This window comes from Pseudorhodoplanes sinuspersici (assembly GCF_002119765.1).
Lineage (GTDB): Bacteria > Pseudomonadota > Alphaproteobacteria > Rhizobiales > Xanthobacteraceae > Pseudorhodoplanes > Pseudorhodoplanes sinuspersici.
Map to the genome: position 1 here is coordinate 3,572,802 of NZ_CP021112.1, position 54,658 is coordinate 3,627,459.

The window sequence follows — 54,658 nt, forward strand, 5'->3', positions numbered from 1 at the left end:
TCGCATCCGCTTTCCCAACACGGACGGCATCGAAAGCGAGGCAGTCATCGTCAACACCGCCGGCGGCGTCGCCGGGGGGGATGACTTCAGTGTGTCGATTGCAGCGTCCGACAACGCACGGCTGGCGGTCACGACGGCCGCCGCGGAAAAGATCTATCGCGCCATTGACACGCCGGCGCGGATGAATGTTTCGCTGTCGGTCGCATCGGGCGCGGCTTTGCGCTGGCTGCCGCAGGAAACGATCCTGTTCGACGAGACCCGGCTGCACCGCGACATCAGCGTCGATCTCGACGATACCGCATCGCTGCTGATGGTCGAGGCTGTGATCTTCGGCCGCGCGGCGATGAACGAGACGGTTCGGAGCGGCGAATTGGTCGACCGCTGGCGCATTCGCCGCAATGGCCGGCTGGTTTTTGCCGAAACGCTGAAGCTCGATGGGGACGTCAGCGCCTTGCTGGCACGGCCGGCGACCGGAAAGGGCGCCGTGGCGCTCGCGACCATCATCATGGCGCCGGGCCATGACAGCATCGTCGAATCGCTGCGCGCTCTGATCGAGGATTTATCGTCGGAGGCTGGCGTGTCGGCCTGGAATGACATCGCCGTCATCCGTTTGTGTTCAGTTGATGCTGCGGCCTTGCGGCGCGATCTGGTTTCGGTGCTCAATGTGGTTGGCGGTGCGCTGCCGCGGCTCTGGACGAATTGAGGGAAGGCGATGTTGCTCACACCACGCGAAAAGGACAAATTGCTGATCGCGATGGCAGCTCAGGTGGCGCGGCGGCGGCTGGAGCGTGGCGTGAAGCTCAACCACCCGGAGGCGGTCGCCCTGATCACCGATTTCATTGTCGAAGGCGCGCGAGATGGCCGCAGCGTCTCGGAATTGATGCGCGATGGCGCGCAGGTTCTGACACGCGCACAGGTGATGGACGGCATCCCGGAGATGATCCACGACATTCAGGTTGAGGCGACATTTCCCGACGGCACCAAGCTCGTCACCGTACATGAACCGATCCGCTGAAGGATTTATGCAATGAAAACGCTGGTTTCTGCTGTGGCGATGATTCTGACGACGGCCCCGGCTTTTGCGCATATCTCTGTGTTGGAACACGAGCATCCGCACGGCATCAGCTGGCTACCGGATACCGCCGCCTTGCTCATGGCTGCCGTCATGGTCGGAGCGGGCGCTGTTTTGTTCGCCCTTTCGAGAAGGGCCCGCAAATGATCCCCGGAGAAATGTTTATCGCCGATGGCGAAATCGAGCTGAATGCCGGCCGGAAGACCATCACGCTCAGCGTGTCGAATACCGGCGACCGACCAATCCAGGTCGGCTCGCATTATCATTTCTTCGAAACCAACCCGGCGCTGACATTCGATCGCAAGAAGGCGCGCGGCATGCGGCTTGATATCGCCGCCGGCACCGCGGTTCGCTTCGAACCTGGGCAAACGCGCGAGGTCCAGCTCGTCGCGCTCGCCGGCAAGCGCATGATCTACGGCTTCCGCGGCGATGTGATGGGGAAGCTGTGACATGCCCGTGAAGATCAAACGGTCCGTCTATGCCGACATGTTCGGCCCCACCAAGGACGATCGCGTTCGGCTGGCCGATACCGACATCATCATCGAGGTGGAGAAGGACTTCACCGTCTATGGCGAGGAGGTGAAGTTCGGCGGCGGCAAGGTGATCCGTGACGGGATGGGGCAGTCGCAAATCACCAACAAGCAGGGCGCGGTCGACACCGTCATCACCAATGCGCTGATCCTCGATCACTGGGGCATCGTGAAGGCCGATGTCGGGTTGAAGGACGGCAAGATCCACTCCATCGGCAAGGCCGGCAATCCGGATATCCAGCCGGGCGTGACCATCATCGTCGGACCGGGCACCGAAGTGATCGCGGGCGAGGGCAAGATCCTCACCGCCGGGGGCTTCGATACGCATATCCATTTCATCTGCCCGCAGCAGATCGATGATGCGCTGATGTCCGGCGTGACGTCACTCCTTGGCGGCGGCACGGGACCGGCGCATGGCACCTTCGCCACCACCTGTACGCCAGGCCCGTGGCACATCGCCCGCATGATCCAAGCAGCGGATGCATTCCCGGTCAATCTCGGTTTTGCCGGCAAGGGCAACGCCTCGCGGCCGGCCGCGCTCGAAGAAATGGTGAAGGGCGGCGCCTGTGCGCTCAAGCTGCACGAAGACTGGGGCACGACACCGGCGGCGATCGACAATTGTCTCAGCGTCGCCGACGATCACGACATCCAGGTGATGATCCACACCGACACGCTGAATGAATCCGGCTTCGTCGAGGACACGATCAAGGCCTTCAAGGGCCGCACCATCCACGCCTTTCACACCGAAGGCGCGGGCGGCGGCCATGCGCCCGACATCATGAAGGTGGCCGGCCTGAAGAACGTGCTGCCGTCCTCCACAAATCCGACACGGCCGTTCACGAAGAACACCATCGACGAACATCTCGACATGCTGATGGTGTGCCACCATCTCGACCCGTCGATTGCCGAAGACCTCGCCTTTGCCGAAAGCCGTATCCGCAAGGAGACCATCGCGGCCGAAGACATTCTTCACGATCTCGGCGCGCTGTCGATGATGTCTTCGGACAGCCAGGCGATGGGCCGGATCGGCGAAGTCATCATCCGCACCTGGCAGACCGCCGACAAGATGAAGCGCCAGCGCGGGCGTCTGAAGGACGAAAAAGGTGACAACGACAACGTCCGCGCCAAACGCTACATCGCCAAATATACGATCAACCCGGCAATCGCGCATGGCGTCTCGCATGTCATCGGTTCGATTGAAAAGGGCAAGATGGCCGATCTCGTTCTCTGGTCGCCGGCCTTTTTCGGGGTGAAGCCCGATTGCATCATCAAGGGCGGCTCGATTGTCGCCGCGCAGATGGGCGATCCCAATGCCTCGATCCCGACGCCGCAGCCAGTGCATTACCGGCCGATGTTCGGCGCCTTCGGCCGCGCGCTGACCGCGTCGTCGGTGGTGTTCACGTCAAACGCCGCCGTGCGCGCCGGGCTCGGCAAGAAACTCGGCATCCAGAAGCAGATGGTGGCGGTGAAAAACACCCGCGGCGGCATCTCCAAAAAGAGCATGATCCACAACGGTGCGACGCCAAAGCTCGACATTGACCCGGAAACCTATGAAGTGAGGGCTGATGGCGAATTGCTGACCTGCGAGCCCGCCGACGTGCTGCCGATGGCGCAACGGTATTTCCTGTTCTAATAGAATCACGGAACGCTTTTAAGCATTGCTTTTTGGAGCAGCCTAAGGTCATGCGCGCTTTCAGTTTTGTGGGTTTTTCTTTTCTTGTTTTAACAGCCATGATTGGAGCGTCCCTTCAGGCCAACGCGCAAGCTCAGACTTCGCCAGCCATGGCAGGGTGGAAGAGAGGGGCAACGCATCGCATTGCACAGCACCTGAATCAGTCCAAGCCGCAGCTTGCTCAAGCGATTAACAGTCTCGGTGCCAAGGCCACTTCAGCCAGAACAGTTATTGGCTTGCAAATCAATCGCGATGGCAGCGTGCGTTCGCGGCATGTGCAGAAGTCCTCCGGCCGCGCGGCGCTGGACAAGATTGCTCTCCAGGTCGTGTCGGGTGTGGGGGCATTCCCGCCACTTCCGATGGGCTCAGGCGCGGACACGATGACGTTGTCCGTTCCGATCCATTTCGAAAATCGGGTGGGCCCTGGACAATGGCGACGGGCAATCGTGCTGCATCTTTATCGCCATGCCGCGCCCTTGCTGCGGAATAATATCAGTGGCACTGTTGTTGTAGGATTTTCGCTGAGCCGGTCTGGCCAGGTTCTCTCGCGCGGCATCCGGAAAAGTTCCGGCAATAAATCGTTGGATGATTCAGTTTTGCGAATGGTGGCCGATGCAGGCCCCTTCCCGACGGCTCCTTCTGATATCCCGGGAAATAACTTTAGTTTTTCGGCGCCGATCAATGTGAATGCGTTGCGCCCGTTTTTTTAGATGGGAGTTGAGACAAGGCCAGCTCGTTGACGAAGAGTGAGATGTATCGGGTCACGAACATTAAGCCCGCCGGTTCCTGGGTGATGGCCGAGGCTGTCGACCGTGTCACCCTCGATGCGGATGATCGTACGCGCCGCCGTATCGTGCTGACTGGCGAAAACGGCACACAGTTTCTGCTCGATTTTGTAAGCCCGGTGACTTTGCATCACGGCGACGGGCTGGTGCTGGATGACGGCTCCATCGTTCTGGTGGCCGGCATGCCGGAGCCGCTGGCGGAAATCGCTGCCTCGTCGCCGCGCGAATTCGTGCGTCTCGCCTGGCATCTCGGCAACCGGCACACCGACGTGCAGATCACAGGTTCACGCATTCGCATCCGACGAGATCATGTGCTGGAGGATATGATGCGCGGGCTCGGCGCGACGGTGACTTTGATCGATGCGCCGTTCGAGCCGCATGCGACGGTGCCGCACAGCCATGATCATGAGCACGCGCATCACCATCATCACGGTGATCATCACGGCCACGACCATGAGCGGTAGGAAGAGAAATTTGCCGCTGCGGAAAAAGGGAGAGCGGCAGGAGCGCAAGCAGTCGCGGCATGTTTACCTCACCCCTTGTGGGGGAGGTCGACCGCCGGAGCCAAGCGACGGCGGGCGGGAGGGGAATATCCGTGATCAGGCGCAGCCTCTAGCCACCCCCCTCCCTAACTCACCCCCACAAGGGGGGAGTGAACTGTCCGGTGATCGTGGAGGGAGTGCATTCCTCTATCGCCTGATGGCGTGGCTGTCGCCGTCCTATCCCGTCGGCGCATTCTCCTATTCCAGCGGCATCGAATGGGTGGTGGAAGCCGGGGATATCAAAGATGCAGCGACGCTGATCGACTGGCTTTCGCTGATGATGAGCAACGGCGCAGGATTTTGCGACGCCGTGCTGTTCGTGCATGCGCATCGCGCGACATCGGATGATAATGAAGCCGCGTTGCGCGACGTGGCCGAACTGGCCGCGGCTTTCTCGCCGACCAAGGAGCGTCATCTCGAAACCACGGCGCAGGGGCGGGCCTTCATCGATGCCACCCGCGCGGCCTGGGCGTGCGAGAGCCTGTCGCTGCTGGCAAAGGCGTGGGATGGCCCGGTCGCTTATCCCGTCGCGGTCGGCGTCACTTGCGCGGGCCACGGCATGACGGTGGACGTCGCGTTACCGGCTCTCCTTCACGCGGTCGCGGCCAACTGGATTTCCGCCGGCGTGCGGCTGATCCCGCTCGGGCAGACCGACGGCCAGCGCGTGCTGGCAGCGCTGGAGCCGGTAATCGTTGTCACAGCGGCGAGGGCGCTCACGTCATCGCTGGACGATATCGGCAGCGCCACGTTCCGCGCCGATCTCGCTTCGATGCGACATGAGACACAATATACGAGGTTGTTTAGATCATGACTCTCCACTCGTCGTCGCCGGGCTTGACCCGGCGATCCCGATCAGGGACGCACAACCTTGCCCTCCTAAGCGGGGTGGCAGGGTCAAGCCCGGCCATGACAAACAACAGAGTAGTCGCATGAGCAAGAACCCAAACGGTCCGTTGCGTGTTGGTGTCGGCGGTCCGGTCGGCTCCGGCAAGACTGCGCTGATGGACGCGCTGTGTAAAAAGCTGCGCGATAAATACGAGATCGCTGCGATTACCAACGACATCTACACGAAATGGGACGCCGAATATCTCGTTCGTTCCGGTGCACTGGCGCCCGAACGCATCGCCGGCGTCGAGACGGGCGGTTGTCCGCACACGGCCATTCGCGAAGATGCCTCGATCAATCTGGCTGCGGTCGCCGACATGCGCGTAAAGTTTCCGGAGCTTGATCTCGTGCTGATCGAATCCGGCGGCGATAATCTCGCGGCGACGTTCTCCCCAGAACTCGCCGATCTCACCATTTACGTGATCGACGTCGCCGCCGGCGACAAGATCCCGTCAAAGGGCGGTCCCGGCATCACCCGTTCTGATCTTCTGGTCATCAATAAGATTGATCTCGCGCCTTATGTCGGGGCATCGCTCGAGGTGATGGACCGCGACGCCAAGAAGATGCGCAACACCCGGCCGTTCGTGTTTGCCAATATGCACGAGGGCAAGGGGGTGGACGAAATCGCCAAGTTCATCGAGGAGAAGGGTGGGCTGGGGCACTAACGGTTTCATCCAAGACTTTCGTCATCGCCGGGCTTGACACCGCAAGTCAGGTTTACCTGACTTGCGGCTTCTTATGTGGGCGCAACTCGCGTATACGCGAGTTGCATTGCGATCCCGATAAGGGACGCAAGTGCTCTCCTAAGCGGGATGGCCGGGACAAGCCCGGCCATGACATGATGCATTTTATCCCCCCATCACCTCGCTCCTCAACCAATTCCACGCCCGCAAGCCGGCGCGGATCTGGTCGCTGATCGTCACCCTCTACGGCGACGCCATCGTACCGCGCGGTGGATCGCTATGGATCGGTTCGCTGATAGAGATCATGGCGCTGTTCGGGATCGACGCCGGACATGTGCGCACGGCGGTATCGCGATTGTCGTCGGATGGCTGGCTGTCAAGCACCAAGCGTGGCCGCGCCAGCTATTACCGCCTGTCGCATGTTGGCGAGGACGAATTCCTGCAAGCCACGCAGCGCATCTATTCGTCCATTCCTGTCAGGCACGGCGCATTGCGCGTGGCCTTGATCGGTCCGGCCGTGACCGATGCCGCAGCCTTGCGAACCAGATTGAAAGCAGCCGGTTTTGCGCCGGTGTCGCCGGCCATCCATGTCGGTCTTGGAAGTCCGCCATCGGAATTGCGGGCGGCAGGTCTGTTCGTCCTGACGCCGGAGGAGAAGGACCAGCGCGATCTTGCCGGAGCGGCATGGCGGCTGGACGAGATAGCGCAGGGCTATCGCGACTTCATCGCGCAGTTCTCACCTTTGGCGGTCCTGCTCGACAGGCAGGCGCTGAAGGACGACGAAGCATTGGTTGCGCGCACGCTGCTGATCCACGCCTTCCGTCGTGTCGTGTTGCGCGATCCCGCCTTGCCGGCCGATCTGTTGCCGCAGGACTGGAGCGGCGAGGCCGCGCGGGCGCTTGCCGGTCGCATCTATGCGGCCGTCGTCGCCCCGTCGGAGCGCTTTCTCGACGCGCATGGGCAGAACGAAGAAGGGCCTTTGCCGCCGCCAGACGCCCGTTTTCACAAGAGATTTTCAAGCTGAATCAGTCAGTTAGGATCTTCCCTTAGAAACATTACGGAAAATATTGACGTCAGATAATTTTGTAATATTATAAGTGTTCTCAAATCCGAAGATCGGGCGTTAACCCGGCGGAAGGCGAAGTAAAACAGCGCCAGAGGAACGCTATGTACACGCAATCGCTGAACACGCGCGAAGCGCATGCTGCCGAAGATCCTGTCCGCGAAGCACGCTTTCAGGCCCGTGTCGACGCCGAAGAAAAAATCGAGCCGAACGACTGGATGCCCGAAGGCTATCGCAAGACACTCGTGCGGCAGATTGCGCAACACGCGCATTCCGAAATCGTCGGCATGCATCCGGAAGGAAACTGGATCACCCGTGCGCCGTCATTGAAGCGTAAGGCCGCTCTGCTGGCCAAGGTGCAGGACGAGGGCGGTCATGGCGCGTATCTTTATGCGGCCGCCGAAACGCTTGGCGTTTCGCGCGAAGAACTTGTCGAACAACTCCTCAACGGCAAGCAGAAATATTCCTCGATCTTCAATTATCCGACGCTGAGCTGGGCGGACATGGGCATCATCGGCTGGCTGGTCGATGGCGCGGCGATCATGAACCAGATTCCGTTGTGCCGTTGCTCCTATGGTCCTTATGCGCGGGCGATGATCCGCATCTGCAAGGAAGAGAGTTTCCATCAGCGTCAGGGCTACGAGATCATGGTGACGCTGTGCCGTGACGGCACGCCCGAGCAGAAGGCGATGGCGCAGGAAGCGCTGAACCGCTGGTGGTGGCCGGTGCTGATGATGTTCGGGCCGTCGGACAAGGATTCGCAGCACACCGACAAATCGATGCGTTGGAAGATCAAACGCTTCACTAATGACGAGCTGCGGCAGAAATTCGTCGATGCCACGGTGCCGCAGGGGCACTATCTCGGGTTGACCTTCCCGGACGCCGATTTGAAGCTCAACGAGGAGACCGGGCACTGGGAGTTCGGCGAGATCGACTGGGCCGAATTCAAGCGCGTCATTGCCGGGGATGGCCCCTGCAATCGACAGCGCATGAAACAGCGCAAGGATGCCACCGAAAATGGCGTCTGGGTGCGCGAAGCGGCGCTGGCCTATGCGGAAAAGCGCAAGGCGCGGCGTGATGCAGCGATGCGCATTGCAGCGGAGTGATTCGAATGACCGAAAAGAATATCCCGCTCTGGGAAGTGTTCATCCGCAGCCGTACCGGGCTCGCGCATCGTCATGTCGGCTCCGTGCATGCCGCCGATGCCGAAATGGCCTTGCAGAATGCGCGCGATGTCTACACGCGGCGCGGCGAGGGGCTGTCGATCTGGGTAGTGCCGTCGTCTGCGATCACGGCGTCTGATCCCGTCGACAAGGATACGCTGTTCGAGCCGACCGCGTCGAAAATCTACCGACATCCGACCTTCTACGAAGTGCCGGATGAGGTTGGCCATATGTGATGCGGGCCTTCATGGTTTGAGACGCGATGCTGCGCATCGCTTCTCACCATGAGGGTGAAGAACTCAAATCCTCATCCCGAGAAGCATTGCGAAGCAATGCGTCTCGAAGGATGAGAGCCGAGGTGCAAATGACCGAAACCCCGCTTTTCGCCTACACGCTGCGGCTTGCCGATAATGCGTTGATCCTCGGTCATCGCGTGTCGGAATGGGTGGGTCATGCGCCGGTGCTGGAAGAAGACCTTGCGCTGGGCAATCTGGCGCTCGATCTGATCGGCCAGGCGCGGTCGTTCTACACTTATGCCGGCGAGATCGAGGGGAAAGGTCGCGACGAGGACGCGCTCGCTTATCTCCGCGACGCCGGTGGCTATCGCAACATTCTGCTGGTCGAGCAGCCGAACGGCGACTTCGCGCAGACCATCGTTCGGCATTTGCTCTATTCCGCTTTCGCCCATCCCTATTTCGAGGCGCTTGCGCGCTCGAAGGATGAAACGCTCGCGGCCATTGCCGCCAAGGCGGTCAAGGAAATGGCCTATCATGTCCGCCACACCGCCGAATGGACCATCCGTCTCGGCGATGGCACCGACGAAAGCCACCGGCGCGCGCAATCTGCGCTTGATGAATTGTGGCCCTTCACCGGCGAATTGTTCGAAACTGATCAGGTCGAACGCGCGCTGATCGATGCCGGTATCGCCGTCGATCCTTTGAACATCCGCGCGCGCTGGTCGAAGATGCTGGATGAAGTGTTTGACGAGGCGACGCTGGTGCGTCCAAGCGACGGTTATATGCAGAGTGGCGGCCGCAGCGGCCGGCATAGCGAGCATCTCGGCTATGTCCTGACCGAGCTGCAATTCCTCCAGCGCACCTATCCGGGAGCGAAGTGGTGATTGCGATGGTAAAGGGCACGCCCATAGCCAAGACTCTACCTCCCCCTGAAAAGGGGAGGTCGGATCGCGCAGCGATCCGGGCGGGGGTCATGCCGGCTTCTGAAATGGACCCCCACCCCAACCCTCCCCCTTCCAGGGGGAGGGAGAAGAGAGAGCGTGACGACGCTGACGCGGATGACCTTCGCGCGCTCGCCTGGAAAGCCGCTGCCTCTGTCGTCGATCCGGAAATACCGGTGCTCTCGATCGCCGATCTTGGCGTGTTGCGCGATGTGCAGATCGTTGATGGCACGGCCGAGGTAACGATCACGCCGACCTATTCCGGCTGCCCCGCGATGAATCTGATCGCACTGAATGTCGAGCTGGCTTTGGAAGAAGTTGGCTTCGTCACGCCGCGCATCAAGACGGTGCTATCGCCGGCCTGGACCACGGATTGGATGACCGAGAAGGGTAAAGAGACGCTCCGCAAATACGGCATCGCGCCGCCGGCCGGCAAGGCCTCGCGCCGCGCTCTATTCGGCGAGGATCAAGTTGCTTGCCCGCACTGCGCGTCAACGGACACAGAACGCATTTCTGAATTCGGTTCGACTGCCTGCAAGGCGCTCTGGCGTTGCCGCGCCTGCGCCGAACCGTTCGATTATTTCAAATGCATATGAGACAGCCATGGCCGTCGAATTCCATAAGCTGACCATTGCCGATGTCCGCCGCGAGACGCCGGAGGCCGTGTCGATCGCCTTTGCGGTGCCGCCGGAGCTCATGAACGATTATCGTTTCAGCCCGGGGCAGCATTTAACGCTCCGTCAGGAATGCGACGGACAGGACATCCGGCGCTCCTATTCCATCTGTGCCGGTCTCGACGATGGCGAGTTGCGTGTCGCCGTCAAGAAGGTTGAAGGCGGTGTCTTCTCCACGCTTTGCAACGACGCGATCAAGCCCGGCGATGTGATCGATGTGATGACACCGCAAGGCCGCTTCGGTGTCATGCCGAACCCCGACGCATCGCGGAATTATCTCGCCATTGCCGCAGGTTCCGGCATCACCCCGATCCTGTCGCTGCTGCGCAGCACATTGACGCGCGAGCCGAACAGCCGTTTCGCGCTGATCTATGGCAACCGGACAACCAAGAACATCATCTTCAAGGAAGCGCTGGAGGACCTGAAGGACCAATTCCTTGACCGTCTCGTCGTCCACCACGTGCTGTCGCGCGAGCAGCAGGATATCGATCTGTTCAACGGCCGTATCGATGCCGACAAGATCGAGACGCTACTGAAATCGTTCGCGCCCGCGGACGAGATTGATCATGCATTCCTGTGCGGTCCCGGCGCGATGATCGAGGAGGCGAAGACGACGCTGCTCAGGCTCGGCACGCCTGATACCAAGATTCACATCGAGTATTTTTCGACGGATGGCTTGCCGATTGCGCCTCGCCGCGCGGTCCATGCCGATGCCACGAGCGAGGATAAACCGGTCGCGCAGGCGCGGATCACGCTGCATGGCTCAGCTTACAATGTCCCGATGTTCGATGGCGAAACGGTGATCGAAGCCGGCGAGCGGGTCGGACTGGAAATGCCCTATTCGTGCCGTGGCGGCATGTGCTGCACCTGTCGCGCCAAGCTCGTCTCAGGCGAGGTCGATATGGAGCTGAATTATTCGCTCGAGCCGTGGGAGATGGAAGCTGGCTATGTGCTGACCTGTCAGGCGCGGCCGCTGACCAAGGAAATCGTCGTCGATTACGACGAGGTTTGATGTATCCCTGTCCGCTCATTCCCGCACCCGGGGGCTGTGCGTCGCGCAGCCCGAGTGTAAAACTCCGGCGGAAATCCAGCGCAAAAGATTCTGGGCCCCCGCTTTCGCGAGGACAAGCGGTGCTGTAGCTACGCCCTCCGCTTGGTCTTCGTTTGCGCCGGCACAGTCAGCGCTTGCGCGCCTTCCAGCAAAACAGTCGTTGCCAAGTCGGCATAGGCTTCGCGGCTCATCACGCCCTGTTCGCGAAACCACATGTAATGCCAGTTGAGCATGCCGAACAGCGACATGGTCACGGGCTTCAGCAGCTCCTTGCTGCGCGCAATGGCCGGCAGCGCGTCGGCAATAGCCTCCGCAAAAACCGCAACCAGCTCACGTTCCATGCCGACCAATGCCTCGTGCCGATCCTCCGGCAGCTTCGACATCTCGTTGATCTGGATTTTGTGCTCGTGATCGGCATCGCGGTAAGCTTCGAGCAGTGCGCCAACGAGGCCGCGCAATCGCACACGCGGCTCGAGTGAACGGTCAACCGCATTCACCGCATCGATCAGAGCCTGCAGATGCTCACGAAGGATGTCGAAGAGCAGTGTCTCCTTGCCGACATAATAGTGGTAGAGCAGGGCCTTCGACACGCCGCAGGCCGCCGCGACTTCCGCCATCGAGGTTCGGTCGAAACCGTTCTTCGCAAACAATCCCGCCGATTGCGCGAGGATCGCACGGCGCTTGATGTCGTGATCGGCGGAGCGGGGACGGGCCATTTACTTGCACCACTCTCTGTTCTCCCTCCCCCCTTGCGGGGGAGGGTTGGGGAGGGGGGCAAGCGGCAAACCTTGTGCTTGCGATTTACCCCCCTCCCGACCGTCTTCGCTTTCAGCTTCGGCGGTCGACCTCCCCCGCAAGGGGGGAGGTAAGAAGGAGTTGGCGGCGCGCATTACTTCGGTCTCTTGTCCACGACACGCCGCGCTTTGCCGGCCGAGCGCTCGATTGTCCCCGGATCGCGGACCATGACGCTGATGCCGATGCCGATCGTGTTGCGGATATGCATGGCGAGCGCCGCGGCTTCGGCATTGCGTGTCGTGGCCTCACCGCAATCGGGCCGCGCCTCAACAAAGATCGTCGCGACGTCCAGCCGCTCTTGGCGCGACAATTCGATCAGGTAGTGCGGTGACAACCCCTGGCAGCGCAAAAGCAATTCCTCGATCTGGGTCGGAAACACGTTGACGCCGCGGATGATCATCATGTCGTCGGAGCGGCCGGTGACCTTCTCCATGCGGCGATGCGTTCGCGCGGTGCCCGGCAGGAGGCGCGTGAGGTCGCGCGTGCGATAGCGGATCACCGGCAAACCTTCCTTGGTCAGCGTGGTGAAGACGAGTTCGCCCTTCTCGCCGTCTGGCAGCGGATTGCCGCTCTCCGGATCGATCACTTCGGGATAGAAATGGTCCTCCCAAATATGCAGGCCGTCTTTCGTTTCGACGCATTCGTTGGCGACGCCAGGTCCCATCACTTCGGACAGGCCGAAGATATCCACCGCGTCCATCGCGAAGGCCTCTTCGATCTCGCCGCGCATCTGGTTGGTCCAGGGCTCGGCGCCGAAAATGCCGATCGACAAAGACGACTCGCGCGGATCAAGGCCCTTGGCGCGGAATTCATCGAGGATCGCCAGCATGTAGCTCGGCGTCACCATGATGATGTCGGGCTTGAAATCGCAGATGAGCTGGACCTGCCGCTCGGTCATGCCGCCGGACACCGGAATCACTGCGCAGCCGAGTCTTTCCGCACCGTAGTGCGCGCCAAGCCCGCCGGTGAACAGACCATAGCCATAGGCGATATGCACCTTCATGCCCGGCCGTCCGCCCGATGCTCTGATCGAGCGCGCCATCAGGTTCGCCCAATTGTCGATATCGGCCTGTGTATAGCCGACCACGGTCGGTTTTCCGGTCGTGCCGGATGACGCATGAATGCGGACGATCCTGTCCTGCGGTACCGCGAACATGCCAAACGGATAATTTTCGCGCAGGTCCGCCTTGGTCGTGAACGGAAATTTGGCGATGTCTTCGAGCCGCTTGAAATCCTGCGGCTTCACGCCAGCGGCATCGAATTTCTTCCGGTATGCCTCGACGTTGTCGTAAGCGTGCTTCAGCGACCAGGCGAGCCGCTCCGTCTGCAGCGCCGCGATCTCGTCGCGCGAGGCAGTTTCGATCGGTTCAAGTCCGTAAGGCTTGTAGGATGCATCGACCATAGCGTTTCCTCAATCGCGCATTTTTCCTTTGCCTCATCGCGTGTCGAGAGACCGCCTGCGGCGGCTGCTCGGCATGAGGCCGGAGTTTTCTTGTTTTAATCTCTTCGCTAACGCTCACGACCGCTCTCCGGACAACAATGTGCCTTCGATCGTTCGCGAATGGCCGCGAAATTCGGCAATGACGGCGCCGTCGTCGCGCGTGACCGTGATGTCGTAAATGCCGGAGCGGCCGAAGCGCTGCTGTTCCACCGCATGCGCCGTCAGCCGGTCGCCGAGCTTGCCCGGTGCGATGAATGTCACGGCACAATGCTGGGCGACTGCCCGCTGGTTGTAGGTGTTGCAGGCAAAAGCAAAGGCGGAATCGGCCAGCGTGAAGATGAAACCGCCATGACAGATGTTATGGCCGTTGACCATCTTGTCGGTGATGGTCATGGCCAGCACGGCACGGCCCGGCTCGACCGAGATCAACTGCATGCCAAGACCCTTGCTCGCGGAATCGTCCGCCCACATCTGCTCGGCGCAGGCGCGGGCCAGTTCACCGGCATCCATGATCAGGAGCCTTTCTTGCCGGTGAAATTCGGTGCGCGCTTTTCCATGAAGGCCTTCACGCCTTCGGCATAATCGGGGCTCGATCCGGCCGAGCGCTGCAGATCGCGTTCGAGATCGAGTTGCGTTTTGAGATCGTTGGTTTCGGAGGCGTCGAGCGCGCGCTTGATCAGCGACAGGCCGTAGGTCGGCCCGGCGGCAAGGCGCTCGCACAATTCATTGCCCTGACCGATCAATTCGTCATCGGGATAGCATTCCCAGATCAGGCCCCAGTCTTTCGCCTTCTGGGCCGGTAGCGGTTCGGCCAGCAAGGCTAGACCGCGCGCGCGGGCCGGGCCGACCAGCCGCGGCAAGAACCAGGTGCCGCCGGAATCCGGCACAAGCCCGATTTTGGAAAAGGCCTGCAGGAAGGTTGCCGATTGGGCGGCCACCACGATGTCGCAGGCGAGCGCGATATTGGCGCCGGCACCGGCGGCAACGCCGTTCACCGCGGCAACGACGGGAAAGGGCAGGTCGCGCAGTTTGCGGATCAAGGGGTTGTAGAATTCCTCGAGCGTGCCGCCGAGCACGATCGTTTCGCCGGGCTTGGCCAGCCGGTCGTTCAGGTCCTGACCGGCGCAAAATCCACGCCCTGCGCCTGTGATCATCAGGGCGCGGCAGGTGGAATCGGCCTGCGCATCGTCAAGCGCGGCTTTCAGCGCGTGATGCATACTCTCGGTAAATGAATTCAGCCGCTGCGGCCGGTTCAGCGTGATGACGCGATAACCCTGCCGCTTGTCGACGAGAATGGGACTCTCGTCCATTTGCTGGTCCTCCCTAACCCCGGCGCTTTTGCGCTCCATTCTTTTAATGTCCCTCAAACTGGAATTTGAAGAGGGATGCGACCGACAGGCACTTGACTGACCGGACGGTCGGATAATTAATATGGGTCTCGAATTCGGGTGTCAACGCAGCCGGGCCGCAAGGCGAACAGGATGCGGCCCCGCCGGGAGGAAACAGTATGAGTTTTTTCGAGGCGCATCGCGCGCTGCTCGACGAGGCCGTTAACGCCTGCCGCACACGTGCCTATTGGAGCGCGTTTCCGGAAATCGCCAGCGGCAGGATCTATGGTGAAACCGCCAAGGCCGACGGCGAAGCCGCGTTCAAGGCGATGCTGGGCAAGCCGTTCGATCTTGGTCAGCCCGGCGGGGCGCAGGTTGGCAAGGAAGTCTCGCCTTACGGCATGCCGCTCGGCACGACTTACGCAGCAGCGGATGTGGACGCGATCGTCAATGCATCGCTGAAAGCGGGCGAGGGCTGGGCGCAGGCGTCGATTGAGGATCGCGTCGGTGTGTGCCTTGAAATCGTCGATCGCATCAACAAGCAAAGCTTCCTGATGGCCAACGCGGTGATGCACACCACGGGACAGGCCTTCATGATGGCGTTTCAGGCCGGTGGCCCGCACGCGCAGGACCGTGCACTCGAGGCCATCGCCTATGCCTATGAGGAGATGAATCGTGTCCCACGTTCGGTGAACTGGACCAAGCCGCAGGGCAAGGGCGATCCGATCGTTCTCGACAAGACCTGGCGCATCGTGCCGCGCGGTATCTCGCTGGTGATCGGTTGCGCGACCTTCCCGACCTGGAACGGTTATCCGGCGATCTTCGCCAGCCTCGCCACGGGCAACAGCGTGATCGTCAAGCCGCATCCCGGCGCGATCCTGCCGCTCGCCATCACCGTGAAGATCGGCCGCGACGTGCTGAAAGAGGCGGGTTTCGATCCGAATGTCTTGATGCTGGCACCGGACAATGCCGATGCGCCGATCACGCAGGATCTTGTGACGCATCCCGGTGTTGCGATCGTCGATTTCACCGGCTCGCCGGCCTTCGGCCAGTGGGTGCGGGAGAATGCCGGCACCGATCTCGTCTTCACCGAGGAGGCGGGGATCAACTCCATCGTCATCGATTCGACACACGATTTCCGCGGTATGTGCTCCAATATCGCGTTCTCGCTGTCGCTCTATTCGGGGCAAATGTGCACCGCGCCGCAGAATATTTTCGTGCCGTCGGGCGGCATCGAGACGAATGACGGGCATAAGAGCTTCGACGATGTCGCGGGCGGCGTCGCGACCGCGATCGACAAACTGCTCGGCGATCCCGACCGCGCAGCAGCGATCCTCGGCGCCGTACAAAACGAAGCGACAGCCAAGCGTGTCGACGAGGCGCGCAAGCTTGGCCGCGTTGTCCGCGATTCAGCACCCGCACCCGTCGCCGGCTTTGATCAGGCGCGCACGGCGTCGCCGCTGTTGCTGGCCGTCGATGCCAAGGATGATCGCGCCTGGGGCGAGGAGCGTTTCGGCCCCATCGCCTTTGTGATCCGCACGGAATCGACTGAAGACTCGATCATCCTCGCAGCGCAATCGGCCAAGCGCAAAGGCGCGATCACAGCCTCGGTTTATTCGACGAATGACCGCGTGATCGACAAGGCGGCGGATGCCTTTGCGCGCGCTGGTGTCGCATTGTCCGTTAACTTGACCGGCGGCATCTATGTCAATCAGTCGGCGGCATTCTCGGATTATCATGTCTCCGGCGCCAATCCGGCCGGCAATGCCTGCCTGACCGACTCGGCCTTTGTCGCCAATCGTTTCCGCGTCGCTCCGTTGCGGCGCCAAAAAGCCGCTTAAAGAAAAACCAACGTCAAAAAATATCCATGGGAGGATATAAGATGAGACTTGTAGTCAGACTGCTGGCAACTGCGGCAGCAATGGTGCTGTCGGTGCCCCTTGCACAGGCGCAGCAGGCGCCGATCAAGATCGGATCGGTGTTGTCGGTGACCGGTGGCGCGTCATTCCTCGGCGATCCCGAGAAGAAGACGTTGGAAATGTATGTCGCCGACATTAACGCCAAGGGCGGCATCAACGGTCGCAAGGTCGAGGCCATCATTTATGACGATGCCAGCGACCCCAATCAGGCGCGCACTTTCGCGACCCGCCTGATCGAGCAGGACAAGGTCGATGCGCTGCTCGCAGGTTCCACCACGGCCAGCACGATGGCGATCATTCCGCTGGCGGAAGACGCAGAGATTCCGCTGATCAATTTTGCCGGCGCGGTGCAGGCGGTGACGCCGGTCAAGAAATGGAATTTCAAGACCCCGCATACCGATCTCATGGCCTGCGAGAAGATTTTCGAGGACATGAAGAAGCGCAATCTCACCAAGATCGCGATGATCTCCGGCGCCGATGCCTTCGGAAAATCGATGCGCGACCAATGCATGACCGTGAACAAGAAATATGGCATCGAGGTCCTTCACGAGGAAACCTATCAGCCGCGCGACAACGACATGACCGCGCAGCTCACCAACATCAAGGGCAAAGCCGGCGTGCAGGCGGTGCTCAATCCGGGCTTCAGCCAGGGGCCGGCGATTGTCACCCGCAACTACAAGCAGCTCGGCATTCCCTATCCGCTCTATCAGAGCCATGGCGTCGGCACGAAGCAGTTCATCGAACTTGCCACACCGGCTGCCGCTGAAGGCGTGCGTCTGCCGGCTGCCGCGCTGCTTGTCGCCGACAAGCTGCCGGACAGCGATCCGCAGAAGAAAGTCGTGACCGAATACAAGAAAACCTACGAGGCCAAGACCGGTCAGCCGGTCTCGACCTTCGGCGGACACATGTATGACGGCCTGATGATCCTGGTCGAGGCGATGAAGCGCGCGGGCGGCCCCGACAAGGCCAAGGTGCGCGACGAGATCGAGAAGACCAAGAACTTCATGGGCACCGGCGGCGTCGTCAACATGTCGCCGTCCGATCACCTCGGTCTCGATCTGTCGGCCTTCCGTATGCTGGAGATCAAGAACGGCGACTGGACGGTTGTGAATTAGGGCACAAGAAGCCTAGAGACGCGTCATGGCCGGGCTTGTCCCGGCCATCCATCTTGCTTGAGACGAAGGGAAGACGTGGATGCCCGCAACAAGTGCGGGCATGACAGAGTCAGCACAGCGGCAAGGCAATGCCCGAATTTCTCCAATTCCTCTTTTCCGGCCTGACCATCGGCGCGATCTATGCCCTGGTCGCGCTGGGATTCACGCTGATCTACAACGCCTCCGACGTGATCAATTTTGCGCAGGGCGAATTCGTCATGATCGGCGGCATGGTGACCTTCTTCGCCGTCGCAGCCGGCATCCCGCTGCCGATCGCGGCATTGATCGCGCTCGTGACGGCCATCGTCATCGGCATGCTGCTGCATCTCCTGGCGATCGAACCGGCCAAGGGCGCGTCGCCGGTGACGCTGATCATCATCACCATCGGCGCTTCGATCCTGCTGCGCGGTGTCGCGGCGGTGGTGTTCGACAAGAATTATCATTCCTATCCGCCATTCGCAGGCAGTGATCCGATCCAGATCGGCGGTGCGACGGTGTTGCCGCAGAGCCTGATCGTGCTGCTCGGCACGTTGCTGATCGTCGTCGCGCTGTGGGTGCTGACGACCAGGACCATGATCGGCAAAGCGATGACCGCAACCGCGACCAATAGGCTCGCAGCGCGGCTCGTCGGCATCAACACGGCGCTGATCGTCGGCCTGTCTTTTGGCGTCTCGGCGGCGATCGGCGCGATCGGCGGCATTCTGGTGACGCCGATCACGCTGACGAATTACGATGTCGGTACGCTGCTGGCATTGAAGGGCTTTGCCGCGGCGATGCTCGGCGGCATGGGCCATCCCGTCGGCGCCGTTGTCGGCGGTCTGATTGTCGGACTGCTGGAGACCTTTGGCGCCGGCTATATTTCTTCCGCCTACAAGGATGCGATCGCCTTCCTTGTCATTCTCGCTGTGCTGTTCGTCATGCCGCAAGGTTTGTTCGGCCGCGCCGGCGTCGAGCGTGTGTGACATGACAAGCCTCTGGCGAACATATGGTGCCGTGCTGATTGTGGCTGTCGTGGTCGCAGCGCTGCCGTACATCGTGCCGTCGACATTTTATCTCCGCATCGCCGCGCTGGTTTTCATTTTCAGCATCGCCGTTCTGGGGCTGAACCTGTTGATGGGATTTGCCGGGCAGGTGAGCCTTGGTCATGCTGGCTTCTTCGGCATCGGTGCTTACGCCGTTGCCGTTGCGCCGACGCATTTCGGTATGCCTGGCTGGCTTGCCTTGATTCTCGGCGTTGCTTTGGCCGGGTTGCTCGCGTTTATCATCGGCCGGCCGATCCTGAAGCTAAAAGGTCATTATCTTGCGGTGGCGACGCTCGGCATGGGCATTCTCATTGCGATGGTGTTCACCAATGAAGCGCGCTTCACGGGGGGCCCGGACGGCATGGCGGTGCCGCGACTGGTGCTGTTCGGTTGGGTCGCGCGCGGTTCCGTCACCTGGTACTGGATTTCCGGTTGCACGCTGGTGCTGGCGGTGCTGCTTGCGGTCAATCTGATCGATAGCCCGACTGGCCGCGCCTTGCGCGCCATCCATGACAGCGAGGTCGCCTCGCGCGTGCTTGGGATCGACGTCGCGCGCTACAAGCTGATCGCGTTTGTGTTGTCAGCGATCTATGCCGCACTCGCCGGCGCCTATCTTGCGCTGTTCGATGGTCTGGTGACCCCGGCGACGGCCGGCTTCCTGCGCTCGATCGAATTCGTCACCATGGCGGTCCTCGGTGGTCTCGGCTCGATCCTCGGCAGTGTGGTCGGCGCGGCTTTGCTGACAATCCTGCCGCAGATGCTGACGGTGTTTCACGATTACGAGCATATCGCGCTCGGTCTGATCATGATCGTGTTCATGATCTTCCTGCGGGCCGGTATTGTGCCGAGCGTCGCGAACCTGTTCCGGCGGAGGACGTCATGAGCGTTCTCGCCGCAGACGATCTCGGAGTCCAGTTCGGCGGCCTGAAAGCAGTCGATGGCGTGACCTTTTCCGTCAATCAGGGCGAGATCTTCGCCATCATCGGCCCAAATGGCGCCGGCAAGACCACCTTGTTCAATCTGATCTCCGGTCTCTACGTGCCGTCGCGTGGCAAGGTGATGCTGAACGGGCAGGATGTCACCAATCTGCCGGCGCATCTTCTGGCGCGGCGCGGCCTGTCGCGCACGTTCCAGAATTTGCAGATTTTCTTTCGCATGACGGCCGCGGAAAATGTGATGGTCGGCTGCCATCTGCATGAGAATCGCAATGTGCTGGCGCATTTGTTGCGGCTGCCCTCGGTCATCTCCCAGAACCGGAAGTCGCGACAGCGGGCGGACGAATTGCTGGCGCTGGTTGGCCTGAGCGGGCTTGCCGACCGTCCCGCCGGCGAATTGCCCTATGGCGCGCTGAAGCGTCTTGAGATCGCGCGCGCCCTCGCGGCCGAGCCGCAAGTGTTGCTGCTCGACGAACCCGCAGCAGGCTGCAATGCGGTCGAGACCGCCGAGGTCGATGCGGTGATCCAGAAGATCGCGGCACAGGGGATCACCGTGGTGCTGGTTGAGCATGACATGAAGCTGGTGATGAAAATCTCCAATCGCATCCATGTGCTCGACCAGGGGCGCACCCTGGCGCAGGGAACGGCACAGGAGATCCGCGCCAATCCGGCCGTGATCGCCGCTTACCTTGGCGCGCAGGCGAGCGAGGAAGTTGGTCAGGAGATTGTGCAGGAGGTCAGCGATGCTGATCGTTGACAATCTGTCGAGCCGCTATGGCCGGATCGAAGTGCTGCATGGCCTCTCGCTCGAGGTGAAGCAGGGCGAGATCGTCACGCTGGTCGGCAGCAACGGCGCCGGCAAGACGACGTTGCTGCGCGCGATTTCAGGCGTGCAGCCGATGTCCGGCGGCTCGGTGAAATTCCTTGGCCAGCCGATCGACCGTCTTGCGCCGCATGTTCGCGTGGCGCAGGGTATCGTACAGGTGCCGGAAGGGCGGCAGGTCTTCTCGCCCTTGTCGGTCGAGGACAATCTCAAGCTCGGTGCTTGGTCGCGCAAGGACGGTGAGGTCGCGACCGATATCGAGGGCGTCTACGCGACGTTCCCAGTGCTGGCTGAGAAGCGGCATTTGCCGGCCGGCGCGCTGTCTGGCGGCCAGCAGCAGATGCTGGCGATGGGGCGTGCCTTGATGGCGCGGCCGAAACTGATGCTGCTCGACGAGCCGTCGATGGGTCTCGCGCCCATTCTGGTCGATCAGATTTTCGCGATCATCGGCGGCCTCAAGCGGCAAGGCATTACGGTGCTGCTGGTCGAGCAGAATGCCTATGCGGCGCTGGCCATTGCCGATCGCGGTTATGTCATCGAAACCGGCCGCATCTCGCATACCGGCACCGGCCGCGAATTGCTGAATGATGCGCGCGTGCGGACGGCGTATCTTGGGCTTTAGCCGTCCCGGAATGACGAACTCACCCGATCGGCAATCGCGGGTCGTGCTTTAAGGTCTCGAGTACGATGCTGGACTTCACGCGCTCGACCGACTCGTGCGGCAGCAGCACGTCATTGACCAAAGCCGACAATGCCGGAAGATCTTTCACGGCAACCTTCAGCAAATAGTCGGAATCTCCCGTCAGCGCGTGTGTTTCCTGGATTGCGGGGAGTCTTGCGACGAGATCTCGGAAACGAGCCGCGTTGTTGCGTGAATGGGTGGCGAGCGCGACGAAGATAAAGACGGTGATGCCGAAGCCAAGCTTTACGGGATCGAGATCGGCACGATAGCGCCGGATCACTCCGGCTTGCTCAAGCCGCTGGCGGCGACGTGAACATTGCGACGGCGACAGATGCACCGCTTCTGCCAACTCCTGATTGGTCATGGCTCCATTGTCCTGAAGAGCCGAAAGGAGTTTGAGATCGGCCGAATCGAGAGTGACTGATTCTTGCATAAAAACCGTCATTTTCGCGGAAATCATGTATACAATAAGCAATATTGGCGAATTTTGCACGGGAATTGTGCGGCCGCTGGCTTACGATTGCGGCAACGATAAAGTGTATTTCAGGTGAGGAGACACCATGGGACCATTCCCCCACGATGCGCCGGCTGCCATCATTTCCGACGAGAATCCGATGGGGACGGACGGGATCGAATTCGTCGAATTTGCCCATCCTGATCCTGAACAGCTCGAAGCCGTCTTCCGAAGCATGGGCTTCCTGCCGGTCGCCCGGCATCGCTCGAAGAATGTCACGCTATGGCGGCAGGGCGATGTGAATTTCGTCGTCAACGCCGAACCGGATTCCTTTGCGCAACGCTTCGCTTCTGAACACGGTCCTTGCGCTTGTGCCATGGCGTTTCGCGTGGTCGACGCGCGGTATGCTTATGAGCGCGCGTTGTCGCTGGGCGCTGAGGCCGGCGAAACGCGCGTGCGCGCCATGGAGCTCAATATTCCCGCCATCAAGGGAATTGGCGGTTCGCTTCTGTATTTCGTCGACCGTTATGGCGACAAAGGCTCGATCTGGGATGTGGATTTTATCTGGACCGGCGAGCGCAATCCAAAGCCGGAACAGGCAGGTCTCTATTATCTCGATCACCTGACCCACAATGTGCGGCGCGGACGCATGGATCACTGGGCCGGCTGGTATCAGAAACTGTTCAATTTCCGCGACATCCGCTTTTTCAATATCGAAGGAAAGCTCACCGGCCTCGTGTCCCGCGCGATGACCTCGCCATGCGGCAAGATCCGTATCCCGATCAACGAGTCGCTGGATGACAAGTCGCAGATCGAGGAATATCTGCGCGAATATCGCGGCGAGGGCATTCAGCACGTGGCGATGGGCTGTCGGGACATTTACGACAGCGTCGCGAAACTGACGGCGAATGGCCTGCCCTTCATGCCGTCACCGCCTGTGACCTATTACGAAAAGATCGATCAACGCGTGCCTGGCCACGGCGAGGCAGTGCAGAAGCTGCGTGACAGCGGCGTTTTGATCGACGGCGAAGGCGTCGTCGACGGCGGTTCGACCAAGGTGCTGCTGCAGATCTTCTCCGGCACCGTGCTGGGGCCGATCTTTTTCGAATTCATCCAGCGCAAGGGCGATGACGGCTTCGGGGAAGGCAATTTCCGCGCCTTATTTGAGTCCATTGAAGAGGATCAGATCCGGCGGGGCGTGCTGAAGCCCGAACAAAGTGCGGTTGAGGGATAGTCACTCCGGGACACTTGCCGAAGGCAAAGACGCTTACGTGTCTTCCCTCATTCCTCTCAGGAGCTGCAACATTTGCTCGCGCGCATCGGGCCCAAGTTTTTCGGCGAGCCGTGCCTCGTGCTTGGCGGCCAGCGCCTTGGCGCGCTTCAGCAGTTATTGCCCCTCGCGCGTCAATTGCAGGGCATGCGTGCGCCGGTCGGTCGGCGAGGGCAGGCGTTCGGTCAGGCCACGTTTTTGTAAATGATCCAGCATATGCACCAACCGCGCACGCTCGATGGCCAGCCGCTCCGCCAGCTCCGCCTGCGACAGGCCCGGATTGGCGCCGATCACCACCATCACCGAATATTGCGCCGGCCGCAGGTCGATCGCCGACAGCGTCTTGATGAAATCCTGGAACACCCACACCTGCGCACGGCGCAGGAAATAGCCAAGATGCTGCGTCAGCACATCGAGATCGATCTCGCGCCGGTTGCGCCGCCCCGATTGCGATGCAGCAACGGACGAGCCCGGTAAGGTACCGCCTTTAATGGCGCCCTCGGTCATGATCTGCTTCCTCCCGCCGGGTCTTAAGTATTAAGGCTGAAAAACCCAGCCCGGCATTATTGTTGTTGACGACATTGATTGTAATAAACAACAATTATAGGAAAGCGGAAAGGGGTTAGCTGGCCGGGCGTCGTCATGACGCCGCAGAGCCGGGTCAGCCCATTGCAAGTTGACTGCAACAATAAGAAAAGGGGACCCAACATGGGTCTCTTGTAGGGACCGGAAAGGGAGGAGTTCGAAATGAGCCGCAAATTCCATCAATCGGGCGTTTCACGCCGCACGTTCGCCGCTGGCCTTGGCGCCGCGGGTCTCGTCGCCGGCACCGCGCCGTTCAACATCGTCCGCGGGCAGGGCGCGGCCCTGAAGGTCGGCGTGCTGCTGCCGCGTTCGGGCGTGCTGGCCGGCATCGGTCAGGACTGCCAGCGCGGCGTCGACGTTACGCCGGGTCTTCTGAAGGACATCGGCATGCCGGCCCTTCAGATCATCAACGGCGATACCGAATCGGACGTGCAGATCGCGCGCGCCCAGGCCGAAAAGATGATCAATGAAGGCGTTCAGCTCCTGGTCGGCGCGTTCGATTCCGGTCAGTCGACTGCGATCGCGCAGGTCGCCGAGCAGCGCGGCATTCCCTACATCATCAACATCGCTGCGGCCCCGCCGATCACCGAACAGGGCTACAAGTTCGTCTTCCGCAATTTCCCGGTCGCCAGCCGCATCCTCATCGATGCGTTCGAGAACCAGAAGGAAATCTTCGAGCAGACGGGCAAGACCCCAAAGACCGTCGCGCTGATGCATGTGAACGACACCTTCGGCGTATCGATGCAGAAGGGCATGGCCGCGGTGCTCGAAAAGATCCCCATGCCGTATAAGATCTTGGATACGATCTCCTATGATCCGAAGGCGCGCGACCTGTCGGTCGAAGTCGCCAAGGCAAAGGGCACCGGTGCCGAAGCGCTTCTCGTCGTCAGCCGTCTCAATGACGCGATCCTGGTGACTCGCGAACTGATCAAACAGCGCTGGGACGGCATGGGTGTGCTCAGCATGGGCCCAGGCTGGTACGAGGACCAATATATCAAGACGCTCGGCAAGATGTCGGATGGTCCGATCAGCTTCGTGCCGTGGTACGACCCGACCAAGAAGCTGACCAAGGCGCTGACGGCTGCGCTCGCCAAGGCACATCCGGATGTGAACCTGAATACCAATCAGGTCTACACCTTCGAGGCTCTGCTGACCGCCGCCGACGCTTACAAGCGCGCCGGTTCGACCGATCCGAAGGCTTTGGCCGATGCGATCCGCACCACCAACATCACGGATAACGTCTCTACCGGCCCCGGCATCATGTTCAACGAGAAGGGCCAGAACGACAAGCTGCGCAATTCGGCCATCCAGAACCGCGGCGGCAAACTGGTCACCGTTGCGCCGAAAGGGGCGACCGACGCCACCGTTGCGTGGCCGGCGCCGTCCTACACGAAGCGCTAATCTCTCTTTGTCGATAGCGCCTCGGCCGCAACGCGGCCGGGGCGCCTTCTTCGCGGGACGCTATCTTGCCAACAGACATTTATTTCAACGTCGCCATCAGCGGTTTGCTGACCGGGCTGATCTATGGCCTCAGCGCGCTCGGGTTATCGGTCATTTTCGGCGTCATCCGCATCGTCAATTTCGCGCATGGCGAGCTAATGGTGCTCGGCATGTTCGTCACGCTGGTGCTGTTCCGGCAGCTCGGCATCGATCCGTTGCTGGCGATACCGGTTGTTGCGGTGGCGCTGTTCGGGTTCGGTTATCTCTTGCAGGACTGGGTGGTGCGTCGCGTCGCCCATCTTCATGACTATTTCCAGTTTCTGTTGATGGCGGCGATTGCGGTTATGCTGATCGCGGTGTGTCTGATGGTGTTCGGTCCCGACGCGCAGGGCGTGAATGTCTCTTACGCCTATGATTCATTCGCAGTCGGGCCGCTGATCATCGACAAAGTGAGGGTCTATGCCGGCATCGCTGCCCTGGTCGCGTCGGCGGCAATGTTCGCCTTCTTCAAATACACCGACACCGGCAAGGCGATCCGCGCCTGCGGCGACAATTACACCGGCGCTCTGGTGGTCGGGCTGAACGTGCGGCATCTGTTCGCGCTGACCTTCGCGATCGGTTGCGCCTGCATCGGTGCGGCGGGCGCAATCATGCTTCTGATCGTCGACGTCCATCCCTATCTCGGGCCGCCCTATACGCTGCTGGCCTTCATTGTCGTCATTCTCGGCGGCATGGGCAGTCTGCCGGGCGCGCTCCTGGGTGGCATCCTGATCGGCATGTCGGAGGCGATGGCCGGCATCCTGCTGCAGCCGTCCCTGAAGACCGCCTTCAGCTTCGGGCTGCTTATTCTCGTCCTGTTGTTCCGTCCGCAGGGTCTGCTCGGGAAAGTGCAGCGATGAACCGTTTGTTCGAGGGCGTGCCCGCGCACGGACTTGTACTGCTTGCGGTGTTCGCGGCAGCGCTCATTGCAGCGCCGTTCCTGGTCAGCAATTACATCCTCAGCGTTCTCATCATCGTTCTCTACTTCGCCTATATCGGCCAGGCCTGGAATCTGATGCTGGGCTTTGCGGGATTGCTGTCGCTCGGCCATGCGCTGTTCGTCGGCATCGGCGCTTATGCCAGCGCGGCGCTGTTCATCCATTTCGGCGTTCCGCCGGTGATCGGCGTATTCGCCGCGATTGCCTTGTCGGTGCTGATGGGGTGCCTGATCGGCTATCTCGGCTTTCGTTTTGCGATCCACGGCGTTTATTTCGCGTTGCTGACCATCGCCTTCGCCGAATTCACCGGCATCATGGTCGATCACACCCGCTGGCTCGGCAGCACCGAAGGATTGTTCCTCCCGGTGTCGAACCGTTCCGGCGTCGATCTGATCAATCTGCGCGGCACGCCGGTGATGTTCTATTACGTCATCCTGACGATGACCGGTGTTGCCCTGGCGCTGTGCCGCTGGTTGCTGAATTCCAAGCTTGGCTATTACTGGCAGGCGATCCGCGAGGATCAGCAGGCCGCAGAAGCGAGCGGCATTCATCTCTTCAAATACAAGATGATCGCAGTGGCGATTTCGTCGGGCCTCACGGGCATCGCCGGCGTCTGGTACGCGTTCTATTATAACAACCTGTTTCCCGAGGCGACGTTCGGCACCAACCGCTCGATCGAGATGATCCTGGCTCCCATCGTCGGCGGGGTCGGGACGTTGTTTGGCCCGATCATCGGCGCTTTCATCCTCACGCCGCTTGGCGAAACGCTGACCGGCCTGACCGAAGGCGTCAAGATCGATGGTATCAAGCAGTTCTTCTGGGGCCTGTGCGTTGCGTTGATCGTGCTCTATCGGCCGTCGGGCGTGTGGCCCTGGATTTCCAGCTTGCTCAAGTTGGATCGCAAGCCGGGAGACAAGTCATGAGTTCCGCGGCATCGCTTTCCGTCCGGGGCATTTCAAAAAGCTTCAGCGGCCTGAAGGCCGTTGAAAATGTCACCTTCGACGTCGTGCCCGGTTCGATCCAGGCGCTGATCGGCCCGAACGGAGCCGGCAAGACCACGATCTTCAACATGATTGCCGGCGTATTCCGGCCGGATACCGGCGATGTGTTTCTCGACGGCCAGTCACTGCTTGGCAAGCGGCCGGATCAGATCTGCCGGGCCGGCGTCGGGCGCACCTTCCAGATCGTGCGTCCCTTCAACGACCTGACGGTCGAGGAAAACGCCGCCATTGGTGCGCTGACCTGGACCGACGACGTCAAGGAAGCGCGCGATTACGCGAACGCGATGCTGGATCTTCTCGGCCTCGGCGACAAGCGCCATGCACGCCCGACCGGGATCACGCTGCCCGATCGCAAATGCCTCGAGGTCGCCCGCGCGCTTGCGACCAAGCCGAAGATCCTGCTGCTCGATGAGGTGATGGCGGGGCTTCGCCCGACCGAAACCGACCGCATGGTCAATGTGTTCCGCAAGCTCAACAGCGACACCGGCCTCACCATTCTCTTGATCGAGCATGTGATGCGCGCGGTGATGGCGTTGTCGGCGCATATCGTGGTGGTGAATTACGGCAAGGTCATCGCGGAAGGTGCGCCGGAAGTCGTGACGCGCAATCCGGACGTTCTGGCGTGCTATCTCGGCGCGGAGGCCGTCCACTGATGCTGAAGGTCGACGAGCTCGATGTATTCTATGGCGACGCGCAGGCGCTCGACGATGTGTCGATCGAGATTCCGAAGGGCGCCATCGTCGCGATTGTCGGCGCCAATGGTGCAGGCAAAACTTCGCTGATCCGCACCATCGGCGGCATGGTTAAGCCGGCACGCGGCCGCATCAGTTTCCACGGCAATGATATTGCCGGCATGCCGAGTTACAAGGTCTGCGATCTCGGCATCGGCCAGGTGGCGGAAGGCCGGCAGATTTTCCCGAATTTGTCGGTGTCGGAAAATCTCGACATGGGCGCGATGCTGCCGCGGGCGCGTGCGACGCGCGCGAAAAACCGCGACCGCGTGCTGGAGATGTTTCCGCGTCTCAATGAGCGCTTGCAACAGGCGGCCGGGACATTGTCCGGCGGCGAGCAGCAGATGCTGGCGATCGGCCGCTGTCTGATGGGCGAGCCTGAACTCGTGATGTTCGATGAGCCCTCGCTCGGCCTGTCGCCGGCCTTGGTACAGGACGTGCTGGCGAGCATTCGCGATCTCAATCGCGATGGGCTGACTTGCGTGCTGGTGGAGCAGAACGTGGCGGTGTCGCTGAAACTGGCGAGCCGGGCTTACGTTCTCGAAAATGGCCGCGTCACCTTGAGCGGCACCGGCGATGAATTGCTGGCTGACGATCGCGTGCGTCAGGCTTATTTGGGGATGTAATAGAGAGCGACCGGCTCGCTAGCGCCGCATCAGCGAATTGAGCGCCGCAACGCGAACCGTCAATGGCGCTTCCGGAAACAGCGAGCGCAGATGGCTCAGCGCCTGCGAGGCCGTGGTCGGCGTCGTATCTCCGAGCGCGCGGGCCATGGCCCGGGCGAGTTGGATCTCTGATTGGCCAGTCATCGCGGCAGGGGCGATGGTCACGTCTCCGAACGGATCGGGCTCGGCAACACGGGCGATCTTGCGGGCGGCGAGGGGCGTCATGGCTTTCCCAAACGAAACGTGAACCGGCACGTTCAACCCGCCATATCTGATTTGGTTCCCCCTTGTGAATCCCCCCAACGCCGGTTTCTCGGCATGGCTGATCACCGGGGACGGAGGCTGCACCGTCAAAATAGTGTCATGCGCTGGCGCCGGCTTGCCAACGCCACAGGCGGGCCGCTAAGCCACTGCCCGGACGTGAAATCCTCATTGCGTTACCGCCAGGAAGGAAAGCCATGAAGCTTTATTATTCGCCGGGTGCCTGTTCGCTGTCTCCCCACATCGTCTTCCGCGAGGCCGGTCTGCCGGTCGAGATCGAACGGGTCGACAACAGGGCCAAGAAGACAGCCAGTGGCGACGACTTCCTGTCGGTCAATCCGCTCGGCATGGTGCCGGTGCTCAAACTCGACAATGGCGAGACGCTGACGGAGGGCCCGGCAATCGTGCAGTATCTTGCCGACATGAAGCCCGAGTCAGGCTTGATGCCGAAGCCAGGTTCGATGGAGCGCTATCGCGTGCTCGAGTGGTTGAATTACATCACGTCCGAACTGCACAAGCAGTTCACGCCGCTGTTCAAGCCGGACACGCCGGACGGATACAAGACGATTGCCAAGGAGAATGTGATCAAGGCGTTCGATCGCATCAATGCGCACCTCGCTGGCAAGCCATATCTGATGGGGGACACTTTTACGGTTGCCGACGCTTATCTGTTCGTCGTCAGCAACTGGGCGCGCTTCCACAATATCGATGTCGCGCAATGGCCAAACCTGAAGGCGTTCCAGGACCGCGTGAAGGCGCGTCCGGCCGTGCATGAGGCAATGAAGGCCGAGGGGTTGATCAAGGCCGCGGCTTGATTGCTCGAGAGGGACAATCTGGCCCCATCCTTCGAGATGGCGGCTTCGCCGCGTCCTCCAGGATGAGGCCGATTGGATTGGCACGTCGCTGGGTCTCGAAGAATTGAGAAGGCACGGAACCGGTCGAGGGGACTATTTTCGCGGAACATGGGTTAACCCCGTACAACATGCGACAATTCCCCTTGAAGGATGCGCAAGATGGTTTCGTTCCGCACAATCCTGGTGGCCTCGACCGTCGTGGTCACCGCAACTCTCCCGCTGACCGCCACTTCGCTGCCGACGTGGAAGCCCAATACCGGAACCGTCCGTTCTGACGAAATTTCAGGCCAGCGCTACAATGAGCGCCGCCCTGTGCGCAGTTACAACGCGCCGGCCTATAGCGATGCGCCGCGCTATTATCGTGGCTCAGCGGACCCATCGATCGGACCGGATGGCAGACCTTATCGCGTCCCGGAATATCTTCGAAACCAGTGCTATGTCGATGACGGCTATGGCCGTTTCTCGGCTTGTTCGAACCGCTGAGCTGGCTCCACGGTGAAATGAACGGCGACGCAGCGGCGGTTATGTCGTGAATTCGCCTGCGTCGAGCATGACAATTTCAGCTTCGCTGACACCCGATGCCCGGCGATGGGCGGCGGCGTTCTTGTAGATCTCGGACTCAAAGCAATGGACCCCGTCCTCGAAGGTCGGGAATTCCAGCACCACAAAGCGCTGCCACTTTTGCGGTCCCTCCATCACCTGAGCGCGGCCGCCACGGCCGAGAACCCTGCCGCCGAACTGACTGATGATGTTCGGCACCTGATCCGTGTAGCGCTTGTAGGCAACTGGATCGTGAATGACGGATCGTGCTAACCAGTAAGCAGGCATGTAACAGTCCCAATCAGTCGTTGATCTTGGCAACGGGGTTGACGATGGCATCCATCATCAGATCGTTCGCTGTCTTGTTGCGGTGAGCCGCATTGCGCGCTTCGATGTCCTTCAGCATCGTGCGCGCCGGCCGTCCGGCGGCTTCTTCGTCGGCGATGAACTGCTCAACGAGCGGCTGAACCGCTTCGGCGATGCGTCCATATTCCGCATCCGGCAGGTAGATGAACTCCATGCCGCGTTCCTGGAAACGGTCACGGGCTTTGGCACCGGCGACGCCGTAGAAGATCTGCGTTTCGGCCTGGGCTTCGGCGCGAAGCCAGTTATGCACAACCCGTTTCAAGTCTTGCGGCAACTGGCTCCAGAAATGATGCGACAGGCCGAATTCAAGGCATTGCCGCACACAGCCAAGAGCCGTCCGGTAGCGTGCAATTTTGCCGATGCCGAACACTTCGGATGACCCATCCGCCAGATGCATCGCATCGATCTTGCCGCCGGCGAGCGCCGGATTCATCTCCAGCGACGATAGCGGGACGGGCTCCGCGCCGAGCGCGTGCATGACAGCGGCCTCGATGCCTTCCGTCGTGCCGATCCGCAGCCCCTTGAGGTCGTCGCGTGAGCGGATCGGATGCATGCTGAACAGATGATAGGGGCCGGACATCTTGAGCCGGCCCATCTTGATGCCCTGCCGTTCGACATCCGTGCGCAGATAGTCGGCGTAAATCTCCTCCGATACGAGCGTTCCGATATCGGAGTTGGAAAACAGTCCCGGCAATTGCAGGCCCTGCGCCAGCGGATAGGATTTTGCATCCCAGCCGGAATAGATCGGCGCCAGATCTGACCGGCCATCATTCAATGCGGCGACGCCATCACGGTCTTTGTGGCGCGAGGCGCCCCAATAATCCTCAACCCGGATCTTGTCCCTGCTCATGCGCTCGAGAACACGAATCGCCGGCTTGATGACATCGACGACAGCGGCCGCTGTCTCGGGCGGGTGGCCCGTCACCGTGAAGGTGATGGTGTCTCCCGTATAACGGACGTCTTCGGCGGCTTGATCGGCGTAACGGCCGGCAAGCCAGTCCTGAGCGACCGAAGTCTGGTGCATCGCCTGGGCGACCGTCATGTCGGCCGCCCGCAAGCTGCTCTCGCTGATGTTCATGGTTTAGTTCTTTTGCAGCCCGACCCGCTCGACCAGAGTCTGGACACGCGCCATTTCAGTCTTGAGCCAGGACTGCAGTTCCTCGGGAGTCGAACTGCGTCCCTCGAGCCCGGCCTTTTGCAGTTTGGCGATGGTGTCGGGATCGTTCACCGCGGCCGTAAATTCGCGGCGAAGCAGATCAAGAACATCTTTCGGCGTACCGGCGGGTGCGAACAAGGCCAGCGAAGCCATGTATTCGTAGCCGGGAATGGCGGCTTCATCGACCGTCGGAACATTCGGCAGAGTCTTCGTTCGGGCCTTGTCGCCTACAGCCAGCACTCGCACCGTTCCGGCTTCGATGAAGGGAAGGGCGACAGATGTTGCGATCCAGAAGGCGTTCACTTCACCGGCCGCGATGGCCTGTGTCGCCTGCGCGCCGCCGCGATAGGGCACATGTGTCATGTCAATGCCCGCATCGGCTTTAAGCTGTTCCATCGCCAGGTGCTGCGGGCTGCCCGGCCCGACGGACGCGTAGTTCAGTTTGCCCGGATCTTTCTTGGCCAGCGCGATGAAGTCCTTCAGCGTCTGGACCGGCAATTCCTTGTTGACGATCAGCACGCTGGGAAATCGCGCAAGCTGCGTGATCGGCTCGAAGTCCTTGAAAGGTTCGAATGGCAGTTTGGCAACGATATGCGGAAGAACGGTATGGACGCCGTTATTCAATGCCCCGATCGTATAGCCATCGGGCGCGGCACGCGCCACGCGCATCGAACCGGTGGCGCCACCTGCACCGGGAGCATTTTCGACAACAATGGATTGACCGAGCTTGGCGCCGACCTTTTCCGACAGAATTCTTGCAACGAGGTCGGAAGCCGTTCCCGCCTGAAGCGGTACGACCAGCGTGATCGGCCGTACCGGGAAATTCGTTTGCGCCGAGGAGGGCGCTATCGTCACAACACTCAACAAGGCAAGCAGAAGCATTCGACCGAAAGGCCGCATGATAGATCCTCCCTTGAACCAAGTTTATGAAAGGCTACTTCTGCGGCAGCCTTTGTTTGTACCAGCTAAAATCCTGTCGTCCGGGCGCGAAGATATCGAGATATTCGGCGTCTTCGAGCACCTCGCCACCATGCGCGACGCCGGCGGGCATGAGCAGCACATCGCCCGGCGTGACAATGCGCGGCTCTTCGCCGTCAATGACCCAGCGCATCTTGCCAGCCAGCATGTGGGTGATCTGATCGAAATCGTGACGATGCATGTTGATCGGGCCTTTGGGCGCCTTGATGCGCGCCAGCATGGCGTTCGGCACCTCGACGACCCGGCCGTGGATCAGTGGATTGAGCTCAACCTCTTCCAGATCGTCCCACCGATACATCGGCATGTTATTCCTCCCAATATTTTTATTTGATATTCTAGATGACTAGAATATCTGTCAACAGCCTTATATTGATTGAGGAAATAGGTATTTTGTGTTTCAGTAGATGAAATCTAGTATCTTAGATGGTCGATGACTGATATCTCCGTCTATGCCCAGCTCCGCCGTGAAATCCTGTCCTGCGCCCTGGCGCCAGGATCGAAGGTCTTTGAGCAGGAATTGGCGGAGCGGTTCGGCGTGTCGAAGTCGCCGGTTCGGGAGGCGCTCCTTCGGCTGCAGGAGCAAAACCTCGTCGATGTGCAGCCGCGCAGCGGATATCGCGTCCGACCCATTTCGCTGACGGAAGCCGGCGAGATGTACGAGATGCGATATCTTTACGAGCGCGCCTGCGTGATGCGCGCGATCACGCATGCGAGCGATGCAGCACTCGCCTCGTTACACGATCATCTGCTGACAAAAGCAAGGGTGCCAATCCCGGAATGGATCGAGGCCAATCGGCAGTTTCATTCTTCTCTTGCGCGCGTCTGCGGCAACCAGCGCCTTGCTGATGCCGCGACCAAGCTCAACGATCAGTTCGACCGCTTTACCTTTGTCAGCGTGACGCGGCTCGATCAGCCTCCGGATTTCACACGCTTCAACAACGATCATCTCGCGCTCGTCCAGGCGATGCAAAGGCGGGACAAGCGCCGTGCCGCCGCAATCGTCAAAAACCATATCGATGCGTCACGCGAGCGGACGTTTCAGGCTCTTGCGAGCCCAGCCATCGTTCCATGATAATAACAACGGGAGAAAAGCATGCCGCTCAATCATATGCAGCATTTCCTGGTTCAGTCGGATGATGTCGAGAAGACCAAGAACTGGTATGTCGACGTGCTGGGCCTCAAGGAAGGTTATACGCCGGATTTCAAGTTTCCCGTCTATTGGCTCTATATCGGCGATCAGGATGTTCTGCATCTGACGCAGGGCGGCAAGGACGTGTCCAAGAATCGCATCGCCTATGTGGGGCAGCAATCACAGGAGACTCAAGGCACCGGCGTGATCGATCATATCGCATTTCATGCGTCGGACCTTCACGGCATGATCCGGCATTTCGAACAGCGCAACATTCAGTTCACGGAACGTCAGGTCGATTCACAAGGGCTTTATCAGTTGTTTCTGTTCGATCCGAACGGGATCAAGATCGAGTTGAACTTTGCTAATGCGGAAGCCAAGGGGCGCAAGCCACAGGTGATGGCCAGTGATCTCAAGGATGAAGGGCAGGGGGCTTCGTCACGAAGTCATTAGATCACGATGATTTGGATCGAATCGATCCAAATCATAAACGTGATCGATGCTAATACGTCAGAGCATGATGTCGTCCGAAAACCGCTTCGCACCTTTCGGCATCATGCTCTAGCGCTCCCGGGTGGGAAACGTTTGCCCGGTCCGCTACCGCAAAAGCGCGGTGATGATCCGAACAATGATGATACCGACTCACAAAAGAAAAGCCCTCGCAGCAACGCTGCGAGGGCTTCTTGTTGCTTGAAAGCGATCAGGCCTTCGGCTTGCCGATGGTGACGCTCAGGCTGCTGAGGCCGTCTACGGCGCATTCGATCTTGTCGCCGATATTGACCTGGCCGACGCCGGCCGGGGTGCCGGTCATGATGATGTCGCCGGCGGCGAGCTCCACCATTTCCGACAACTTCCAGATCGTCTCCGGCACGTTCCAGATCATCTGGTCGAGGTCGCCGTCCTGCTTCACGACGCCGTTGACCTTCAGGCTGATGCGGCCCTTGGCCGGATGGCCGATCTCGGAGGCCGGCGTCAGCGGACCACAGGGGGCCGATGCGTCGAACGCCTTACCGATTTCCCACGGGCGCTTCACGTCGCGCGAGGCGATCTGCAGGTCGCGGCGGGTCAGGTCGATGCCGACGCCGTAGCCCCAGATGCAGTCATTGGCCTTGTCCGGGCTGATGTTGATACCGCCGGATTTCAGCGCGACCACGAGTTCAACCTCGTGATGCATGTCCTTCGTCAGCGGCGGGTAAGGGACCACCGACCCGTCCGGAACGATCGCGTCGGCCGGCTTGGCGAAGAAGAACGGGGGCGCGCGTTCGTCCTGCCCCATTTCGCGGATGTGCTCGATGTAGTTGCGCCCGACACACCAGATCCGGCGGACCGGAAACTTCTTGTCGGAGCCTTTGACCGCAAGGACAGCCTGCGGTGGCTGCGGAATGACGTAGGAATCGCTCATCTGTGTTGATGCTTTTTTGTCACATGGAGCCGGAGAACGGCGGGAGATGCGGCCAAAGGTGTCATTTGCCGTTGGCCGCAGACGCGGCTCGCAATAGCATAGCCCTCATCAGCGTCAAAGCGCGCCGGTGATTTGCGGGGGCAGATTACCATTGTGCCGCGCGGGGCGCGGACGGTTTCGCCTATACGTGTTTGGCGGGGGTTGGGCGGTCGAATGCCGGGATCGGGGGATCCCGGCATTCGTGTTTCTGGGGTCTGGACGCGTCCCAATCCGGCGCGTGTCCTCTGGAATGGCGGCATCACTGATTTTGCAAGGCGCTTAAACGCGCGGTGACGGCAGCCTTGACAGAGGTGTGGATCGCTTCCGGGAAATCGCTTGGCAATTGATCTTCTACTTCAGCCAGCGCCGTGTCCGCGGCCGTAGCCATGCTTTCAATTGCGTTGCTGACGAGAGATTTTGCCAGGCCCGCGGTTTTTCCAGTCTGCACAAAATGCCGCCCTACGATGTCGGCAATCCGGTAATGCTTGTTTGTGCCAACCGACATTGCAAGCTTCATTTGTTTGGGTTGGATCTGGCCGTTGTCGAGGCTTGGCTGTGCTGTCAGCACGTCATACAGTGGCGTTAAATGGAAACGTCCGCCTGGATTGAGGAAGATACTGAAGTTTTTCGCATGCCCGTCAGTTGCACCAACCAACCAGAATAGAATCTGTGCTTTGAAAAGAGTCGTTTGATCGACGGCGGGGTTGTCACTGCCCTTGAGCAGATCAAGAAGCCGGACGAGGCCAGGGCCGCCCTCACTTTGGTATTTGCGGGTTGGCGGCACGGACAGGGCTTGGCAGCAGTCTTCTTGGGGAAGCCGTAAAAGTCGTCTATCTTTGGTCCAAAGGCGATCGAAGCGTTCGATCACAAGGGCGCGCGTTTTGCCGAACGTGATAATTTCCGCCTTGTTAACTGGCAGACCGAAAGCCGCTGCAAGTTTCAGGCAGTAATATTCATTCTCGACGCTGTTTGAAAGATCGACGCCGTTTGGCAGTTCGCCGATCTGCGTTTTGAAAAGATGGGTTGTTGGTGTTGTGCCGTGAGGTTTTATCCATTTTCCATTCAGCCTGAGTAGTGCTGTTTTCTCCTGTGCACCCGCAATAGAGATGCGGAAGTCATCATCGCGCGTGAGGCCCAGCGGCGTCTGGGGCAAGTTTTTGAGCAGTTTTTCAATTTGTTCGTCGTCGACGGCATCGCCGGAAAGACCATGATCGCTGGCCTTATGATTGTCTTTGTCGTCCGCCATGAATTGCATGGCGCCAACGCAGTCGTGACCGATGGCGGCGAGAAGACTGTAGGCGTCGGTGCCAGCCGCGCCGACCTTCTCAGCGATCCGGCGTCGCAGCATGTCGGAGTCGGGAAGCAAGTTGTCGAAGACAGCCGTGACCGGTTCTCCGCGATAAGCATCCTCGCGTAAAGGCAGAGACATCGACACGGGGAGTGCATGCTCCCACTCAAGCCAATCGGGGTCATAGCGGAAGTCGATGGCACCGCTTGCGGCCTTGTGCAGATGGCCGACCAGACGGTTATTTAGAAAGACGCGCAACGGCGGATGGCGGGGACGTCGAGGCATTAGAAGATGTCCTCGATGGAGGTGTTCTCCCTAGATCGAGGTGCGATCTGGAACTCAAGATCAAGGGCGGCTAGGACCGCCAAGATCGTTCCTAGCTTTGTTGCTGGATTGCCGGTCTCGATCAGAGAAATCGTCTCCTGGCGTAAACCGCTCACAGCGGCGAGTTGGGCTTGGTTCAGGCCGCGTTTTTTGCGGGTGCGGCGGATCGAGTTGCCGATTTGTTTGGGAGTGCGGGCGAGTTCGGTCATTGGGGACTCACACTCGTGTTATGCGCTAAAGCCGATAAATTCGATATATCGGATTTAGCGCATAAATGTTTTTTATGCGTTAATCAACATAAAACACACTTATCGGATTTGGCGCATAGGATACGCCTATTTACGGCCCAAGCAGCCTCAGGCCGTCGCGGCCACCAGCTCCGGCTCGTCCTGGTTCTGCAATTGCAGCCGGTAGAAGGACGCATAGCGTCCGCCCTTGCGCAGCAGTTCCTCGTGGCGGCCGTCCTCGGCCACGACGCCTTCCTCGATCACAAAGATCCGGTCGGCATGCGCCACCGTATGCAGACGGTGGGCGATCACGATGGTGGTGCGGTCCTGCGTCAGATGGGCGATGGCATCCTGCACTAGCCGTTCGGATTCCGAATCCAGTGCCGCGGTCGCCTCATCCAAGAGGATCAGCTTGGCATCCTTGATCAGCGCGCGCGCGACGGCAATGCGCTGGCGCTGGCCGCCCGACAATTGCAGGCCCTGTTCGCCCGTATGCGTGTCATAGCCATGCGGGAAGGACATGATGAAGTCATGGGCGTTGGCGGCCTTGGCCGCTGCGATGATCTCGTCCTCGGTCGCGCCTTCCTTGCCGAAGCCGATATTGTCGCGGATCGTGCCGTGAAACAGAAATACGTCCTGGCCGACATAAGCGATCTGCTGCCGCAGCGAATGCCGGGAAACAGCCGTGATGGTCTGCCCGTCGATGGTGATCGATCCGGATTGCGGCTCGTAAAGCCGCAGGATGAGGTTGAGGATCGTCGATTTGCCGCCGCCAGAGGGGCCGACCAGAGCCGTCATCTGCCCGGCTTGCGCGACGAGCGAGAGCCCGCGCAACACCGGCTCGTTCTCGCGATAGCCGAACCGCACGTCCTTGAACTCGACGCGGCCCTTGTCCATGACGAGCTTCGGCTTGTCGACATCGGCCGCTTCCGTCGAGGGCGCATCGATAATGTCGAACAATTGCCGCACGCCGACGAGACCGGCATTCAGTTCGATCTGCAGCCGCGCCAGCCGTTTCGCCGGCTCATAGGCCAGAAGGAATGCGGTGATGAAGGAGAAGAACTCGCCCGGCGTCGCATTCATCTCGATGGTGCGATAACCGCCATAGATCACGCCGGCCGCAATGGCGACGCCCGCGAGCGCTTCCATCGTCGGGCTCGAGCGGTTGGACACGCGGGCCATCTTGTTGGCCTCGTATTCCACCGCCGCGACATTCTCGTAATAGCGATGGCGCAGGCGATCTTCGAGCGTGAAGGCCTTGACGGTGCGGATACCCTGGATCGTTTCCTGCAAGGTCTGGAACAGTCGCGTGCCGCCGGTGAATTGCGCCTTGGCGACGGCGCGGATGCGTTTGACCAGCTTGCGGATCATCCACATCGCCGGCGGCGCGATGATCAGCGCCGAAAGCGACATCACCGGATCCTGGATCACCATCACCGTGGCAAGGCCGATCAGCGACAGCGCATCGCGTCCGACCGACGTCACCAGCAGCCTCAGCACCTGCGTCGCCGAATTGGCGCCGGTCGAGAGCCGATGCAGGAATTCCGATGAATGCCGCTCGGCGAAGAAGCCAAGGTTCTGGTTCATCAGACGGTCGAACAATCTGCGCTGGTTCTCGGCGATGATCGCATTGCCGATGCGTGACATGATCACGGCCTGGAAATAGGTCGCAAGGCCTCGCGCGCAGAAGATGACGATGGTAATGAGGCCAATGATGACGATCGCCTGGAAGCTGCGATCGACATAGGCCTTGTTGACGATCGTCCCCATCAGATAGGCGATCAGCGCCGTGGTCCCCGCCGACAGCGCCATCAGCGCGAACGCGACGGCATAGCGCTTCCAGTGCTTGGCGCCGTATTCGGTCACGAGGCGCCGGATCAGTTGATACGAGCTCTCGCTGTCTGCTGGGGCCTTCGGCGCCATATCCCGTCCCTTATGCCCTCAATCGGAAGGCCATACGCATGTTGGAGCATGGCCCGTCCCGAAATGGAACGGACCATGCTCCAGCGAGCCTACCTGCCCGCTCGGGGGGATATTTCAAGTGTTGCGGGACAACGCGGCGTTGCAATTTGAACCCGCCGCCGCTCATTCCCGCGCAAGCGGGAATCCAGAAAGCTTCCGCGAGATCAGTGCTGATGGCTCTGGATCCCCGCTTGCGCGGGGATGAGCGGAAAACAGAAGTCAGGCGTTGCGTTTCCGCAGCTTTTGTTCCCATTCCAGGGCGTTTGCCACAATCGTGTCGAGGTCGTCGTAGCGGGGCTGCCAGTGCAGCGTATCGCGGGCCTTGTCCGAGGCGGCCACGATCTGTGCCGGGTCGCCAGGGCGCCGGGCCGACATCTCGACCCGGAAATCGACGCCCGAGATGCGCTTCACCGTTTCGATCACCTCTAAAACAGAGAAGCCGCGGCCATAGCCGCAATTGAACGTGGCCGAATTTCCGCCATTGCGGAGGTAACGCAGCGCGTCGGAATGCGCCCGCACGAGATCGCTGACATGGATGTAATCGCGGATACACGTGCCGTCGGGTGTCGGATAGTCGGTGCCGAACACGTCCATCTTCTTGCGCATGCCAAGCGCGGTCTGCACTGCGACCTTGATCAGATGCGTCGCCGCCGGCGTCGATTGTCCGGTGCGCATTTGCGGGTCGGCGCCCGCGACATTGAAATAGCGCAGCACGGCATATTTCAGCGGATGCGCGAAGGCGGTGTCGCGCAGGATGATCTCGGTCATCAGCTTCGATGAGCCATAAGGCGACATCGGATCGGGCGTCGCGTTCTCGCTCACCGGCACTGATTTGGGATTGCCGTAAACAGCGGCGGTGGACGAGAAGATGAAATGCTTCACGCCGGAACTGACGGCGGCCTCGATCAGCGTGCGCGAATTGGCGGTGTTGTTGCGATAATAGCCGAGCGGATCGGCGACCGAATCCGGCACCACGATCGAGGCCGCGAAATGGATGATGGCATCGACCTCATGCCGCGCGATGATCGAGCGCGCCAGTTCGAGGTCGCCGGTATCGCCTTCATAGAGCGGCACGCGTTCAGGGATGGCCCAGCGAAAACCGGTCGACAGATTGTCGAGGATCACGACGTCCTCGGCCGCATCCAGCAATTCATAAACCATGTGGCTGCCGATATAGCCGGCGCCGCCGGTGACCAGAACGGTCATGATGGAAAATCTCCTGTATCTCCCCGCTCGTCCCCGCGAAGGCGGGGACCCAGAGCCAAATCTCCTGGATTCCCGCTTTCGCGGGAATGAGCGGAGAATGTAGCGACCGGCGTGAAAAAATGGGTAATAAGGGCGCCAAATCTCAACCGGCCACAACGATCTTGACCGACCTCAACGTCATCATCCCGAATCTGCACTGGAATTACACTGGCGTCACCGCGACCAACCGCATGATCGCGCCGCGTGTGGCGCGTCTGATGACGGCGCGCTGGCTCGGCCCCGATGCACCGGCCGGTGTCGAGACCATGACCTTCGGCGATCTGCTGACACTTCGGTCTTCTGCCCGTCGTCCCATCGTCTGGCATGCGCGCCGCAATAACGAGATGATGGCTGGGCTCGCCTTGAAATGGCTCGGCTGGCCGCTGCGCCTTGTCTTCACCTCGGCGGCGCAGCGCCACCACACCGGAATCACGCGCTGGCTGATCAAACGCATGGATGCGGTGATTGCGACAAGCCCGGCATCGGCCTCCTACCTGAAAGTGCCATGCGAGGTGATCCTGCATGGCGTCGACATCGAACGATACCGGCCGCCGGACAATCGCGAGGCTGAACTGCGGGAAGGCGACATCCGCAGCAAATATGCGATCGGATGCTTCGGCCGCGTGCGGCATCAGAAGGGGACTGACGTCTTCATCGAGGCGATGTGCCGTCTGCTGCCGCGTTATCCCGATTTCAGCGCGGTGGTGATCGGGGCGATCGACGATGCATCCTTTGAAGCGCGTTTGAAGGAACGCGTCGCGCAATCAGGTCTTCAGGACCGCGTGCATATCCTTGGTGAGCTGCCGATCGACGATGTGCCGCCATGGTATCGCCGCGTTCTCATTTACGCATTTACCTCGCGCAATGAAGGCTTTGGACTGACGATCCTTGAAGCGATGGCCTCGGGCGATGCGTTGGTTGCCGCGCGTGCGGGCGCGGCGGAAGCCGTTGTCACCGACGGACAGAACGGCGTGCTGGTGCCGACGGGAGATGCCGATGCATTGGCGGCAGCGCTGGAGTCGCTGATGCGCGATCCCGATGCGGCCGCCGCGATGGGCGAACGCGCTCGCGCGCATGTTGTCGCGCAATTCAGTGTCGAGGCTGAGGCAGAAAAATACGCGGCGGTTTACCGGCGTGTGTTGGCTGGAGTGTGAGGCCGAAAAGCGCGAAGCACTTTTTCGGACGATAATCGATGACGTTTGCGACCGTAGATCGTTTGATCCAAAACCATCGTGGTCTCGTACGCTTTTGTACAATGCGGCTTTTGGCCGGTGTTGGTGCGTTAACGAGGTCCGCTGAGCGCCGCAATTCTTAAGCGCCAGAAGTTCCATTTGGCAATCATCTTTGCGCTGCAAAATCGATATTGCGCTGCTTCAATCATAAATCTGACAATCAAGGGTGGTAACCTTTCGCCATAGGTGCTTTTTAAACGTCTTGCGTTTTGGAAATCGCATTTCCAGAATGCGGGCGCTGCCACTAACAACGCTGCCACAAACAATCAAGAAACCAAGGGAGGAAATACAGTGACCGCGACACTGTCTGCGAATCTCTCCACCTTCGGCAAATTGCCGTGTGCTCAATGCGGAGCCCGTTTGATTGCCCCGGTTTGGTCTGAATACGTGGACGAGCGTCGCGTTCGCCATCTCTGGAGTTGCGACGATTGCCAATACCAGTTCGAGACAGTCGTATTTTTCTGCTCGACTGAAACTCCCGGAATTGTTCCCTCATCACTGGTGGCGTGAGAGGACCTGGCCGACTAAGGTGACCGGGCTGCCGCCTTCGAACGGATGCCTCTGCGGCCAGCATTTTTGGAATTCGACACTGTCTTGGTTGTGCCTTCGGCGCAGCAATCACTTTTTTCGGTAGTTGAAGAAAAGCTGGCCACGGACTTCGGTGCGTCGTCAACGCATGTGCGGCAAAAGAAAGAGTGTTAGGGGCGGCGCAGTGACCCGGGATTTTAGTGAATATGGGTGAGACGCCAGAAGCCCTCATTGCGCCTTGATTTGATCCCTGCTGCTTTTGTAAGCCGTGCGGCCTGCCCGTCCGACAGGGTGCGCGACGTGCCGCGTTTGCCCTCTGCGATTTGACATGCGTTGCTGACGCCGATCATCGTCCAGCAATGATCTCGCTCGCGCATTTCGTTGCATTTGATGGCGCCGTTGATCCTCCAACAGCTGGGCATAGGAGTCCCGCCAGCTTCGCTCAGCCGCCGTTAGTCGCGTGTTGCGGTCTCTGCATATGAGGATTCGTTTTAATCTGGATTGGGCTTCGGCCAGGGATCCGAACTCTCCAAGGACAGTCTGCTCGGCGGTCGTGGTGGCCCTCTGCGCGACAATGCTGCACCTGTTCGTCGTCACGTCCTGGACAATCGAGAATGCCGCTCCACGTTGGGCGCCTGCATGCTGGGATAGGAAGAGCAACACACATAGCAGTAAACATAATGTCCACATTGCTCGCCCGGCTGACATAGGGAACCGCCCGATTCAAAAGCATTTGGACATCGAACGATCTTCCCGTGATTGCGTTCCGGCGCGATGCAGGGAAACGTCCCTGCGAGAGCACGCGATCTTGAGTTTCTTTCCAAGCGCGCCGTGAAAACGCCGAAGACAATCAAAATAAATCCGCGCAAATGCGGCTCTTCACGTTTTGATTTAGTTTTGCAGGCTAAGCCGCCGTTCAAACCTTGGCGTTGCATTTCGGGCAGGCGATGATCAGAGCGTCGCCGTCGCGTCGTGAGATTGCGCGACAATTCCAACGGCTTGGATTGCCGAGGTTCTATCAAAGTATCTGAATAATACAACAACGCTCCAGCGATGGCTCTTATGAGTGAAAAGAGTAAAAAGACAGGCGGGCAAAACAATCCGATTTGAATGTTGCTCGTGTTAATGCAGTATACGAATCTGCCGCCTAAAACCCCAATTGCAATAATGGCGCATCAAATCAACTGCTCATCAATTCTCCCCTGCACTTCATGTGATGACCTGCCGATGTGGAAGCGTCTTCCCGCATCGACAAAGAGAAGCGTTTTCCAACACCGGAGCAATAATGTTTTCTCCAGAATGGCCTCGTTACCTGGCTCTGACAGTTCTTTTGCTTCTGGTAGCGTTTGGCTATTGGGCGGGGCGTAACCGCGCGCCTGCTTGGACGAATATTCCCCTCATCGCACTGGCAGTGCTTTCAATTGGTCCGAGCGCGTGCGCGGTGATCCTTTATTTCTCGTACAAGTTTGGTCTGATTCAGCCTGGTGCGCCTGGATATCGATTTAGGTCGTTCGTCTATTCTCTGCCGGCCGATTTTGCCTTGCTGAACTGGGCGTTCGTGCCGCTGTATGTGGTTGGACGAATTTGGCCGCATGCTGGCTCAGCCCGGCATGCCATGTGGTTTGCCGTCGTGGCGATGTCTTTACCAAATTTCGTTCTGTTCGGCTTGGCGACGGAAATGGTTTCGAACGCTCGCGATGCTGGCCAGGGCATCGGAATCATAGAGGCTGTGTTGCTTTGGTCACCGGTCCAGACCATCTTTCCTGGGTTTGTTGCGATCGTCGACGCTGTTGGCTTTGAGTATTTTTTCATTCTCAGCGCGCTGACCGGGTTCCTCCCGATCCTCGGTTTGGTCGCCTGGTTATTGGGCCAACTTGTCGGACGGCAGGCTCGAACCACCTAGTTGCGGCCGACGCTACGGTGTAATCGGTGGCCTTCGGATCGTATCTAGGTGTTAGCCCGTGTGACAAAAACGAGGTCCTCATCAAACGACTTGTAGTGAATCAGCCCCATATCCGCGAAATCAACGAGCGTTCCGTATTCTAAATATGCCCAATCAGCTTCTTTATAAGCAGCGCTGAACTGCCCGGTGTGGATGACGCAAACGACATGACCTTCAGTGCCATCGACCAATTTGACGGTGTCGCCCAACTCGACGGATTCCCCGGTTGAATAGTTCATCGTATCGATCCAAAGCTTATCTCGCGTCAGCGGACTTTTCTGCTGCAGGAATTTTCGCGATCACGTTCCCCATAGCCAGGCCGCAGCCGCTCCGCAGGCGGCGATGACGGCTGAAAGATAGGCAATCATCGGTCCCAAGCCGGCCATTCCTTGTTTCCAAATCGCTGCGCCGAAGCCAACAAAAATCAGAAGCATGGGGAAGGACGCCACCAGAGCCTGCATCGATGACATGGTGCTGCCCTGTCGCATGTAGGCAAAGCTTCCGATGAAGAATACGGCGCCGAGCGCAATTATGGTTTTGCCGATACGCGCATAGTCTGCTGGCGTGCGCTTCGGGGCTTTTGGCGGTGGAACATAGTTGCGAAAGTTATACATGATGCAGTCTTTTCGCCCATTATCAGGTGTTAATGCTGCTCATCGTCTCTTTGCTTGATTGCCATCGGGGAGCCCGTTCGGATCACTCTCTCGCTTTTGCAAGCACCCCATCGACAAACGTCGCGAGATTGCCGCCTTCGAACAGATAGCCATCGATACCGACGGCCTTCGCCGCCCGCAGGCGCTGTCCTTGTCGCCGATCAGGAAGCTGCCGGATAATTCGACCGGCCAGTGTTCGATCAGGTCGACAGCATGCCGGGCTAATGCGAGATGTTCAATTGTAAGCTGAAGGTCCGGGATCCGCCGAGCAGCGATAACATCATTTGCTCGTTCGTTTATCGTCTTCTCAGCGCCCGCGCAGCCCAACTGCCCAGCGCAAAGCGCAACGAGTGCAGGAGCCTAAATCATATGATTTCTCCCCACGGATTGCCTTTTTACCGTCGGGATCGTGAGGTTGGCAATGCTCAGTTGAGCTTCGCGGTTCAGGCAACGGAACCAACCTCGACCAGCAGTCGCGTGGTCCAGATCACTGACGTTGGCGCCCGATGACTGGGTGTTATCGCGCGCGCTCAAGAGGGAAATTTCCAGCTGAAGATAACATTGGGAGCCGGATCAGCAGAGGATCTTGGTCTCCCAACAATATCAACTGACACGAAATACCGACGGATATTGTCTTCGATTGTTTTTAGCTCCAACGGTGGAAATTGGAGACCAGCTCCAGCAAGGCGTTCTGCTGTTGCACAATTCACAACCATCGTTAGTTGTTTGAAGTTCGTTTTTACATCGACATAGAACCAAAAGAGTCTTTGTTGATCCTCGTAACGATAGAAATCCCCCGCTTCCGGGTGGTACCCACCATGACGGATTTTATATTCTCCCTCAGCGCCAGTTGCCTTGTATCCTTCGTTCATTTGAATCCGCTCGCTATGAGAAGGTTCTAGGACTCGCGCTGCAATAATCTCGTGTGAGCGGACCAGATAGATAGAATCAGCGGCAGACTTCACGAGGGCCGTCTCGTTTCTCGCTCGTCCTCGAGTGCGCCGTACGAAATCCTGCTTACATCGGCAACGGGCCGTGCTTTCTCTTCGTCAATTCGTGCTAAAATCAAAGCGGTCTCGCAACACCTTTCTGACGGGAGGCTCGATGCCTCTTGCGTGGCACTCAATCAAACCAGAGTCTCTCAGCAGCACAGTGGAGAGCTCTTTGAACGTATCGCCCCGCTCAAAGACTCCGGCGTGGACATAGATCAGGTCTCTCAGCCGTTTGCCCCAAATATTTATTTGAGGCGTTTTCGTTACGTAGCAAACGAAGACTTTCCCGTCCGCTTGCGTACCCGCTTTCACCCAAACCACCTGTGAATCGTCAGAGAGTTTTTCCAGTCGCGCAACCTGTTCAGGTGCGAGTGACGCATCCGGAATTTTCTGAGAGTCGATAATCTCTTTCGCTCTGTCGTTTATTGCTTTTTCCACCCCTGCGCAGCCCAAAAGGCCGGCGCAAACAGCAGCGAGCATTCCAATCCGAAACATTTCTTCCCCCACTCGCCCGCCGGTATATGCGAACCTCGTCAAACTCGCAATTTTCTGAAATCACGCGTGGGCTATGTGGATCGGGTTCCGATAGGCGATTGCCCATCAGCGCGAATGTCTGCGATTCTACTTTTCCGGGCTGTCATTGTGCCGGCTCCAAATCCGCGTCTATGTCTCGTTGCAAGCCAGCACAACTGATTTCAAGAATTAAACTGTGTTGCAAAATCGGTTCGTTACTTGCGTGGATTGATCATCCTCGCGTCTTTGCAATCACCCCATCGACAAACCTCGCGAGATTGCCGCCCTCGAACAGATAACCATCGATGCCGACGGCCTTTGCCGCCCGCAGGTCGCTGTCCTTGTCGCCGATCAGAAAGCTGCCGGATAATTCGACCGGCCAGTGTTCGATCAGGTCGAGCAGCATGCCGGGCTTGGGCTTTCGCCAGTCGCTGTCGAGGCGATAGGCCGTCAGCGGCGCATCCGGATGAAACGGGCAAAAGCGGATGTCGTCGATCCGCGCACCCTGCTGCGACAGCTCCGCGCGCATCCAGTCATGCAGCGATTCGACATCGTCCTCGGTGAACATGCCGCGCGCGACACCGGACTGGTTGGATATGATGAAGACGTGATAGCCGGCGTCGTTCAGCCGCCGCACGGCATCCGCGGCGCCGTCGGTCCAGTGAAAGCGGTCGATGGTGCCGATGTAACCGTCGTCGCGATTGAGCACGCCGTCGCGATCGAGGAACGCTGCCGGCTTGCGTGTCGCGGTCATGGCGTACACCTTTTGGCTTGCGCCCTTTTTGGCTTACAGCTTTTTCGGAAACAACTCGTGCTCGACAAGGCCGCAGATCGCATGCGCCGCGGTGATGTGAATCTGCTGAATGATCGCAGTTTCGTCGGACGGCGCGACAAGAAGGAGATCGCAGAGCGGTTGCATTGCCCGTCCGCGCGTGCCGGTGAAGCCGACGGTGACAAGCCCGCTCTCGCGGGCGGCTTCCAGCGCCATCACGACGTTGGGAGAACTCCCTGACGTGGTGATGCCGATGAACACATCGCCAGGACGGCCGAGCCCGCGCACCTGGCGTTCGAACACGTGCTCATAGCCATAGTCGTTGCCGATGGCGGTCAGCACCGACGTGTCGGTGGTCAGCGCGATCGCGGGCAGGGGATTACGGTCGAGTTTAAAGCGCGAGAGGAGTTCGGCGGCGATGTGCTGTGCGTCCGCGGCGCTGCCGCCATTGCCGGCCAGCATCAGCTTGCCGCCGCCCTGAAGGGACGCGGCAATGCGCTGTGCAATCGAGGCGATCGCGTGAACGAGAGCAGTGTCGTCCTCCGCGCGCTGAACAGCTTCTCTCGAGCGTCTAAAATAGCCGAGGATCTCATCTTCTACGATCATGACACGTTGGTACCGGTGGTAAGCTTCTGGGGCAAGGCGGCGCGGACTGCATCGTGGACCCGTCCGACATCGACGCCAGATGTGCTGCGATCCTTGATGTTGGCAAACTGGCCCGGCGGCTCGATGATCGCCGCCAGGGGATTGAGCGGAGCCCAGAGCCGCGGCGAGGTCGGTCCGAAGATCGCGACCGTCGGCGTCCCGATCGCTGCCGCGATGTGCATCAGGCCGGAATCGTTGGTCACCGCGACGTCGGCGGAACGAAGCGCGAGAATCGCATTTCGCAGGTCGTTTCCGGTCAGATTCCGCACCGATTCGCCGCCGATTCCGCAGAGTTTCTCGGCAATCTGTCGCTCTTGCGGGCCTCCCAGGACCCAGATCTCGCATCCATCGGCGGCGAGCCGGCGGGCGAGTTCTGCATAATGTTCCGGCGGCCAGGCCTTGCCAGGCCCGACCGCGCCGGGCGCGAAAGCCACCACCGGCCGGCCTCCGGAAAGGCCATTGCGGGCCCGCCAAGCCTCGATTTCGGCGGCGGGCACGTCGATGTCGGGAAGAGGCCAATCCTTTGGCAGCACTGCATTTTTCGGCAGCGCCAGGGCGCCGAAACAATCGATCATCCGTTCCAGTTTGCGCTCACCCCAGCGCATATCATTGATCAGGAGGAAACGGCCTTCGCCGGCGAAGCCGATCCGCTCTGGGATGCCGGCAAGGAACGGGGCAAGGGCGGATTTCCAGGTGCGCGGCATGACCAGCGCCGTGCCGTATCGTTCTGCTTTAAGCCTTTGTGCCAGCTCAAGATATTGTCCGAACGGCAGGCGCCTTCGGGGCAGGTCGGCGACAATTCCTGTCCGCACGCCGGGCAGATAATCGAGGATCGGGGCGCAAAGCGAACTGGTGATCAGGTCGATCGGCCGGTCCGGCCAGCGAGCCTTCAACAGCCTTACGACCGAATGCACGCGCACGAAATCGCCGATCCACATGTACGGGACAATGAGGATCGGGCTGTCGGCTCCGGCCGCCTTATGATCTGAATTCTGGCTCATTTCTTGTGGAAATGATGATTCACTGTGAGTTCGCGCTGTCGTGGCAAGGGGTTAGCGCGCTTGAGGCTTGATTGTCGACTATGAATTGAGACGGTGGGATTCGCCGCTCTTGGTCATGAAAGTTGCACGTCTGTCCCCGGTCAGGCAAAGGAGCGACGTGCGGGGCAGCGGGGTAGGCGATGCTATTAGTGACCGGCGGGGCCGGTTTTATCGGGTCGAATATCGTCGCCAGCCTCAACGAGGCCGGACGCACCGATATCGCGGTCAATGACACATTGGGCAAGGACGGCCGCTGGCGCAATCTGGCCAAGCGGCAGATCGCCGATTTCGTCCAGCCACATGAGCTAAGTCGTTGGCTGGACGGGAGAAAACTTGACGCCGTCATCCATATGGGGGCGATTTCCGACACCACGGCCGATGACGGTGACCTTGTCATGGACACCAATTTCCGGCTGTCGCTGACGCTTCTGGACTGGTGCACCGTGACCCGCACGCCGTTCATTTATGCCTCGTCGGCGGCCACTTATGGCGGCGGAGAACACGGATTTTCTGACGATGATCGGCCAGAGCATCTGCGTTCATTGGCGCCGATGAACCTATACGGCTGGAGCAAACATCTGTTCGACCAGGCTCTGATCGCCCGCAAGCTGCGCGGGGAAGATTTGCCGCCGCAATGGGCGGGACTGAAGTTTTTCAACGTGTTCGGCCCGAACGAGTATCACAAGGGCAAGATGATGAGTGTTCTTGCCAAGGTGTTCGACGAGGGCAGGGCCGGCGGCACTATCCGCCTGTTCAAGTCGCATAAGCCCGGCATCGCCGACGGCGACCAGCGGCGCGATTTCATCTATGTCGATGATGTTGTTGCGGTTATTCGCTGGCTGCTCGACACGCCGCGGGTGTCCGGCCTGTTCAATGTCGGGACCGGGGAGGCGCGCAGTTTTCGCGAGATGATCGAGGCGATGTTCGCGGCGCTCGGCCGCCCGCCGAAGATCGAATATGTCGATATGCCGGAAAATATCAGGGATCAGTACCAGTACTTCACGCAGAGCGATGTCGGACGGCTGCGCGCGGCGGGTTATAATGCCGGGTTCATGCTCCTAGAAGATGCCGTACGGCGCTATGTACAGCAGTATTTGGACCGCGAGGATCGTTATCGCTGATGTTCGATTTCGATCATAGTCTGTCGCAACTCTCAGGCGTCACCGTGCTCTGCATCGGCGACCTGATGCTGGATGACTTCGTCTATGGCGACGTCGCCCGCATCTCGCCGGAAGCGCCGGCACCGGTCATTGCGGTCAAGCGCAGTGAGATGGTGATCGGCGGCGCTGGCAATGTTGCACGTAATATCGCCAGCCTCGGCGCACAATGTATCTTCATTGGCCTCGTTGGCGAGGACGATGCCGGCCGCACGCTCAAAGCCGCGCTCGCGGCTGAGCCCCGGATCGAGGCATCGCTCGTCGTCGACGGTTCGCGTCCAACCACCCGCAAGGTCCGCTTCGTGTCGGAACATTACGCAACGCACATGTTGCGCGCGGATTGGGAAGAGGCGCGTCCGGCCGATGCGAAGGCGGAGAAGGCGTTGCTGGAGCATGTGCTCGCCGCCTTGCCGCGCGTCGATGCTGTAGTATTGTCGGACTACGCCAAAGGCGTGCTGACCAAAGACCTGATCCGTCAGGTGATCGAGGCAACGAGCGCGGCCGGCAAGCCGGTGATCGTCGATCCGAAGGGAAAAGATTACAGCATCTATCGCGGCGCGACGCTGGTCACACCCAATCGCAAGGAATTGTCCGAGGCGGTCCATCGTGACGTGTGGAGCGATGCCGATGTCGCGGCAGCCGCGATCGACCTGCGCTCGTCGTTGCAATGCGAAGCCGTCCTTGTCACCCGCAGCGACGAGGGCATGACGCTTGTCGAGCGCGATGCCGATCCGGTTCACGTGCCATCCTATGCGGTGAAGATCAGCGACGTGTCCGGCGCTGGCGATACCGTGGTCGCCGTGCTGTCGGCGATGCTGGCCCTGCGGGCCGATTTCGAATCGGCGATGCGTGCGGCCAATGCGGCTGCGGCGGTTGTGGTCGGCAAGCGCGGCACGGCCACCGTTTCTATCAATGAACTGCGGCATCGCATCCTGCCGGCTGCGACGCTCGCCGCAGAAGAGAAAATCCTGTTCGATTGGTCGGAGCTTGACGCTCGGCTTGCTGCCTGGCGCAAACAGGGACTACGGATCGGTTTCACCAATGGGTGTTTCGATATCCTGCATCCGGGGCATGTGCGGATGCTGGCGCAGGCGCGTGCAGCCTGCGATCGGCTTGTACTGGGGCTCAATAGCGACGAGTCGGTGTCGCGTCTGAAAGGGCCGGAGCGCCCGGTACAGAACGTGCAGTCGCGCGCCGAAGTGCTGGCGGCACTGGAAGCGATCGATCTCGTTGTCGTGTTCGAGGAAGATACCCCGCGCGATCTGATCGCGAAGATCCGGCCTCGCGTGTTGATCAAGGGCGCCGATTACACACGCGAGCAGGTGGTCGGGCACGAGATCGTCGAAGCCGATGGCGGTGAGGTGGTCCTGGTTGGGCTGGTGCCCGGCCATTCCACGACCGACATTGTCAAGCGTTCGCGCAGCACGGCGAAAAACTGAACGCCGGATGGATCATTCCGTGGCCGCAATTTTCAAACCCGATCGCGAAGTGGCGCTGGTTCGTGATTTCTTTGCCAACAAGACTGACGGCTTTTTTGTCGAAGTCGGGGCCAACGATCCCAAGAAGGATTCGCAATCCTGGCATCTCGAAGAGAGCGGCTGGAGCGGCATTCTGGTCGAGCCCTTGCCCGATCTTGCCTCGGAGCTCCGCCGCGTCCGCAAGGCGCAGGTGTTCGAAGTGGCCTGTTCGTCTCCTGACCGGGCGGGCGAGGTGCTGAAGCTACATGTCGCGGGACCATTCTCGTCGTTTGATCCGCATCTCGCCGTGACGGGTATGCGTGCCGACAAGGTGATCGACGTCAACGTCCGCACGCTCGACGAGGTATTGATCGAGGGCCGGGCGGCCAGGCCCATCGATCTCCTCTCAGTCGATGTTGAAGGACATGAAATCGATGTGCTGCGTGGCTTCGATTTTGATCGCTGGAAGCCGCGTCTGATCCTGCTGGAGGATCATGTCAGCAGCCTCGACAAGCATCGCTTCATGATCAAGGTTGGCTACACGCTGATGCGCCGCACCGGTCTCAATGGATGGTATGTGCCGCGCGCCGATGCGCCGCCTATGAGCCTTCTTGGGCGCTGGCAGATTGCGCGGAAATATTATCTGGCCCTTCCGTTCCGTATGTTTCGCGATGCCAGGCGGCGGCTACGCGACCGCATCCGGTTTCGTCAGCAGGACCAGGGCGGCGCGGGATAGTGATGGCCATGCCGCGCCTTTCCGCCATCGTGATTACGAAGAACGAAGCGCGCAACATCGAAGCGTGTCTCGAGAGCGTTGCTTTTTGTGACGAGCGCATTGTGGTGGACGGCGGTAGTAATGACAACACCGCTGCATTGGCCGATGCCAAAGGCGCGCGAGTGACGGTCGCGGAGGAGTGGCGCGGTTTCGGTCCGCAGAAGAATCTGGCTTTATCGCTCGCGACCGGCGACTGGGTATTGTCGCTCGATGCTGACGAGCGTGTCAGCGAACGGCTTGCCGACGAAATCAAACGCGCGGTGGCGGCAGGCGGCGCCGATGGATACGAGATGCCGCGCCTTTCGACTTTTTGCGGAAAGCCGATGAGGCACTCTGGCTGGTATCCCGATTATGTGCTTCGCCTGTTCCGTCGCGGACACGCACGCTTCTCCGACGATCTCGTGCATGAGCGGGTGATCTGCGATGGCGCGGTGCGACGTCTTTCGGAACCGCTGACACATCATCCCGTGGAGCGGCTCGAAGATTCGCTCTCGCGCATGGACCGCTACTCGACTGCCCGTGCCGAGATGATCGTAAGTTCCGGTCGCCGCGTGTCGTTTTTCACCGGTATCCTTCGCGGCTGGTGGACATTCATACAGACCTATTTTATCCGCCTTGGCTTTCTGGATGGCCGGGAGGGATTTTTGCTGGCTGTCGCGAATGCTGAAGGCACGTATTATCGCTACATGAAAGCGTGGCTGAAGGAACGCGGGCGTGGCTGACCTGATATCGGTGATCGTCACGACATGGAATCGTGAGGACGCGCTCGATGCCGTTCTGCGGTCCTTGGCCGTACAGACCGATCGCGATTTCGAAGTGATCGTCGCCGACGATGGGTCGGGCGAGGCGACAGCGCGGCTGATCGAGGAGTGGAAGCCGAAACTCCGCCGCCCGCTGAAACATGTGTGGCAAGAGCATCGCGGGTTCCGTGCAGCAGAGATTCGCAATCGCGGCATCCTCGCAAGTGAAGGCGCTTACTGCATCTTTCTTGACGGCGATTGCATCGCCCGGCCGGGCTTTGTCGGGACACATCGTGCGCTCGCCGAAGACGGATGGTTCGTCACGGGCAATCGGATCCTGATGTCTGAGCAACTCACCGCAACGATCTTGCGCGAAAAGCTCGATCCGGAAACCTGGAGCTATCGCGAATGGGTGAAAGAACGTGGCCGCGGCGGCATCAACCGTACTGTGCCGCTGGTGCGCCTGCCGCTTGGACCCTTGCGGAAGTTGCGCTGGCGTGCCTGGCGCGGCGCACGATCCTGCAATCTCGGGATATGGCGGAGTGACCTCGACCGCGTCGATGGATTCGATTGCGCCTACGAGGGTTGGGGGCGTGAGGATTCCGATCTGCTGGTGCGGTTGCTTCATGCCGGCGTGCGGCGGAAGGACGGCGTCTTTGCAACCGGCGTTCTGCATCTGTGGCATCCGACGGCGGACCGGTCATGGTTGTCGGATAACGATCAGAAACTTGAGGATGCGAGACTCGGAGGAAGCATTACCGCTCGCCGGGGATTGTCCGCGATACGCGAAACATCGCAGCCGTTGCGCGGGGCGACCGCATGACGATCGGCATTGATCGCGATCAGGCGCGCAAACTTGCCGATGGTCTTGCCGTGGCGGCTGTTGTGGCTATCCCATGGTCGACGTCAGGTATTTATATTTTCGTCGCGGCGTGGCTGATCGTTTTTCTGCCGACGATCCGCGCTGACGAAGTGCGCGATGTCACGCGGCACCCTGCTGCCTGGCTTCCGGTTCTGCTGGTGGCGTTGGCTGCAGTCGGAATGCTGTGGGCGGAGGTGCCCTGGTCAGAACGCCTTGGAGGCTTCGCTGCTTTTGTCAAACTTCTGACCATTCCGGTGCTGTTCGTCCAGTTCCGGCATTCAGACCGCGTGCATTGGATGCTGCTTGGATTTCTTGCCTCGTGTACGCTCCTGCTGCTTGTATCGTTTGTCGGCATTGGGCTCGGCTATCGCTTCAAATCCTTCGGTGTTCCGGTGCGCGACTATATCGCGCAGAGTGGCGAGTTCATCCTTTGCGCGGCCGGCCTTTTTTATGTGGCGATGACGTATTGGGCGCAGCGCCGGACTGCGCTGATGCTGGGCGTGCTGGCGCTCGCCGGTTTGTTTCTTGTCAGCGTGTTTTACGTATCGGCGAGCCGCACGGCGCTTGTGACAGTACCGCTGCTGTTCATCCTTTACGCGATAACGCAAAGCCGTCCGGTGCAGATGGTTGCATTCCTCACGGCCATCGCGGTGGCTGGCGGGATCGTCTGGGTCTCATCGGCCAATGTGCAACAGCGGATTCTCGGCATCTTCTCCGAGGTGGAAAATCATGGGGTGAATAACAAGGCAACCTCGGCAGGACAGCGCGTGGAATTCTGGCGTCAGTCGCTGAAGATCATGCAGGAGGCACCGGTCGTCGGTCACGGGACGGGATCGGTGAAGGAAAGGTTTGCGGATGTGGCGGCGTCGGAAAAAAGCCGCGAGAAGCCAACGGTGAATCCGCACAATCAGACTTTCATGGTTGCGATACAGCTTGGCTTCGTCGGCGTTTTGGTACTCTACGCAATGTGGATTTCGCATTTCGCGTTGTTTCTGCGCGGCGCGGGGCTGGTTTCCTGGATAGGGCTTGCCGTCGTGGCGCAAAATATCATTGGCGGTCT

At 60.0% G+C, this 54,658-nt stretch carries 62 protein-coding genes (2 of these 62 only partly in view); 39 read left to right on the top strand and 23 right to left on the bottom strand.

All coding sequences use genetic code 11. The annotated features are described in order from the left end of the window. The 15 genes from CAK95_RS17315 to paaE form a co-directional block, all read left to right on the top strand. Nucleotides 1–703, top strand: the 3' portion of a protein-coding gene (locus tag CAK95_RS17315) for an urease accessory protein UreD (protein WP_086089034.1). Its footprint begins 134 nt before the window's first position; 703 of the gene's 837 nt are visible here — the last part of the coding sequence; its start codon lies off the left edge, out of view; its stop codon occupies nt 701–703. Between the two features lie 9 nt (nt 704–712). Next, nucleotides 713–1,015 carry an urease subunit gamma gene (locus CAK95_RS17320; protein ID WP_086089035.1) on the top strand — a complete coding sequence of 101 codons (303 nt, stop codon included), beginning with the start codon at nt 713–715 and terminating at the stop codon, nt 1,013–1,015. 12 nt (nt 1,016–1,027) lie between these two features. Continuing rightward, a complete protein-coding gene (locus tag CAK95_RS17325) occupies nt 1,028–1,219 on the top strand; it encodes a hypothetical protein (RefSeq protein ID WP_086089036.1) in 192 nt (63 codons plus the stop codon). Further along, complete coding sequence (locus tag CAK95_RS17330; RefSeq protein ID WP_086089037.1) at nt 1,216–1,521, top strand: urease subunit beta; 306 nt, start codon at nt 1,216–1,218, stop codon at nt 1,519–1,521. Before CAK95_RS17325 ends, CAK95_RS17330 begins: the two co-directional genes overlap by 4 nt. Nucleotide 1,522: 1 nt before the next feature. Next, complete coding sequence (ureC, locus tag CAK95_RS17335) at nt 1,523–3,235, top strand: urease subunit alpha (protein ID WP_086089038.1); 1,713 nt, start codon at nt 1,523–1,525, stop codon at nt 3,233–3,235. A gap of 50 nt (nt 3,236–3,285) precedes the next feature. After that, nucleotides 3,286–3,984 (top strand): energy transducer TonB family protein, encoded by a 699-nt coding sequence (locus CAK95_RS17340; RefSeq protein ID WP_086089039.1) that lies wholly within the window; start codon nt 3,286–3,288, stop codon nt 3,982–3,984. Nucleotides 3,985–4,025: 41 nt separating this feature from the next. Then, nucleotides 4,026–4,523, top strand: coding sequence for an urease accessory protein UreE (locus tag CAK95_RS17345; protein WP_086089040.1), 498 nt, complete (start codon nt 4,026–4,028; stop codon nt 4,521–4,523). 193 nt (nt 4,524–4,716) lie between these two features. Further along, a complete protein-coding gene (locus CAK95_RS17350; protein WP_245303868.1) occupies nt 4,717–5,412 on the top strand; it encodes an urease accessory protein UreF in 696 nt (231 codons plus the stop codon). 118 nt (nt 5,413–5,530) lie between these two features. Beyond that, nucleotides 5,531–6,151, top strand: a complete 621-nt coding sequence (gene ureG / locus CAK95_RS17355) for an urease accessory protein UreG (RefSeq protein WP_086089042.1) — start codon at nt 5,531–5,533, stop codon at nt 6,149–6,151. A 250-nt stretch (nt 6,152–6,401) separates the two neighbouring features. Continuing rightward, nucleotides 6,402–7,193: a PaaX family transcriptional regulator C-terminal domain-containing protein gene (locus CAK95_RS17360; protein WP_280949883.1), complete on the top strand. Its 792-nt coding sequence runs from the start codon at nt 6,402–6,404 to the stop codon at nt 7,191–7,193. Between the two features lie 143 nt (nt 7,194–7,336). After that, nucleotides 7,337–8,338, top strand: coding sequence for a 1,2-phenylacetyl-CoA epoxidase subunit PaaA (paaA, locus tag CAK95_RS17365; RefSeq protein WP_086089044.1), 1,002 nt, complete (start codon nt 7,337–7,339; stop codon nt 8,336–8,338). Nucleotides 8,339–8,343: 5 nt separating this feature from the next. Further along, nucleotides 8,344–8,631: a 1,2-phenylacetyl-CoA epoxidase subunit PaaB gene (paaB, locus tag CAK95_RS17370; RefSeq protein WP_086089045.1), complete on the top strand. Its 288-nt coding sequence runs from the start codon at nt 8,344–8,346 to the stop codon at nt 8,629–8,631. Nucleotides 8,632–8,759: 128 nt separating this feature from the next. After that, nucleotides 8,760–9,515: a 1,2-phenylacetyl-CoA epoxidase subunit PaaC gene (gene paaC / locus CAK95_RS17375; RefSeq protein ID WP_245303442.1), complete on the top strand. Its 756-nt coding sequence runs from the start codon at nt 8,760–8,762 to the stop codon at nt 9,513–9,515. Between the two features lie 104 nt (nt 9,516–9,619). Further along, a complete protein-coding gene (paaD, locus tag CAK95_RS17380) occupies nt 9,620–10,168 on the top strand; it encodes a 1,2-phenylacetyl-CoA epoxidase subunit PaaD (protein WP_086091489.1) in 549 nt (182 codons plus the stop codon). A gap of 7 nt (nt 10,169–10,175) precedes the next feature. Further along, a complete protein-coding gene (gene paaE / locus CAK95_RS17385; protein ID WP_086089047.1) occupies nt 10,176–11,258 on the top strand; it encodes a 1,2-phenylacetyl-CoA epoxidase subunit PaaE in 1,083 nt (360 codons plus the stop codon). Nucleotides 11,259–11,386: 128 nt separating this feature from the next. Here paaE and CAK95_RS17390 read toward each other — a convergent pair whose 3' ends face one another. From CAK95_RS17390 to paaG, 4 genes are all read right to left on the bottom strand, one after another. Then, on the bottom strand, nt 11,387–12,013 hold the full coding sequence (locus CAK95_RS17390) for a TetR/AcrR family transcriptional regulator (RefSeq protein ID WP_086089048.1): 627 nt from the start codon (nt 12,011–12,013) through the stop codon (nt 11,387–11,389). 173 nt (nt 12,014–12,186) lie between these two features. After that, nucleotides 12,187–13,494: a phenylacetate--CoA ligase PaaK gene (gene paaK, locus CAK95_RS17395; RefSeq protein ID WP_086089049.1), complete on the bottom strand. Its 1,308-nt coding sequence runs from the start codon at nt 13,492–13,494 to the stop codon at nt 12,187–12,189. A gap of 114 nt (nt 13,495–13,608) precedes the next feature. Beyond that, complete coding sequence (gene paaI, locus CAK95_RS17400) at nt 13,609–14,043, bottom strand: hydroxyphenylacetyl-CoA thioesterase PaaI (protein ID WP_183044145.1); 435 nt, start codon at nt 14,041–14,043, stop codon at nt 13,609–13,611. A 2-nt stretch (nt 14,044–14,045) separates the two neighbouring features. Beyond that, nucleotides 14,046–14,843 carry a 2-(1,2-epoxy-1,2-dihydrophenyl)acetyl-CoA isomerase PaaG gene (paaG, locus tag CAK95_RS17405; RefSeq protein WP_086089050.1) on the bottom strand — a complete coding sequence of 266 codons (798 nt, stop codon included), beginning with the start codon at nt 14,841–14,843 and terminating at the stop codon, nt 14,046–14,048. A 197-nt stretch (nt 14,844–15,040) separates the two neighbouring features. Here paaG and paaN point away from each other — a divergent pair, with 197 nt between their 5' ends. The 6 genes from paaN (at nt 15,041) to CAK95_RS17435 (ending at nt 21,336) form a co-directional block, all read left to right on the top strand. Next, nucleotides 15,041–16,702: a phenylacetic acid degradation protein PaaN gene (gene paaN, locus CAK95_RS17410; protein ID WP_086089051.1), complete on the top strand. Its 1,662-nt coding sequence runs from the start codon at nt 15,041–15,043 to the stop codon at nt 16,700–16,702. Between the two features lie 41 nt (nt 16,703–16,743). Then, nucleotides 16,744–17,895: an ABC transporter substrate-binding protein gene (locus CAK95_RS17415; protein ID WP_086089052.1), complete on the top strand. Its 1,152-nt coding sequence runs from the start codon at nt 16,744–16,746 to the stop codon at nt 17,893–17,895. Between the two features lie 128 nt (nt 17,896–18,023). Beyond that, nucleotides 18,024–18,896, top strand: coding sequence for a branched-chain amino acid ABC transporter permease (locus tag CAK95_RS17420; RefSeq protein ID WP_086089053.1), 873 nt, complete (start codon nt 18,024–18,026; stop codon nt 18,894–18,896). A gap of 1 nt (nt 18,897) precedes the next feature. After that, complete coding sequence (locus tag CAK95_RS17425; protein WP_086089054.1) at nt 18,898–19,839, top strand: branched-chain amino acid ABC transporter permease; 942 nt, start codon at nt 18,898–18,900, stop codon at nt 19,837–19,839. Continuing rightward, nucleotides 19,836–20,648, top strand: coding sequence for an ABC transporter ATP-binding protein (locus CAK95_RS17430; RefSeq protein ID WP_086089055.1), 813 nt, complete (start codon nt 19,836–19,838; stop codon nt 20,646–20,648). The genes CAK95_RS17425 and CAK95_RS17430 overlap by 4 nt, the downstream gene beginning before the upstream one ends. Continuing rightward, the gene (locus CAK95_RS17435; RefSeq protein WP_086089056.1) at nt 20,635–21,336 is read left to right on the top strand and encodes an ABC transporter ATP-binding protein; all 702 of its coding nucleotides are present in this window, start codon (nt 20,635–20,637) and stop codon (nt 21,334–21,336) included. Before CAK95_RS17430 ends, CAK95_RS17435 begins: the two co-directional genes overlap by 14 nt. A gap of 19 nt (nt 21,337–21,355) precedes the next feature. Here the strand turns inward: CAK95_RS17435 and CAK95_RS17440 are convergent, their stop codons facing one another. Further along, nucleotides 21,356–21,829 (bottom strand): Lrp/AsnC family transcriptional regulator, encoded by a 474-nt coding sequence (locus CAK95_RS17440; protein WP_086091491.1) that lies wholly within the window; start codon nt 21,827–21,829, stop codon nt 21,356–21,358. Between the two features lie 127 nt (nt 21,830–21,956). Between CAK95_RS17440 and hppD the strand changes: the two genes are divergently transcribed. After that, complete coding sequence (gene hppD / locus CAK95_RS17445) at nt 21,957–23,084, top strand: 4-hydroxyphenylpyruvate dioxygenase (protein WP_086089057.1); 1,128 nt, start codon at nt 21,957–21,959, stop codon at nt 23,082–23,084. A 153-nt stretch (nt 23,085–23,237) separates the two neighbouring features. Here hppD and CAK95_RS17450 read toward each other — a convergent pair whose 3' ends face one another. Next, complete coding sequence (locus tag CAK95_RS17450) at nt 23,238–23,627, bottom strand: MarR family winged helix-turn-helix transcriptional regulator (RefSeq protein WP_245303443.1); 390 nt, start codon at nt 23,625–23,627, stop codon at nt 23,238–23,240. Between the two features lie 240 nt (nt 23,628–23,867). Between CAK95_RS17450 and CAK95_RS17455 the strand changes: the two genes are divergently transcribed. The 5 genes from CAK95_RS17455 to CAK95_RS17475 all read left to right on the top strand — a co-directional run bounded on the left by CAK95_RS17455 (nt 23,868) and on the right by CAK95_RS17475 (nt 28,480). Beyond that, the gene (locus CAK95_RS17455) at nt 23,868–25,106 is read left to right on the top strand and encodes an ABC transporter substrate-binding protein (protein WP_086089058.1); all 1,239 of its coding nucleotides are present in this window, start codon (nt 23,868–23,870) and stop codon (nt 25,104–25,106) included. A 65-nt stretch (nt 25,107–25,171) separates the two neighbouring features. Further along, on the top strand, nt 25,172–26,044 hold the full coding sequence (locus CAK95_RS17460) for a branched-chain amino acid ABC transporter permease (RefSeq protein WP_086089059.1): 873 nt from the start codon (nt 25,172–25,174) through the stop codon (nt 26,042–26,044). Next, nucleotides 26,041–27,045: a branched-chain amino acid ABC transporter permease gene (locus tag CAK95_RS17465; protein WP_086089060.1), complete on the top strand. Its 1,005-nt coding sequence runs from the start codon at nt 26,041–26,043 to the stop codon at nt 27,043–27,045. Before CAK95_RS17460 ends, CAK95_RS17465 begins: the two co-directional genes overlap by 4 nt. Further along, complete coding sequence (locus CAK95_RS17470; protein WP_086089061.1) at nt 27,042–27,776, top strand: ABC transporter ATP-binding protein; 735 nt, start codon at nt 27,042–27,044, stop codon at nt 27,774–27,776. The genes CAK95_RS17465 and CAK95_RS17470 overlap by 4 nt, the downstream gene beginning before the upstream one ends. Then, the gene (locus CAK95_RS17475) at nt 27,776–28,480 is read left to right on the top strand and encodes an ABC transporter ATP-binding protein (protein ID WP_086089062.1); all 705 of its coding nucleotides are present in this window, start codon (nt 27,776–27,778) and stop codon (nt 28,478–28,480) included. Before CAK95_RS17470 ends, CAK95_RS17475 begins: the two co-directional genes overlap by 1 nt. Nucleotides 28,481–28,498: 18 nt before the next feature. Here CAK95_RS17475 and CAK95_RS17480 read toward each other — a convergent pair whose 3' ends face one another. Next, the gene (locus CAK95_RS17480; protein ID WP_086089063.1) at nt 28,499–28,744 is read right to left on the bottom strand and encodes a hypothetical protein; all 246 of its coding nucleotides are present in this window, start codon (nt 28,742–28,744) and stop codon (nt 28,499–28,501) included. A gap of 233 nt (nt 28,745–28,977) precedes the next feature. Here CAK95_RS17480 and gstA point away from each other — a divergent pair, with 233 nt between their 5' ends. Together gstA and CAK95_RS17490 are read left to right on the top strand one after the other, a co-directional pair. Then, nucleotides 28,978–29,595 (top strand): glutathione transferase GstA, encoded by a 618-nt coding sequence (gene gstA / locus CAK95_RS17485; protein WP_086089064.1) that lies wholly within the window; start codon nt 28,978–28,980, stop codon nt 29,593–29,595. 198 nt (nt 29,596–29,793) lie between these two features. Further along, nucleotides 29,794–30,117 (top strand): hypothetical protein, encoded by a 324-nt coding sequence (locus tag CAK95_RS17490; protein ID WP_157699656.1) that lies wholly within the window; start codon nt 29,794–29,796, stop codon nt 30,115–30,117. A gap of 39 nt (nt 30,118–30,156) precedes the next feature. Here CAK95_RS17490 and CAK95_RS17495 read toward each other — a convergent pair whose 3' ends face one another. Genes CAK95_RS17495 through CAK95_RS17510 form a run of 4 tightly spaced genes read right to left on the bottom strand, consistent with a single transcriptional unit; the run spans nt 30,157 to nt 32,978 of the window. Further along, a complete protein-coding gene (locus CAK95_RS17495) occupies nt 30,157–30,462 on the bottom strand; it encodes a DUF1330 domain-containing protein (RefSeq protein WP_086089066.1) in 306 nt (101 codons plus the stop codon). 13 nt (nt 30,463–30,475) lie between these two features. After that, on the bottom strand, nt 30,476–31,618 hold the full coding sequence (locus CAK95_RS17500) for a TRAP transporter substrate-binding protein (RefSeq protein ID WP_086089067.1): 1,143 nt from the start codon (nt 31,616–31,618) through the stop codon (nt 30,476–30,478). 3 nt (nt 31,619–31,621) lie between these two features. Beyond that, nucleotides 31,622–32,596: a Bug family tripartite tricarboxylate transporter substrate binding protein gene (locus tag CAK95_RS17505; RefSeq protein ID WP_086089068.1), complete on the bottom strand. Its 975-nt coding sequence runs from the start codon at nt 32,594–32,596 to the stop codon at nt 31,622–31,624. Between the two features lie 34 nt (nt 32,597–32,630). Further along, on the bottom strand, nt 32,631–32,978 hold the full coding sequence (locus CAK95_RS17510; RefSeq protein ID WP_086089069.1) for a cupin domain-containing protein: 348 nt from the start codon (nt 32,976–32,978) through the stop codon (nt 32,631–32,633). 126 nt (nt 32,979–33,104) lie between these two features. On the opposite strand from CAK95_RS17510, the gene CAK95_RS17515 reads away from it, so the two are divergent. Continuing rightward, nucleotides 33,105–33,746 (top strand): GntR family transcriptional regulator, encoded by a 642-nt coding sequence (locus CAK95_RS17515; protein ID WP_086089070.1) that lies wholly within the window; start codon nt 33,105–33,107, stop codon nt 33,744–33,746. Between the two features lie 21 nt (nt 33,747–33,767). Next, complete coding sequence (locus CAK95_RS17520) at nt 33,768–34,256, top strand: VOC family protein (RefSeq protein WP_086089071.1); 489 nt, start codon at nt 33,768–33,770, stop codon at nt 34,254–34,256. A 247-nt stretch (nt 34,257–34,503) separates the two neighbouring features. On the opposite strand, the gene CAK95_RS17525 is transcribed toward CAK95_RS17520, so the two are convergent. From CAK95_RS17525 to galE, 5 genes are all read right to left on the bottom strand, one after another. Next, a complete protein-coding gene (locus tag CAK95_RS17525; protein ID WP_086089072.1) occupies nt 34,504–35,205 on the bottom strand; it encodes a fumarylacetoacetate hydrolase family protein in 702 nt (233 codons plus the stop codon). Between the two features lie 298 nt (nt 35,206–35,503). Next, complete coding sequence (locus tag CAK95_RS17530) at nt 35,504–36,817, bottom strand: type II toxin-antitoxin system HipA family toxin (RefSeq protein ID WP_086089073.1); 1,314 nt, start codon at nt 36,815–36,817, stop codon at nt 35,504–35,506. Continuing rightward, entirely contained in the window at nt 36,817–37,065 is a 249-nt protein-coding gene (locus CAK95_RS17535) for a helix-turn-helix domain-containing protein (RefSeq protein ID WP_086089074.1), read from the bottom strand. Before CAK95_RS17535 ends, CAK95_RS17530 begins: the two co-directional genes overlap by 1 nt. Nucleotides 37,066–37,212: 147 nt before the next feature. Further along, on the bottom strand, nt 37,213–39,006 hold the full coding sequence (locus CAK95_RS17540; RefSeq protein ID WP_086089075.1) for an ABC transporter ATP-binding protein: 1,794 nt from the start codon (nt 39,004–39,006) through the stop codon (nt 37,213–37,215). A gap of 258 nt (nt 39,007–39,264) precedes the next feature. Further along, nucleotides 39,265–40,251, bottom strand: coding sequence for a UDP-glucose 4-epimerase GalE (galE, locus tag CAK95_RS17545; protein ID WP_086089076.1), 987 nt, complete (start codon nt 40,249–40,251; stop codon nt 39,265–39,267). Between the two features lie 119 nt (nt 40,252–40,370). Between galE and CAK95_RS17550 the strand changes: the two genes are divergently transcribed. Then, nucleotides 40,371–41,444: a glycosyltransferase family 4 protein gene (locus CAK95_RS17550; RefSeq protein ID WP_086089077.1), complete on the top strand. Its 1,074-nt coding sequence runs from the start codon at nt 40,371–40,373 to the stop codon at nt 41,442–41,444. 1,891 nt (nt 41,445–43,335) lie between these two features. Then, on the top strand, nt 43,336–43,953 hold the full coding sequence (locus CAK95_RS17565) for a hypothetical protein (RefSeq protein WP_147413420.1): 618 nt from the start codon (nt 43,336–43,338) through the stop codon (nt 43,951–43,953). 44 nt (nt 43,954–43,997) lie between these two features. Here CAK95_RS17565 and CAK95_RS17570 read toward each other — a convergent pair whose 3' ends face one another. The 7 genes from CAK95_RS17570 to waaF form a co-directional block, all read right to left on the bottom strand. Next, nucleotides 43,998–44,231: a hypothetical protein gene (locus CAK95_RS17570; RefSeq protein WP_086089080.1), complete on the bottom strand. Its 234-nt coding sequence runs from the start codon at nt 44,229–44,231 to the stop codon at nt 43,998–44,000. A 60-nt stretch (nt 44,232–44,291) separates the two neighbouring features. Then, entirely contained in the window at nt 44,292–44,606 is a 315-nt protein-coding gene (locus CAK95_RS17575; RefSeq protein ID WP_086089081.1) for a hypothetical protein, read from the bottom strand. A gap of 569 nt (nt 44,607–45,175) precedes the next feature. After that, nucleotides 45,176–45,610 carry a hypothetical protein gene (locus tag CAK95_RS29280; RefSeq protein WP_157699657.1) on the bottom strand — a complete coding sequence of 145 codons (435 nt, stop codon included), beginning with the start codon at nt 45,608–45,610 and terminating at the stop codon, nt 45,176–45,178. Nucleotides 45,611–45,694: 84 nt separating this feature from the next. Beyond that, nucleotides 45,695–46,117: a hypothetical protein gene (locus CAK95_RS17580; protein WP_147413424.1), complete on the bottom strand. Its 423-nt coding sequence runs from the start codon at nt 46,115–46,117 to the stop codon at nt 45,695–45,697. Nucleotides 46,118–46,382: 265 nt separating this feature from the next. Beyond that, the gene (locus CAK95_RS17585) at nt 46,383–46,904 is read right to left on the bottom strand and encodes a D-glycero-alpha-D-manno-heptose-1,7-bisphosphate 7-phosphatase (RefSeq protein ID WP_086089083.1); all 522 of its coding nucleotides are present in this window, start codon (nt 46,902–46,904) and stop codon (nt 46,383–46,385) included. Nucleotides 46,905–46,937: 33 nt separating this feature from the next. Beyond that, entirely contained in the window at nt 46,938–47,528 is a 591-nt protein-coding gene (locus tag CAK95_RS17590) for a D-sedoheptulose 7-phosphate isomerase (protein ID WP_086089084.1), read from the bottom strand. After that, complete coding sequence (gene waaF, locus CAK95_RS17595; protein ID WP_086089085.1) at nt 47,525–48,568, bottom strand: lipopolysaccharide heptosyltransferase II; 1,044 nt, start codon at nt 48,566–48,568, stop codon at nt 47,525–47,527. The genes CAK95_RS17590 and waaF overlap by 4 nt, the downstream gene beginning before the upstream one ends. Nucleotides 48,569–48,747: 179 nt before the next feature. Here waaF and rfaD point away from each other — a divergent pair, with 179 nt between their 5' ends. The 6 genes in view from rfaD to CAK95_RS17625 are tightly spaced (at most 19 nt apart) and all read left to right on the top strand, a layout consistent with a single transcriptional unit that may run on beyond the window. After that, nucleotides 48,748–49,728: an ADP-glyceromanno-heptose 6-epimerase gene (gene rfaD / locus CAK95_RS17600; RefSeq protein WP_086089086.1), complete on the top strand. Its 981-nt coding sequence runs from the start codon at nt 48,748–48,750 to the stop codon at nt 49,726–49,728. Then, entirely contained in the window at nt 49,728–51,203 is a 1,476-nt protein-coding gene (rfaE1, locus tag CAK95_RS17605; protein WP_086089087.1) for a D-glycero-beta-D-manno-heptose-7-phosphate kinase, read from the top strand. Before rfaD ends, rfaE1 begins: the two co-directional genes overlap by 1 nt. Before the next feature lie 19 nt (nt 51,204–51,222). Next, nucleotides 51,223–51,957: an FkbM family methyltransferase gene (locus tag CAK95_RS17610; protein WP_157699658.1), complete on the top strand. Its 735-nt coding sequence runs from the start codon at nt 51,223–51,225 to the stop codon at nt 51,955–51,957. 8 nt (nt 51,958–51,965) lie between these two features. Next, complete coding sequence (locus CAK95_RS17615; protein ID WP_086091493.1) at nt 51,966–52,718, top strand: glycosyltransferase family 2 protein; 753 nt, start codon at nt 51,966–51,968, stop codon at nt 52,716–52,718. Then, entirely contained in the window at nt 52,711–53,559 is an 849-nt protein-coding gene (locus CAK95_RS17620; RefSeq protein WP_086089089.1) for a glycosyltransferase family 2 protein, read from the top strand. Before CAK95_RS17615 ends, CAK95_RS17620 begins: the two co-directional genes overlap by 8 nt. Next, nucleotides 53,556–54,658, top strand: partial view of an O-antigen ligase family protein gene (locus CAK95_RS17625; protein WP_086089090.1) — the 5' portion only. The gene runs 139 nt beyond the window's last position; 1,103 of the gene's 1,242 nt are visible here — the first part of the coding sequence; the start codon lies at nt 53,556–53,558; its stop codon lies beyond the right edge, outside the window. The genes CAK95_RS17620 and CAK95_RS17625 overlap by 4 nt, the downstream gene beginning before the upstream one ends.

What these genes read in the sequence shown, in the direction of transcription:
- CAK95_RS17480 (WP_086089063.1), bottom strand. Translation starts at nt 28,744, where the DNA reads ATGACGCCCCTCGCCGCCCGCAAGATCGCCCGTGTTGCCGAGCCCGAT.
- CAK95_RS17535 (WP_086089074.1), bottom strand. Translation starts at nt 37,065, where the DNA reads ATGACCGAACTCGCCCGCACTCCCAAACAAATCGGCAACTCGATCCGC.
- hppD (WP_086089057.1), top strand. Translation starts at nt 21,957, where the DNA reads ATGGGACCATTCCCCCACGATGCGCCGGCTGCCATCATTTCCGACGAG.
- CAK95_RS17615 (WP_086091493.1), top strand. Translation starts at nt 51,966, where the DNA reads ATGCCGCGCCTTTCCGCCATCGTGATTACGAAGAACGAAGCGCGCAAC.
- galE (WP_086089076.1), bottom strand. Translation starts at nt 40,251, where the DNA reads ATGACCGTTCTGGTCACCGGCGGCGCCGGCTATATCGGCAGCCACATG.
- CAK95_RS17420 (WP_086089053.1), top strand. Translation starts at nt 18,024, where the DNA reads ATGCCCGAATTTCTCCAATTCCTCTTTTCCGGCCTGACCATCGGCGCG.
- CAK95_RS17530 (WP_086089073.1), bottom strand. Translation starts at nt 36,817, where the DNA reads ATGCCTCGACGTCCCCGCCATCCGCCGTTGCGCGTCTTTCTAAATAAC.
- paaK (WP_086089049.1), bottom strand. Translation starts at nt 13,494, where the DNA reads ATGGTCGATGCATCCTACAAGCCTTACGGACTTGAACCGATCGAAACT.
- CAK95_RS17390 (WP_086089048.1), bottom strand. Translation starts at nt 12,013, where the DNA reads ATGGCCCGTCCCCGCTCCGCCGATCACGACATCAAGCGCCGTGCGATC.
- CAK95_RS17515 (WP_086089070.1), top strand. Translation starts at nt 33,105, where the DNA reads ATGACTGATATCTCCGTCTATGCCCAGCTCCGCCGTGAAATCCTGTCC.
- CAK95_RS17465 (WP_086089060.1), top strand. Translation starts at nt 26,041, where the DNA reads ATGAACCGTTTGTTCGAGGGCGTGCCCGCGCACGGACTTGTACTGCTT.
- ureG (WP_086089042.1), top strand. Translation starts at nt 5,531, where the DNA reads ATGAGCAAGAACCCAAACGGTCCGTTGCGTGTTGGTGTCGGCGGTCCG.
- CAK95_RS17475 (WP_086089062.1), top strand. Translation starts at nt 27,776, where the DNA reads ATGCTGAAGGTCGACGAGCTCGATGTATTCTATGGCGACGCGCAGGCG.
- CAK95_RS17455 (WP_086089058.1), top strand. Translation starts at nt 23,868, where the DNA reads ATGAGCCGCAAATTCCATCAATCGGGCGTTTCACGCCGCACGTTCGCC.
- paaC (WP_245303442.1), top strand. Translation starts at nt 8,760, where the DNA reads ATGACCGAAACCCCGCTTTTCGCCTACACGCTGCGGCTTGCCGATAAT.
- CAK95_RS17425 (WP_086089054.1), top strand. Translation starts at nt 18,898, where the DNA reads ATGACAAGCCTCTGGCGAACATATGGTGCCGTGCTGATTGTGGCTGTC.
- CAK95_RS17440 (WP_086091491.1), bottom strand. Translation starts at nt 21,829, where the DNA reads ATGCAAGAATCAGTCACTCTCGATTCGGCCGATCTCAAACTCCTTTCG.
- CAK95_RS17525 (WP_086089072.1), bottom strand. Translation starts at nt 35,205, where the DNA reads ATGAGCGATTCCTACGTCATTCCGCAGCCACCGCAGGCTGTCCTTGCG.
- paaA (WP_086089044.1), top strand. Translation starts at nt 7,337, where the DNA reads ATGTACACGCAATCGCTGAACACGCGCGAAGCGCATGCTGCCGAAGAT.
- gstA (WP_086089064.1), top strand. Translation starts at nt 28,978, where the DNA reads ATGAAGCTTTATTATTCGCCGGGTGCCTGTTCGCTGTCTCCCCACATC.
- CAK95_RS17490 (WP_157699656.1), top strand. Translation starts at nt 29,794, where the DNA reads ATGGTTTCGTTCCGCACAATCCTGGTGGCCTCGACCGTCGTGGTCACC.
- paaD (WP_086091489.1), top strand. Translation starts at nt 9,620, where the DNA reads ATGGACCCCCACCCCAACCCTCCCCCTTCCAGGGGGAGGGAGAAGAGA.
- CAK95_RS17505 (WP_086089068.1), bottom strand. Translation starts at nt 32,596, where the DNA reads ATGCGGCCTTTCGGTCGAATGCTTCTGCTTGCCTTGTTGAGTGTTGTG.
- CAK95_RS17430 (WP_086089055.1), top strand. Translation starts at nt 19,836, where the DNA reads ATGAGCGTTCTCGCCGCAGACGATCTCGGAGTCCAGTTCGGCGGCCTG.
- CAK95_RS17520 (WP_086089071.1), top strand. Translation starts at nt 33,768, where the DNA reads ATGCCGCTCAATCATATGCAGCATTTCCTGGTTCAGTCGGATGATGTC.
- CAK95_RS17565 (WP_147413420.1), top strand. Translation starts at nt 43,336, where the DNA reads ATGTTTTCTCCAGAATGGCCTCGTTACCTGGCTCTGACAGTTCTTTTG.
- ureC (WP_086089038.1), top strand. Translation starts at nt 1,523, where the DNA reads ATGCCCGTGAAGATCAAACGGTCCGTCTATGCCGACATGTTCGGCCCC.
- CAK95_RS17500 (WP_086089067.1), bottom strand. Translation starts at nt 31,618, where the DNA reads ATGAACATCAGCGAGAGCAGCTTGCGGGCGGCCGACATGACGGTCGCC.
- CAK95_RS17570 (WP_086089080.1), bottom strand. Translation starts at nt 44,231, where the DNA reads ATGAACTATTCAACCGGGGAATCCGTCGAGTTGGGCGACACCGTCAAA.
- CAK95_RS17470 (WP_086089061.1), top strand. Translation starts at nt 27,042, where the DNA reads ATGAGTTCCGCGGCATCGCTTTCCGTCCGGGGCATTTCAAAAAGCTTC.
- rfaE1 (WP_086089087.1), top strand. Translation starts at nt 49,728, where the DNA reads ATGTTCGATTTCGATCATAGTCTGTCGCAACTCTCAGGCGTCACCGTG.
- CAK95_RS17575 (WP_086089081.1), bottom strand. Translation starts at nt 44,606, where the DNA reads ATGTATAACTTTCGCAACTATGTTCCACCGCCAAAAGCCCCGAAGCGC.
- CAK95_RS17325 (WP_086089036.1), top strand. Translation starts at nt 1,028, where the DNA reads ATGAAAACGCTGGTTTCTGCTGTGGCGATGATTCTGACGACGGCCCCG.
- CAK95_RS17415 (WP_086089052.1), top strand. Translation starts at nt 16,744, where the DNA reads ATGAGACTTGTAGTCAGACTGCTGGCAACTGCGGCAGCAATGGTGCTG.
- paaI (WP_183044145.1), bottom strand. Translation starts at nt 14,043, where the DNA reads ATGGATGCCGGTGAACTGGCCCGCGCCTGCGCCGAGCAGATGTGGGCG.
- CAK95_RS17585 (WP_086089083.1), bottom strand. Translation starts at nt 46,904, where the DNA reads ATGACCGCGACACGCAAGCCGGCAGCGTTCCTCGATCGCGACGGCGTG.
- CAK95_RS17340 (WP_086089039.1), top strand. Translation starts at nt 3,286, where the DNA reads ATGCGCGCTTTCAGTTTTGTGGGTTTTTCTTTTCTTGTTTTAACAGCC.
- paaG (WP_086089050.1), bottom strand. Translation starts at nt 14,843, where the DNA reads ATGGACGAGAGTCCCATTCTCGTCGACAAGCGGCAGGGTTATCGCGTC.
- CAK95_RS17510 (WP_086089069.1), bottom strand. Translation starts at nt 32,978, where the DNA reads ATGCCGATGTATCGGTGGGACGATCTGGAAGAGGTTGAGCTCAATCCA.
- CAK95_RS17580 (WP_147413424.1), bottom strand. Translation starts at nt 46,117, where the DNA reads ATGCTCGCTGCTGTTTGCGCCGGCCTTTTGGGCTGCGCAGGGGTGGAA.
- CAK95_RS17450 (WP_245303443.1), bottom strand. Translation starts at nt 23,627, where the DNA reads ATGACCGAGGGCGCCATTAAAGGCGGTACCTTACCGGGCTCGTCCGTT.
- CAK95_RS17550 (WP_086089077.1), top strand. Translation starts at nt 40,371, where the DNA reads ATGGGTAATAAGGGCGCCAAATCTCAACCGGCCACAACGATCTTGACC.
- paaB (WP_086089045.1), top strand. Translation starts at nt 8,344, where the DNA reads ATGACCGAAAAGAATATCCCGCTCTGGGAAGTGTTCATCCGCAGCCGT.
- paaN (WP_086089051.1), top strand. Translation starts at nt 15,041, where the DNA reads ATGAGTTTTTTCGAGGCGCATCGCGCGCTGCTCGACGAGGCCGTTAAC.
- CAK95_RS17330 (WP_086089037.1), top strand. Translation starts at nt 1,216, where the DNA reads ATGATCCCCGGAGAAATGTTTATCGCCGATGGCGAAATCGAGCTGAAT.
- CAK95_RS17495 (WP_086089066.1), bottom strand. Translation starts at nt 30,462, where the DNA reads ATGCCTGCTTACTGGTTAGCACGATCCGTCATTCACGATCCAGTTGCC.
- paaE (WP_086089047.1), top strand. Translation starts at nt 10,176, where the DNA reads ATGGCCGTCGAATTCCATAAGCTGACCATTGCCGATGTCCGCCGCGAG.
- CAK95_RS17540 (WP_086089075.1), bottom strand. Translation starts at nt 39,006, where the DNA reads ATGGCGCCGAAGGCCCCAGCAGACAGCGAGAGCTCGTATCAACTGATC.
- CAK95_RS17590 (WP_086089084.1), bottom strand. Translation starts at nt 47,528, where the DNA reads ATGATCGTAGAAGATGAGATCCTCGGCTATTTTAGACGCTCGAGAGAA.
- waaF (WP_086089085.1), bottom strand. Translation starts at nt 48,568, where the DNA reads ATGAGCCAGAATTCAGATCATAAGGCGGCCGGAGCCGACAGCCCGATC.
- CAK95_RS17320 (WP_086089035.1), top strand. Translation starts at nt 713, where the DNA reads ATGTTGCTCACACCACGCGAAAAGGACAAATTGCTGATCGCGATGGCA.
- CAK95_RS17435 (WP_086089056.1), top strand. Translation starts at nt 20,635, where the DNA reads ATGCTGATCGTTGACAATCTGTCGAGCCGCTATGGCCGGATCGAAGTG.
- rfaD (WP_086089086.1), top strand. Translation starts at nt 48,748, where the DNA reads ATGCTATTAGTGACCGGCGGGGCCGGTTTTATCGGGTCGAATATCGTC.
- CAK95_RS17345 (WP_086089040.1), top strand. Translation starts at nt 4,026, where the DNA reads ATGTATCGGGTCACGAACATTAAGCCCGCCGGTTCCTGGGTGATGGCC.